The following is a 47857-nucleotide window of genomic DNA, read 5'->3' as shown; positions in this document are numbered from 1 at the left end:
AAGAATTAGTCACAGACGAAGGTACTATGGTAAATAATTAATAAATACGTGAGAAGTAGAAATACAATGGAGGAAAGGTATATGAAAGTAAAAAAATTTATACTAGCTATGGTAGTAGCTGCAAGTTTAAGTGTAGGTTTAATGGTGGGATGTACACATTCTGAGAATCCATCAAAAAACTCAATTGAAACTGAAACTCAAGCAACTGAAGAAGATGAGTCTATTAAGCTCTTTGAAGATTACTCAAAGAAAACTAGCACCCAAGAAGGAGTGTATGAGGTTAAACAAGATTTATCTAAAAAGATTTCAAAAGCAATAACAGATAGTGGCCTTAGGGTTGCCGATTCAAATCCAGATGGTAGTTTCGTGTTATCTCTAGGAGGCTTCGAAAACCCTCCTACACAATCTATTCAAAGTCTATATTACTCTATGTCCGAAGACTCTAAAAAAGGTAAGGCGACACTAGATATTCTGTGGGTCAAAGAATATCCTGAAAATATAAAATTATATGAAGATGATAAATATGTTAAAGCTATATACAACATATTTAAGTCATTAACTAACACTAAATTAACAGAGAAAGAATTCTTTGATGCAGTTGAAAAAACATTTAATGAAGAAAATGGTCTTGTAGAACTTCCTTATAAGGATGATATACCGATTCAAGTTATTCAAGTTAATAAATCTGGAAAATACATTAAAACTTTACAATTAAGATGTAATTATGACTTCGATATTTTAAAGTCCTAGTGTATCAGAAAATTTATCAACTTTTATTAAAATAAGGAGGTTTATATGAAAAAATATCTAGCTATTTTATTAGTATTAATTATAGGATTTACAGGATTTTTTGTATATGATAATTACTTTAAACCTTGGAATGAAGCTGAAGAACGTATTAATAAATATATGGTAGAGCAGGGAGTTTCAAAAGATGACATAAGTAAAATTACAAAAGAAAAAGCAAAAATAGCAAGTTACGATGGCATCCTTTATAAGGTGTCTTATAAAGATGATCCTCAATATGAATATCAATATCTTTATAGCGATGATATTCATGCTCTATATATAAATAAAGTTATGTTACAAATCTATGACTTAAGTGATGGTCATGAACTAATAGATCGTGAGGAACTTAAAAATGTAAAATATCCTCCAATCTACTTAGATAAATAAATTATAAACGAGGAGGGGATTTTATGGGAATATACTTAAAAATGTCACTGGCATATTTAAAGAAAAATAAACTTAGGACTTCATTATTGATATTAGGTGTTGCATTAGGCGTAGTATTGATATTTGGAACTAGTGTTATAAAAGATTCTCAAAATAAAAATGATGTTAAAGCAATAAATAAACTTTATGGTGGATATAATTTAGAATTTAATGATTTAAATTCTGATGGAACTGAAAAGTTAAAAAGTGAGAAGGATGTATCAAAAATTACTACAGTTCAAAATCTAGGTAATATTGTAGACAAGAAGGGAAACTCTTTTCCACTAAAATCTGCAGACAAAGATTATATTACTGATAAGTCAGGTAAATTGATAAAAGGTAGACTTCCAAAGAATAACAATGAGATAGTAATGGAAGAAAATGCTCTGCAAGCAATGAATATATCTTATGAATTAAATTCAACTTTAGATTTTACAGTAAAAAAGAAATATCAAGATTCCCAGGGGAATAATAAGATCTATACTGAGGATAAAAAATTTAAACTTGTAGGAGTTATAGAAAAACCAAAGGAATTTTATAATTTTTATGATATTAACATTCCATTTGAGGCATTTACTTATGGAAATGACGAAAAAAATAGCATAATACCACAAGATACAATTAGTTATAATAGTCTCTTAAGTTTAAAGAGTGGCTGGAAAAATGTTGATGGACAAGCCTATAAAATTATGGAAAAAAATAATTTAGGGGAAGTTAGTTACTCACCAAATATGCCGCTTGTACGACAATTAATGGATAAACAAATAGAAAAGGATGATCCAGGTGCTTATAAAAGAGAAGTTTTAATTATAATTACAGCAGCAATTTTCGTATTTAATCTTTTTAATATAACATTAAATGAAACAATAAAAGAAATGGGATTACTTAGATTAATAGGTTCAAGTAAGAAAAATGTTAGATGTATGATAATATACCAAGCATTAGTTATAATGGCTTTAGGTATAGTAGTAGGATTAATATTCGGTTGGATATCTTCGTATATAGTAGTTAATACATCTGGCTCTTCTATATATCAAGAGGCAGTAATAAAGCCAAAGTTATATGTGAGTAATGAAAATATTATGAAAGCCATAATAACAGGTGTATTTTCTGTACTTGCTTCTTGTATTATACCTATTTTCAAAGTTGGTAATATATCATCTATTGAAGCCACAAAGAAAAGTGATAAGTTTAAAGGTTATAGAGGAAGTTACAGATTAAATAAACTATTAAGTAAAATATTTGGGTTCTATGGATTTATGGGACTTAAAAATATTGGAAGAAATAAAAGTAGAGCTCTTATATCAATGATATCAATTGCGCTAGGAGGATATGTATTTTTAACTACATTTTCAAGTATGCAAAATGATATAAATGATAAAATTGCGGATATGCAAAAAAGATATGATATAACAATACAATTTGGAGTAAATTCAGATTTAGATAATGCAAAGTATACAGAGAGTGATGTAAATAAGCTAAAAAATGTAGATGGTGTAAAAAGTGTAACTCCAGTACAAATAGAAAGTGGATTATTAGATTATAAAAAGAATGAAATGGATAAGGACTTTGCAAAGAGCAAAGGAATACAAGAACAAGATAAAATGGAATATGAAATGAATCTAAAATTATTTGGGCCGGATTATGTAAATAAAACATTGAAAAACTTCTTACAAGAAGGGCATATATATGAGATTGGAACATTAAACGAAGGGTTACCAAATGTAGCAATATATAATTATTTTTATGATGAATCTGGGACAAAAACGTTTAAAAAAGTTTTTCCTGATTTAAAGATAGGGGATATTATAACAATAAAAGTTCCAATTACAGAAAACGGAAACACTGAATATAAAGAAAGCAAAGTAAGAGTATGTGCAATTTTAAAATCTGACTGGATGTCTAAGGGGGATGGCGATTTAAACCGTAATTTTGAGATTGTAACAGCTAATAGCCTTTCTAAACATATTGTTGGAGAAAAAAAATACAATAAATTAGGTATAAGCTTAGTAAATCCATCTGATAAAACTGTAAATAAAAAAGTAGAAGAAGTTTCTAATAGTATTCATTTATCTCAATTTGAAAGTAAGCTTAACTTTAATGAGATGCAAAAAAGTTCTATATCAGAGTATACTAAGACCCAGTTATCAGTGATAATATTAGTTTTAATAATAGCAGGAATTAATATCTTCTGTACAATAAAAACAAATTTACTTATACGAAAGAAAGAGATTTCAACACTTAGAGCAATAGGATTAAGTGTAAAAAATATGAAGAAAATGATTACTTATGAAGCATTAGCATATGCAATATTAAGCTTTACAATTGCTATAATTCCATCTATAACAAACTTAACTAAATATGTAAATTGGAATAATAGTGCTTATAAAAACTATGGAATAGAGCATTTCATGTCTTTTATATTCCCAGTTAAAGAATCAATAATATTTTTTATTATAACTGTTATTGTATGCTTAATTGCAGTAGCTACAAGCAGTAGAGATTTGAAAAAGATAAGTATTATTGAGGGAATAAAAGATAACGATTAATTTATTGTATTAGGAGGATAATATATGAAAAATTTAAAAGTGATAGATTTAAAAAAGATATACGGTAAGGGTGATAGCGAAGTTAGAGCAATTGATAACATTAATTTGGAAATACAACCTCATAAATTTACAGCTATAATTGGACAAAGTGGTTCTGGAAAGAGTACACTACTTCATTGTATGGCAGGGCTTGATAAACCAACTTCAGGAAAAGTATTTATGGATGATTTAGACTTATATACTTTAAATGATGATAAACTGTCTAAGATAAGAAGAGAAGAATTTGGATTTATATTTCAAAGTTTTAATCTAATACCAGTTATAAATGTTTATGAAAATATAATACTTCCTGTTTCAATTAGTGATAAAAAAGTAGATAAGGAGTATATAAGTGATTTAATAAATAAATTAGGGCTAAAATCACAAATAAAGAAATTCCCAAATGAATTATCAGGGGGACAGCAACAGAGAGTAGCCATTGCTAGAGCACTTGCAAATAAACCATCAATTATATTTGCAGATGAACCAACTGGAAATTTAGATAGTAAAACTACTAAAGAGGTAATGGATATATTAAAGTTTTGCGTTAATGAATATAAACAGACATTAGTTATGATAACTCATAATGATGAAATAGCTGAGAGTGCCGAAAATGTTATAACTATTAGTGACGGTAAAATTATATCCAATTAGTACAGAAATAGCTATAACTCTAATAGCTTATTACAGACACTATTACCTAAATGACTTAATAAAATTCTAAGAATGAAATTAATAAATTCAAAAATAAGGTAGCTAAATTTAAAGCTACCTTATTTTTGTAATACAAATATATATTTTATTATTTCATACCAATAATATTTTTAGATAATTCATTAATAGAATCAGTAAGACACTGAAGCCTTCCCTCAATCCTCACAAGTAAATACATACTAATAGCAATTGGAAAGCCAACAGAAGCTATCAAACTTTGAATTTCAAAATCCATAAAATACCCTCCTATAAAAATTAAAGGCCAAGACATAATCTTGACCTATAAATTACTCTATAACTAAATCATAATCACTAGTATTAGTAGCAACAACCTTAGCACCTAAAGTAGATACTATCTCAGCACCATTAGGAGCAAAAACTCCTTTAGCTAAAACTAAATCCATAGCATTCTTTATTTCATCTTCAGTAATATCTTCTCTAGGATTATCAACAGATAAAGACACCTTCTTATCATCATTAGTTTTAAAACTCATAACCAATTTTTTAGTTTCCATACTAAATTCCTCCTTTAATAAATTTTACTAAGCATCAAGCGAAGTATTATCAACCTTAACAACATCTAAAACATTATGCTCTTGAAGAGACATTAAAGCATCAGCTACCTCATAAGCATCTTGATTAGTAGCATTTGGTTTTAAATTAGAAAAAGTCTTAAGTTTTGTTTTGGTCTTACCATTTACCATACCTAAATCTAATTTAATCTTTAAGCTTGATGGATTTTTAGTTTCAATAACAGCCATATATAAAACCTCCTTAATATTTTTTAGCTTTAAGCTTAATTAAATTATAGGGGAGATGAAAGAGTTAAACATATTAAAGAAGTTTATAAAATTTAACCATTTGGGTACAAAAAATAGCCTTTCAGGTATAATGTATTGCAAAATTAAAGTGCATCTGGTAGCTTAGTAGTGGACTTTATAAAATATAATAAGTATCTTTTATAAAGAAGAAATCAAATTATATAAGGTACTTAGGGGGTAGAATATGAGTGAAATAAATAAAATTATAGTAAGCATAGGTATCGGATTAGTAATAGTGCTTACAGCGTTGAATTTAATTGAAAAGCTTAATGATGGTTACAAACTATCTATTACAAATAAAACTGATTCAACTATTACTGATTTGGAAATAAGGTATAAAGTTGGTGGAATTATAAAAACAGTTTCTAAAATAGAGCCAAATAAATCTTGGAAAGAAAAAATAGATACTAAAAAAGTTCAAGGCGAAGATTCAATATTTTTAATATATAAAGATAAAAAAGGTAATATCCATGATAAGTGCTTAGTTGGGTATTTAGAACATGGATATAGTGGACAGGCTTATGTAATTATTAATCAAATTGATGAAAATGGAAAATTAGATATAAGTTTAGAATAAAAATAGATTTGAAGATCTTACTAACTGAGGGGGAGATAAGATGAAAATTAAATCAGAAAATATGATATCTATCATAATAATGCTAATTATAGTATATGTTATAGGGACACCTATTGGGGCATTAAGGTTCGCAATTGCAAGAACTGGAAATCTAATTACTGCAATAACCCTTAAAATATCAGATAAGCCTCATAATGCAAAAATTGGTGAAAGCCAGATGGTATATACTCTTATAAATCCTCCTGTTGAAAAAGCTACTCAAGGTGAATTGAAAAAATGGATTGTAACAAAATATGGGTTAATATACTGGGGAAATTTTTATGGGTAATTTGTAGTAGATGGAGGACTGTAAAGTATGCTTGAAAAAACAATGATCAAACCAAAGTTTATAATTAAATACATAGTAATAATAATTTTTTCTATAATCGCATCTATAATATTTTTTTCGTCTAAATTTATTGGAACATTTCCATTACCTGTTATAATTCCATTTTTACTTGTTCTTATATATAATGACGTATTAAGTATAATAATAATCGGTGCTATTAGTCTTTTAGTTACTAATTTATTTACGCCAGAGTTAGGGTATGAGATAATTTTAATACCAGCAGCTTTGTTTTGGCTAATACTACTTTCTTATGCAGGAAAATATACAAATGAATATATACATGAAAAAGATAGAGTAAAAAGATTAAGCGTAATAATATCAGTTATATTATTTATGACAATTAGTTTTTACTTTTATAATGGGCTGATGGGAAATCCCATAACTTACCTAAAAGCTAAGCCTATGCTTCAAGAATATGTTAATAAGTACTATAAAGATAAGTTTACTTTAGAAGATTTTAATTACTATGGATTTAAAGGTCCAAGTTATGTGTACCACATTAAAGATAAAAAGGACGGAAAGGTTTATTATTTGTCTTACATCCCATATAGTAAAAATATAGAGGATGAATATCAAATTGATAGTATAGATAAAATAAATCAAAATATTGGATCAAAGTTAATAAATGCAATTCTTTTAAAAACTAATTTAAAAAAAGAAAATATATCAATCCCATCTGTGAATATGGGAGAAGAGTATGATATAGATTATAATTTAGTAAAAAACTACTCAAATAAAGAAATAGAATCATTAGGCTTATATTTATATAAAGAAGCAAGCAATGTTGATAGTGAAGAATATCTTTATAGCAATTCTGATGAATTTTCAAAAGGCGTCTATGAAATAATAAATGCACTTAAAGAAACTGATTATAAATATAAGGAAATATATATTAGTTCAAGTGCATCTAAAGGAGAATATAGGATAAGGATTGATAATATAGGCGAAGTTAACTCTTTAGAGTACATAAAAAATAATGTAGAAATACAAAAATTATATAATTAACAAAATTAAATATATAAAATACACATGTCAGGATAAAAGGGGGGAGTAGTATATGATAGAAACTGATAAATGTCCAAATTGTGGTTGCAATGAAATTGAGCGAGGAATACAAAAAGGTCAAGGAAGTATGCATCCAATGGATTCATTTGGACTGAGCTCAAATGTAATAGCATATATATGCACAGAATGTGGTTATATAATAGCTATGAGAGTAGAGAAACCAAAGAGATTTAAATAGTATTAGTTATTTAAAGTAAATAAAATCCCCTAGAAATCAAAGTGATTACTAGGGGATTTTAAATGTGCATACAATAATATTTAAATTTTAAGTTGTAAACAACAGAAAAAATTTTAGAGTATAATTTAAAATATTTTTATAAGTAATTTAGTATAACAGAACTTAAATTAAAAATTTAAATAATATGTATGGTTAAATTTAAGCAAGTTAATAATTTAAAATAATAAAAATAAATATTAAAGGAGAATTTAATGAAGTTAACAGGTACATTAATAAATTACTATTTTCATTGTAAAAGACAATGTTGGTTACTTGGGAATAGAATAAATCTTGAAGATAATAGTGAAGATGTACGAATAGGTAGAGTATTGCATGAAATAAGAGCTGATGGAGTGAAAAATAGAGAGCTAGCAATAGAAAATGTAAAAATAGATAAACTAACAAAAGATCACCTAGTAGAGATTAAAAAATCAGATGCAGATGTTGAGGCAAGTAAGTGGCAAGTTTTATTGTACTTAAAAATTCTAAAAGAAAAAGGCATAAATAGAAAAGGAAAAATAGAGTTTATAGAAAAAAATAAAATTGATAATAAAATAGTATTTTTAGACTTAAATGAAAAAAATGAATTAGAGTTAGAAGATATAGAAATTAAAATAAATAACCTTATAAATAATTCTATAGCACCATCACCCAATTTAAAAAGGGGATGTAAAAAATGTGCTTATTATGAATACTGCTTTATATAATAGGAGGATTAAATTTGGGAAAAACAAAGTATATAAACTCTATGGGAGAGTTAAGTAGAAAAGATGATTCAATATGCTTTAGAAAAAATGGAAAGAATGTATACATACCAGTAGAAAATACCACAGAAATATTTTGTTTAAATGAAGTATCCTTAAATTCAAAGTTATTAGATTTTTTATCAAAATCTAATATTATAGTACACTTCTTTAACTATCATGGAGGATATAGTGGAACTTTTTACCCTAAGGAGCATTTAATAAGTGGAAAGGTAACCATTAAGCAAGCAAGGTTATTTGAAGAACAAAGAGAAATTGTAGCAAAGAGTATTGTAAATGGAATTAGAGAAAATATGATAGAAGTACTAATGCACTACTATAAACATGGAAAATCAGATATAAAACCTATCCTAACACACCTAAAAAAAGATTCCGTAGAAAAATTAGAAAAAGCAAATAACATAAAAGAAATACTTTCAGTAGAAGGATATATATGGCAAACTTTCTATTCATCATTTAATCATATACTTAGAGAAGATTTTGTATTTAATAAAAGGGTAAAAAGGCCGCCAGATAATCCATTAAATGCAATGATATCATTTGGAAATAGTATTTTATACGCAAAAACTGTAACAGCAATATATAATACTCATTTAAATCAAAGTATAAGTTTTTTACATGAACCAAGTGAAGGTAGATTTTCACTAAGCTTAGATCTAAGTGAAGTATTTAAACCAGTAATAGTTTATAAAACTATATTTGATTTAGTTAATAATAGAAAAATAAGTGTCAATAAGCATTTTGAGAAAAATGTTAACTACTGTATGCTTAATGAAGAAGGAAAGAAAATTTACATAGAAGCTTTAGAAGGTAGATTAGAATCTGTTAAAGAGCACCCAAGACTTAAAAGAAAAGTAACTATGAGAACTTGTATAAAGCTAGATGGATATAAACTTTTAAAAATGATAATGGAAGGCAAGGAGTTTAAACCATATAGTTTGAAAGAAGGTATATAAATGGCTAATAAGAATAAAAAGATAAATTATAATTATGCATTTGTATTTTATGATATAGGAGAAAAAAGAGTAAATAAGGTTTTTAAGGTGTGTAAAAAATATCTTACTCATTTTCAAAAGTCTGTATTTAGAGGTGAGGTAACACCTTCAAAATTACTTAGTTTAAAAAATGACTTAGAAAAAGTTATAGATAAAGGTGAAGACTTTGTTTGTATAATAAAACTTATGAATGGAAACGTGTTTGGTGAAGAGATTATAGGTAAGTCAGAAGATAATGGTGAAAGTTTAATAATATAGACTAAAATCATATTAAGAATTAAATATAATGTAGAAAAATGCAAATTTAGATAAAAAAATAAAGGTTTTTTTAAAAGAAGGTCATATTAATAATATTATAAAAATAAAAAGGGGAGAAGGAATAAGTTGAAAAACATAATTGAATTACAAGTAAAGGTATTTTTACTTAAAGATATAAATTTAGAAAATACATCACAAGAAATATGCAAAATAATAGATAATGCTTTAACAAAAAGTGAGATATATACTAAATTCCACAATGAAAACAAGTTTAAAAACTATTCTTTTAATATGCTATATCCATTAGAAAAAGATAAAGTATATAAGAAAGAAAATATATACACTTTTATAATAAGAACAGTAGACAACAATTTAAGTGAATATTTTATGAAAGAATTAAAAAATCAATATACAGATGAGATAAAAGTTTTAACAGTAAGCAAAAAGATAATTCCTATAAAGCATATAGAAAGCATCCACACGATAACACCAATAGTGTCTAAGTTTGATAAAGGTTATTGGAAACAACATTCAACAATAGATGTTTTAGAAAAAAGAATAACTGAAAATTTAATTAAAAAATATAATAACTTTTATGATGAAAAAATAGATGAGGATTTTGAATTGTTTACAGCTATGAGTATTGTAAATAAAAAGCCTATATCAACTAAATACAAGGATATAAGTTTACTTGGGGATAAGATTAATTTTAGAGTTGCTGATAATGAAAAAGCTCAAGAGATAATAAACTTTGCACTAGGGGTAGGAGTAGGAGAAATGAATTCAAGAGGGTTAGGGTTTATTAATTATAGGTGGCTGTAAAGGGGTGATAAAGTGTTAAAAGATTGCTTGGAAGTTTTTAAAAATATGTATGACAAAGAAGGAGAAAATCTTATTGTAGATAGCTATAGTTTAGTTGAAGGATCATATATATTAGTTAAAAATAATGGAGAATTAGATAAGCTTGAAATCTATAAAAGGGATAATGATAGAAGTAATAAGATGTATTCATATTTTGCACAAAGAGACTATTTATCAAAATATATAGATTCAAACAAAGCTATAAATACTACAGTTACATCTATAGATAAAAATGGAAAAGAGATAAAAATAGGAACAAAAGTAGTATGTAGTAATAACTATCTAACATTTTTTATAAAGAAAGAAAACTTAACCTCTGGAAAAATAAATGAAGATGTAATTAAAAAGTACTATGATACTATTGAATCTATATATGGTGTAGATAATAAGGAAAAATTAGAATTTATAAAAGACTGGATGCGTAATAATCTTCTTAAAATGAGCTATCCTGAAAAGGAGAAAAGTGCATATTTAAAGATATTTTTTGAAGAAGATATAGAAACATATAGAAATGAAAGTAGCAAATATATAATTTCTAAAATATATAATGATGCAAAGTATAATGTAGAGATAGATAATAAAATATATGGACTGCCTAATGATAATATGGGACTCAATTCAAAAAAACCATACTTAGAACAAAAAGGAAGAAAAAATACAATGCCATATTTAATCAATGAAGAAGAAGTATTAATTCAAAAGAAATTCTTTGACTTTTTAATGAATAACGTAGCTATAAATAAAAGACTAGTTTACATAGATGAGAAAGTAAATTGCTATGAAAATGGGGATAGACCAAAAGGAAAATTCACTGGTTACTTTATGAGATTACAAAAAGGTAAAGAAGTAGAAATACATGATTTTGATACTGTAGTTAGTATGAACTCAAAGATAAGAGCATTTGAAGTATTTAAGCCTATAGATATAGATTATAGCAAAGTTAAACAAGTTATAGAATATAAAACGACTACAGATATAAAAGATGTTGAAGTGAATATTAGTAACGGATTTTTTAATAAGTTCTTGCATACAAACTACTTTACAGATGCTAAAGATATAAAGTTAAATGAAGGCAAGTTAAAAGAAATACTTATAGAAAATAGAGAAAGTTTATTTAATTGGTTTTATAAAGGAAATATAAATGGAGTAAGGTCAAACTTATCAAAATACTCTTTAAAAATAATCAAAGGTTCGATACTTAATGGATATATAACAAAGGCAGCAGAACAATATAACCTTAGGTATAGTTTATTAAATTACTTTAATGGAGGTAGCAATATGGGAGATTTATTAAAAGATACTAAAAATGCTCTAAGAGAAAAAATAAATTCAAAAGAAACTCAAAGTATACAAAGTGATGAAGAATATTACTTTGCAATAGGACAAGTAGCAAACTATCTAATATCGCTTAACAAATCAGGAAATAAAACTCATTCACTATTAAATCCAATATTAAATACTAAAAATGAAATTAAATTAAAAGAAGAAATAATGAAGTTATTTAAAAAGCATAACTATGCAATCAAAAAAGACAGCAAAAGATTTAATAACTTATATTCAATGATTCTAGGATATAATCCAGAAAACAAAATAAATGAAGATTTATTATTAGCAGGATATTTAAATTCAAGTTTGATATATGAAAAGGTGGAGGACAAGGGAAATGAATAAAAGAGTATATGGAATTATAGGAATAAAGTCTATAATGGCTAACTGGAATGCTGACTTTAGTGGTTATCCAAAGTCAATATCAACAGGAGAAGTATTTGGAAGTGATAAAGCTTTAAAGTATCCAATGAAGAAAATGTGGGAAAATCACGGAGAAAAAGTACTATACATAAAAACTTTAAAAATAGATGAGGGTAAAAAGGGCGAAACAAAAGTTAGACCTAAATCTTTAAAAGAAAGATATGAAGAAATATTTGAAGTAGAAGATCTAAAAAAAGAAAAAGATAATAAAAAAGTACTAACAAACTTATTTAATGCAATAGATGTAAAAAACTTTGGAGCAACATTCGCAGAGGAAGGAAATAACATAGGTATTACAGGAGCAGTACAGATATCTCAAGGATTTAATAAGTATGAGCATACAGAAGCCCAAGAACAACAAATATTATCTCCATTTAGAGATGGTAAAGCAAAAGAAAAAAGTAAGGATGGTGAAGATGCTAGTTCAACTACACTTGGAACTAAAATAGTTAGTAATGAAGCACATTACTTCTATCCATTTACTATAAATCCATTAACATATAAATCGTTTATAGAAATGGGAGTAACTGAGGGGTATACAGAAGAAGATTATCTTAAATTTAAAGAAGCAGCATTAGTAAGTGCTACGGCGTTTAATACAAATTCAAAAGTAGGATGTGAAAATGAACTTACTATATTTGTTGAAATTGAAGAAGAACTATATCTTCCAGATTTAGCTCAATATATAACATTTGAAAAAGAAGATAAAGATGTTATAACACTTGGCTTTGACGAGTTACTAAATTCATTAGAAGACTCAATATCAAATATAGAAATATATTATAATCCATATAAAACTACTATAAAAGCAAATATTCCAAAAGCTAAATACTTAAACATATTCACTAGAAAAGAGGTATAGAATGAAAGCATTAAAGTTTAACCTAAGTGGTAAAACAGCTTTCTTTAAAAAGCCAGAGGTAAATACATACCTTTACTTTACTTATGGAACTATACATAAAGTCGCTTTAATGGGGATAATAGGTAGCTGTTTAGGACTTGGGGGATATAATCAACAAAATAAAGAAGATGACTATCCTGAATTTTATGAAAAGCTAAAGGATTTAAAATTTGCAATAGTTCCTAAAAATGAAGGTGGATATATAAATAAAAAAGTGCAAGTATTTAACAACTCTGTTGGTTATGCATCTAAAGAAGAAGGTGGAAACTTAATAGTAAAAGAACAATGGCTAGAAAATCCAGCTTGGGATATATACATTCTTTTAGATAATAGTGATATATGCAAAAATATAGAAAAAAGATTTAGTGAAAGAAAGTTCATATACATACCATACTTAGGTAAAAATGACCATGTAGCTAATATAATAGATGTACAAGTTATTGAAGATATAAAAGAAGTTAGTGATTTTAATAAATTAGATAGTATATTTGTAAAAGAAGAATTTGAATTTATAAAAGATGATGGATTTGATGACTTTGATTTCGGAGATTTAGACAAAGAAGTTGAATTTAAATATCAAGAAAAGCTTCCTTACAAACTAGAATTATCTACAAATCAGTATATACTAAAAACTTTTATTTATACAAATATGAAAGTTGCTAAGATAACTGATAGTAAGGTGTATAGTGTAGATAATTTAAACTTATATTTTATATAGGAGATAAAAATGTATTTTAAAAACATAAGATTATTTGATATAGATAAAAACGTATCTGAAAATCAATATATATATGCTCATATGAGAAACGACATTGAAAAAGAAACATTAAAAGAGCATGTAGATTTAGTTTATAAATACTTTATAAAACTATGCGATACAAAAGATATAAATAGTGTTTTTGAAAGATTTCAAGATAAAATATTAAATAATTCATCTAAAGAATGTATAGAAATTTTTAAAGAGCTTATTTCAAATGCTATATATATGCATGATGTAGGTAAAATTAATAGTGACTTTCAGTATATAAAAATGAAAAATAATAAGTTTAAAGATACTTCACAGATTTACTCAAAGCACTCTATGTTATCTTCTATAATGTATTTTGATTATTACTTTGATAAAATAAGAAATTCCAAAATAAAGGGAGAAGATAATATGCTTCTCCTTTTATTTCTTACAGTAAATTCATATGTAATATCAAAGCATCATGGAATATTAACTAGTTTTAATGACTATATTGAAAAATTACCAAGTGAATTTAATAGCCATATATCACATAAAGAACTATATAAAAATTATAAAGTAGATATAAAACTAAATGAAAAATCTGTAGAGAACCTTATGGATAGGTTAAAAAAATATATAAAAGAACACCATAGTAAAAAAGATTTAGATATTGAGATATACATATATTCAAGACTAATGTTCTCATTATTAACGTCATGTGACTTTTATGCAACCTCTGAGTATCAAAATAAAAGTAGTGTAGATGATTTTGGAATTATAGAAGATGTCTCTAAGTATTATGATATATATAAATCATCTAAGATATACAAAGGCTTAGAAAAACATAAACAGTATTTAGCTGGTAATGGAGAAAAAGTATTTGAAGATAATGATATAAATAGACTAAGAACAGAAATGAATATAGAAGCTGAAAGTAACTTAGTAAAAGAAAAATCTAAAAATATTTATTATTTAGAAGCGCCTACAGGAAGTGGAAAAACTATAACATCCATTAACTTAGCTTTAAAATCTTTAGAAATAAATAAATCTTTAAATAAGATATTTTATATATTTCCTTTTAATACTTTGATAGAACAAACTTATACCACATTTGTAGATGATATATTTCAAAATGTTGTAGATATAAAGTCTGATATATCAATCATAAATTCTATAACTCCGATAACTACAGTGGATATAGAAGAAGACAATAAAATTGTAAGCGATGATTATTCAAAGCAAAATATTGATTATGAAAAATCATTGCTTAATAGACAATTTTTACATTACCCAATAGTATTAACAACTCATATAGGATTTTTTAATTATCTATTTGGAACGAGTAGGGAAGAGAGTTACCCACTTATACATTTAGCTAATAGTGTAGTTATATTAGACGAAATACAAAGCTATAAAAATTCTATATGGAAAGAAATAATACTATTTTTAGAAAAATATGCAGAACTTTTAAATATAAAAATAATAATAATGTCTGCAACTTTACCTAGATTAGATAAGTTAGGATATGAAAATGGAAACTGTGCTTATTTAATAAAGGATAGAGAAAAGTACTTTAGTAGTGAGTTATTTAAAGATAGAGTTGAAGTTAATTTTGATATGATAAGTAATAATAACTTTACAATGGAAACTTTGCTTGAAAAAGTTTTAGATGTCAGTAAATATACTAATAAAATTTTAATTGAATTTATTAAAAAGACTTCAGCAGTAGAGTTTTATAAATTACTCAAAAATGAGTTTGAAGATGCAATGCTTATAAGTGGTGATGATAATAAAAATGAAAGAAAAAAGATAATAAGTAAAGTTAAAAATGAAAAAAAAGCAATACTCGTAGCAACTCAAGTTGTTGAAGCTGGAGTTGATATAGATATGGATATAGGGTTTAAGGATATATCTATACTAGATTCAGAAGAACAGTTTTTAGGTAGAATTAATAGATCTTGTAAGAAATCTGCTTCTAAGGTATTTTTCTTTAATATTGATGATGCAAGTGGAGTATACAAGCATGATTTTAGAAAACAAAACCATCTTACATTGATGAATAAGGATATACAAAATGTACTTTTAGATAAGGATTTCGAAGTATACTATGATAAAGTTATAGCCGATATAGAAAATAGTAAATGTGAGTGTAATGACAATAATATATCTTATTTTCTAAAAGATAAGGTTGGTAGATTAGAGTTTGACTTTGTAAAGGAAAAGATGAGACTAATAGATAAATTAAGGGATTATACTGTATTTTTAAATACAGTAGTAAATTTAGAAAACGGAAAAATTTTAGTTGGGAGTGAAGTCTGGGAAGAATATAAAAATATTATTAGAAATAATGATATGAGCTATGCAAAGAAAAGAATTGAGCTTTCTAATGTTATGGAAAAAGTAGATTATTTTACTTATAAGTTGAGAAAGTTCACCAACTCATATAGTGATTCTATCGGAGATATTTTTTATATTGCAGATGGAGAAAAGTATTTTGCAGATGGAAAATTTGCTAGGAGTAAATTTGGGGAAGATATAAACCATGAATTTATATAATTTATCCCAAGTAAAGATAGATATTAGACAGATGAAATTATTGAAACTACTATATACTAAGATAGATAATAAAATTGTTAACTTTTAGTTGGGATAAACTGAGCTAAGTCTAGTATTATTAAAGGTTTTTGTACTATAATGTATTATATAAATAGCTATTTTACAGTGGATTAACATTAACATGAGATGTATTTAAATATATGCATATAAACAAGCAGGTGTTTCTATTCCTGATTAACATTAACATGAGATGTATTTAAATTGATTAGAGTTATGAGAGGTAAAAGTATATTTAAAGGATTAACATTAACATGAGATGTATTTAAATACGTATATTACAAAGTACCGAAGAAGGTATGAATAAGATTAACATTAACATGAGATGTATTTAAATTATAAACCTCCTTTTAAATTAAAGATGATACATTACGATTAACATTAACATGAGATGTATTTAAATAGATGGATGAAATAGAGTTCAAAGGTACTTTAGATGATTAACATTAACATGAGATGTATTTAAATGAGAATCAGTTGGTAAGTTTTCTACTTTAGACCAATGATTAACATTAACATGAGATGTATTTAAATATGTTACCAACTAATGGAGCTCGACTTGGATTAAGAGATTAACATTAACATGAGATGTATTTAAATGTATATTGTTTACCTTCATACTCTACAGTCTTATCGATTAACATTAACATGAGATGTATTTAAATTCATTTACTAAACTCATATCATCACTTATTTGTGTTTGATTAACATTAACATGAGATGTATTTAAATTAAATACTTATTTCCAAATATGTCCTCGCCTATGATTAACATTAACATGAGATGTATTTAAATTTAAAAAGGTCTTGAGGAATATTTTTAATTGTTATGATTAACATTAACATGAGATGTATTTAAATTAGCAAAAATGCAATGTAAATGTGGGTGATAACTGGATTAACATTAACATGAGATGTATTTAAATTTAAAACCTTTAGTTAATGTTGTTCCAGCAACAAGATTAACATTAACATGAGATGTATTTAAATTAATGGATAAAAATCAGAAAGAAATAGTTGAGTTGCGATTAACATTAACATGAGATGTATTTAAATTGTGGTAATACTCTAACAGTTGTGTTCCAGCTTTTAGATTAACATTAACATGAGATGTATTTAAATTGTCTTTCTACAAAGTCACCTTTTAGAGATAGTTGGATTAACATTAACATGAGATGTATTTAAATTAAAGATTACTATATTTTTCTTCCCCTTCTATTGAGATTAACATTAACATGAGATGTATTTAAATATCATTGATTGTGGCATATTATCTAATTGCGAAGGGATTAACATTAACATGAGATGTATTTAAATTCTATAAAAGCTTTACCTAGCCATTTTTTAGGAACTGATTAACATTAACATGAGATGTATTTAAATTTAGTAAAAAGTGCTATAAGCTCTATATATCCAGAAGATTAACATTAACATGAGATGTATTTAAATAGAATGGTGGAGTAGCTCTAACTATCTTCTTATTAGGATTAACATTAACATGAGATGTATTTAAATACAATACCTAACATATTAGATGTTTCTGCTATAAGATTAACATTAACATGAGATGTATTTAAATCCAACAGATTGCATACCTTTAATTGGCTCAGGTGGGATTAACATTAACATGAGATGTATTTAAATAGAGAAGACAAACGAGATAAGAGTAGATATTGAAGACGATTAACATTAACATGAGATGTATTTAAATTGGAGTGGATAGATAGAAGAAGACAAGATGTTTCGAGATTAACATTAACATGAGATGTATTTAAATACTATGAAAAGTATTGGTAATGCTGTAGCAAAACCAGGATTAACATTAACATGAGATGTATTTAAATAAAAACCTGTGGAGTTATAGATGGTGAACCTGCAAGATTAACATTAACATGAGATGTATTTAAATATTATAACTACATCTGGTCTAACTTGTCTTATCCTTGATTAACATTAACATGAGATGTATTTAAATAAGTTTCTTTATTAGTGCCAAGCTCCTTTTGAATAAGATTAACATTAACATGAGATGTATTTAAATTTACTTGCAAACTGGTCGGCTGCTAACATATTTAACGATTAACATTAACATGAGATGTATTTAAATAGAGTAAATTTTAATAAATAAAGGTTAATTTAGTGATTAACATTAACATGAGATGTATTTAAATTCGGTAGCCTTAACTATTACTAGCTTAGGTGCTCTAGATTAACATTAACATGAGATGTATTTAAATTTTAAATCTGCTAATAAATCCATAATATCAAAAGGATTGATTAACATTAACATGAGATGTATTTAAATGAATATTTAAGAAGTTACGTAGTATTAAATGGGGTGATTAACATTAACATGAGATGTATTTAAATGAGAAAACTATCAAAGGTTATGAGTACGATTTATTTGATTAACATTAACATAAGATGTATTTAAATAATTCATGGGGTGCTTGAATCTAATTTTATTAAATAGATTAACATTAACATAAGATGTATTTAAATAATACTGATGTACAACAATTAGGAGGATCCTTAAAAGATTAACATTAACATGAGGTGTATTTAAATTAGCTAACTGATTGTTTTATTTTTACTTTTGACGCTGATTAACATTAACATGAGATGTATTTAAATTTGTACTCTTTTATATATTTGAAAATCCAATTATAAGATTAACATTAACATAAGATGTATTTAAATCGCTACTAAAGAGGGTGCTCAATATTTTGTAAGATAGATTAACATTAACATGAGATGTACCTAAATTAGTCAGAAATAATTTGGTTGAATTCTTAGATAAATATTAGACATGCTATACAAATTGAATCTAATAAAATTATATGGGGAGTGAGATATAATGAAAATACAAAAACCTGCTGGGCATTTTGAGCCAATAACTAATAGCAGAGAATTTACAGATGAGTTAATAAGACACTGCAGTAATAACAATAAAGACTTAGTAATTATACACGAAGGTATGGAGCCAGTAGTTAAAATATCATTCAGTAACTATTAGTATTATTATATATCTGTAATAATAAGTAAAAGATATTGAAATTGATACTATTTCAGATAAAGAAAAATATGAGGTATTAAGAGAAAATGATTATTTAAACTCAATCGAAGCTAGTTATATAAAAATAGCTCTACATGTCTAAAATAAAACTATTAATGCTATAATAAAAATAAGAAACTATAGAAAAATTAGGTTATTGGAGGTCCAAAATGGAGCAATATGAACTAGTTTATGAAACATTAAAAAATATGAATATTACATATGACATTGTAGAGCATCCACCAGTTTTTACAACAGAAGAAGCAGATAGTTATATTGAAGGTATGGAGGGAGTTCGTACTAAATCATTATTTCTTAATAACAAGAAAAAAACAGCGTACTATTTACTAATAATGGACGATTCAAAGCAACTAGACATGAATAGATTCAAGGAGATTGTAGGTGAAAAACAACTTAGCTTTAGTTCGTCAGAGAGATTGATGGAGAAAGTGTCATTACAACCGGGAGCTGTATCTATTTTTGGATTAATAAATAATAAAGAGAAGGATATTAAAGTATTTCTAGATAAAGAAATTTTATCAGAGAGATTAATGAGTTTTCATCCTAATGATAATACTAAAACTATATTTATATCAACAGAAGATATGTATAAATTTATAAAAGATATTGGATACGAATATAATGTAGTTGAAATATAAAAAAGAAATCTATTCAGATTTCTTTTTTATATTTTACTAAATACATATAGGATTTAGTAAGCTAGATTTTCTTGTAAAGTAATGTTACAATGTTTAAGATTATTGGCATAATAAGGATGTGAATTGGATGAAAAAGAAAGTATTATTTTTAGTAGTTATTTTTATATTTGTAATTTTACTAGGTAATTCCATTTATTCTAAAAAGGATCAACTATCTAAGAGAGAAAAGGTAGAGGACTTTAAGTATGTATATAATGCTATAAAAAATGGATATCCTTACCTAGATGTAAATAAGAGACGTAATAATATAGATTGGCTAGGAAATAAGGACAAATACCTAAAAAGAATTAAAAATACTAAAAATGACGAAGAATTTATAGAAGAAATGTCATCTATATTATCTGAATTAGGTAATAGGCATACTGAATTAATAGATAATAAAAAACGATATGAACTTTTTAAAAAATCATATTCTAATAATAATTGGTATGATTTTCTTGATGATAAAAAAGTGGTAGATAGATATGATTCTATAAATCCTAAAATAAAAATATCAAAGGATATTTTTTTAAAGAAAGAGTTAATTTTAGAAGATGTAATTAAAGATAAGGTTGGATACATGTATTTACCATCAATGGCATCAAGAAATGGGTCTACAGATAAAGATCTAGAAATGATTGGAGATTATATTAATACCTTAGGAAAACACAAAGCTTTAATTATTGATATAAGAGGAAATTTAGGAGGAAGCGATAGGTATTGGCAAGGAATAGTATCTAAGCTTATAAAAAATGATATTAAAATAAATGGTTATAGGGTCTATAGAAATAATAGTGAAATAGTTAAAAAATATACCGATGTAAGAAATCTAAAGTTAGAACCTATTGAAAATTTACCAATGGATGTAGCGAAGAATGCTCCAGAGGAAACTTTAAAAAAGTTTAGTGATTTTGAAAATACGTCTTATACTATAAAAGCTAATAATGATTTTAAATTTGAAGGTAATATATACTTACTTATAGATGAAAAAATATATTCATCATCAGAGGCATTTTCTATGTTTTGTAAGGAGACTAAATTTGCAACACTAATAGGAGAAACTACTGGAGGCGATGGTGGAGGATTAGATCCTGTGTTGTTTAAGTTAAAAAATAGTGGTTTAATAGTTAGGATGGCAAGTGGTATGTATTTAGACAAAGATGGAATATGTGATGAAGAATTTAAAACCACTCCGGATTTTAAAATAAAAGATTGTAAGCGAACTGAAAATTTTAAAAATGATAACTGTATAAAAAAGGTATTAGAACTTGAAAATATCAATGATTAAATAATAAGCAAAAGATATTTTTGATGAATATGAGTATAGAAAATCTATGGGTAGAATTTGCTATACTAAATGCAAAAGGGGTGAGTACTGTTGGAAGATATTAATATTAAACAATATATTAGAGAAGTAAAATTAAATAAAGATAAGATAGAGAATATAAATAAGTATCCATTCTGTCTACCAGTTATAAAAAACTTAGACAAGTTAGAATTTCATCCTAAAGTTACCTTCTTAGTTGGAGAAAATGGAAGTGGAAAATCAACACTTTTAGAAGCTATAGCAGTGGATTATGGATTTAATCCAGAAGGTGGAAGCAAAAATTTTAATTTCTCAACTTGTGATAGTCATTCAGATTTACATGAATACATAACATTAACAAAAGGATTTAAAAAACCTAGACAAGGATTTTTTCTAAGAGCAGAATCTTTATACAACGTAGCATCTAATATAGATGAACTTGACAAAGAGACTATGGGTAGACCTATTATAGATTCTTATGGAGGGATATCTTTACATAAACAATCTCATGGAGAATCATTTTTATCTATTTTTCTAAATAAGCTTTCAAGAAATGGAATTTATATTCTTGACGAACCAGAAGCGGCACTATCTCCAGCAAGACAAATGGCAGTATTAACTAGATTAAATGAACTTGTTAATGAAGGGTGCCAATTTATAATAGCGACTCACTCACCAATACTTATGGCTTATCCTGATTCAATAATATATGAGATAAAAGAAGATAAAATATCTAAGGTAAAGTATGAAGAAAGTGAGAACTATCAAATTACTCAAGACTTTTTAAATAATAAGGAAAAGTTTTTAAAAATACTTATGAGCTAAGTAATTAAATATAGTTAAAGCAAATAAAATTCCCTAGAAATCACAATGATTACTAGGGGATTTTTCAGTATGTATACAATAATATTTAAATTTTCAAGTTGTAAATAAATAACTAAATACAACAGAAAGAATTTTAACTACGCTTATTTAGAATATTTTTCACCTAAAGATTTAAGTAAATCTAATGTTGAGCTTTCTGGGTCGTAATTTGCCATTACACTTTCTTCAACTAGAGTAGCTCCTAAGCCTATAACTTTTTCTTCCCAGTCTCTCATCCATTGACCGTCTCCCCAACCATAAGATCCAAATAGTATTACTTTTTTATTATCTAAAGAAGCTATACTTTCCATGAAAGGCTCCATTTCACCTTCTTCTAAAACTTCATCTCCCATTGCAGGGCAACCTAAAAATAATACATCAGCTTCATCTATATCATTTAGAGTAGCCTTATCAACACTTAATAACTTAGCTCCATCTTTACAAGTTGAGAATATAGCTTCAGCCATTGTTTCAGTGTTTCCTGTACCACTCCAATATATTATATTAACTTTATTCATATCAATCTACCTCCGTAATATTATTTAACTTAATTAGATAATAGCACAGTAATAATTATTTGTAAATAAAAATGATAATTAATATCAATGAAGATGAAAAAATAGCCTTAATTATAGCAAAATCGATAGTTTATTGGTTGTAATAAAGTCTATAGCTAAAAATATAATTATATAGTTAATGTAAAAACTGTGTTTAAAATATAATTATAGAAATATAATTTCTAATATAAGAAAATAGTTAGCTTTTAAACTTTAAAGTACTAATCACTTATATAAGGTTTTATTAATACTATTTAAGGGGGGAAATAATTCAAATGAAAAATTCAGTAAACGCAAAAGAAATTATAAAGTTTGCAGGTACATATATATCAGTTGCTATAGGTTCGGGATTTGCTACAGGTCAAGAAGTTCTACAATTCTTCTCAGTTCACGGTCTTATGAGTATTGGTACAGGGATAATATCTATGGCTCTTTTTTCATTTTGTGGTGCATCATTATTAGAGCTAGGTTACTCTAAAAAATTCAAATCTAACACAGATATGTTTATTAACTATTTTGGTGAATATTTAGGAAAGTTCTTCAAATGGTTTACCATAATACTTATGTTCTCCTCTTTTGTTGTAATGATATCAGGTGCAGGAGCTACTATAAATCAATATTATGGAATAAATCAAAAAATAGGAAGTTTAGTAATAGTTTTAATAGTAGTTATATCTGTATTTATGGGTATTAATAAAGTTATAAATATATTAGGAAATATAGGACCGATTATTATAATATTTTCAATTTCAATAGGACTAATTACTTTAATTAGAAATTTTGATAACTTAGGAAATATTAATTACATATTAAGTGATCTTCAAATTAAAGCTGCTACAAATAACTGGTTTACTTCTGGTATATTATATGCTAGCTTTAATATTACTTTAGTCGCACCATTTTTAGTTGAGGTTGGTAGTACTGCAACTAATAAGAAAAACTGCATTCTAGGTGGAATACTAGGTGGTTGTGCGTATATGATTGCAGCAATGATATTAAACTTAGGGCTATTATCTAATATACAAAATCTTTATAATCAAGAAATTCCAACTTTAATCTTATCAACTGAAATTTCTAAAACTATTGGAGTAATGTTTTCTATAAATCTTATAGCTGAGATATATACTACTGCAACACCTTTATTATTGACAGTATGTAAGAGCTTTTTTAAAGAAGGAACTATTAAGTTTAAATTGTTAGCTATAATAGGTGCTATTGTAGGCTTTCTAGGTGGAAGTCTCCCATTTGGAGAACTTGTTAACTTTGTTTATCCTTTTTCGGGAGTAGTAGGACTAGTGCTTATTTTAGGAATTATATTTAATAAGATTTTTTACAATAAATTTAAAAAGGCAAGAAGAATTAATATTAGAATAATTAAATGACAGATATAAAATAAAACACTCTAGATAAATAGTTCATAACTAGAGTGCTTATTTTTTATAATATGAAATTTTCAATACCAAAAGCTATACCATTATTATGTACAGTTTCAGTTACTTTTTTAGCATAACTTTTAACTTCATCACTAGCATTTCCCATGGCTATACCACATCCAACAGTAGATAACATTTCTATATCATTTTTGCCATCTCCAAAGGCATAGCTATTTTCTATTGGAATATTCAAATGTTCTAAAGCTTTTAATATTCCTGTTGCTTTAGTAACTTTTTTAGAGTAAAGCTCAAAGGCATCTAATTTTTCATGGTGCATATAATCATAATCATCTGTTCCTAAAGATAAGCAGTAATTTACACCTTCTTTATCTTTACAGAGCATTTCTATTTTATAAGTTTCTATATCTTCAACGTTAAAATCACTCTTTAAGTAATTTCTAGATACATTTGCATTATCAAAGAAAGAGTAAAATTCCTTACAGTGTTCTTTCATATAAGAGTCAATTTCCCCTTGTAATATGTATTGAATATTACGCTTTTCAAAATTATCAACTAATTCCTTAACAAAATCCTTATTAAGAGGCTCTTTATATATAACGTTGTCATTAAGTTTTACATGGGCTCCATTAGTAAGAACAAATCCATCAAATCCAAAGTTTAATAAAGATTCACTTAAAAAAGCATAGGGTCTACCTGTTGCAATAAAAGCATAATGACCATCTGCTTGCAATTTGCGAATAGACTCTTTTACTTCAGGTGTAATATCAATTAATCCATTAACCCAATCTATTAATGTCCCATCTATATCAAAAAATACAGCTTTTTTCATAATTATCCCCCTATTTAAAATCATTTTAGTTATTAAAACAATAAATAGAATTTATTATTGTTCATTACGATTATATATAATTTTAAAGTGTTTTTTATAGTGAGTCAATATTTGACTATACATTTAAAATATTACTTAAAATTGAAAATATATAAATGAATTTTATTAACTTATTAGTTATAGCTATTTTCTAAATTGTATTATTTGAATTTGAAAAGCGTATGGATACAATTGTATAAAAATAAGTGTTTTGTAAGGTATTAATTGATAATATAGAAAAATTGTACTACTATTTTTATTGTTAAAGAAAAAATTAAAACTAGGGGGAAAACAAAATGAATAGCAGATATGGATTAAATAAAAATTTAGCAGAGATGTTAAAGGGTGGAGTAATAATGGATGTTACAAATCCAGCTGAAGCAATAATTGCCCAGGAAGCAGGAGCTTGTGCAGTAATGGCACTTGAGAGAGTACCTTCAGATATAAGAAAAGATGGTGGGGTGGCAAGAATGTCAGACCCTAAAATGATTAAAGAAATTCAAGATGCAGTAAGTATACCAGTAATGGCAAAGGTTAGAATAGGACATTTCGTAGAAGCGCAAATACTTGAAGCTTTAGAAATAGATTTTATAGATGAAAGTGAAGTACTAACTCCAGCTGATAAGGTATATCATATTGATAAAGAAAAATTTAATGTTCCATTTGTATGTGGTGCTAGAAATCTAGGGGAAGCATTAAGAAGAGTAGGCGAAGGTTGCGCAATGATAAGAACTAAAGGTGAAGCAGGAACTGGGGATGTTGTTGAAGCAGTTACTCATATGAGAACTATGATGTCTGACATAAGAAAAGTTGTATCTATGGGAGAAGAAGAGCTTATGAATATTTCTAAGGAAATGGGAGCTCCATATGATTTAATAAAATATGTTCATGAAAATGGGAAATTACCAGTAGTTAACTTTGCAGCGGGAGGAATTGCAACTCCAGCAGATGCAGCTTTGATGATGCAACTTGGATGTGATGGTGTATTTGTAGGTTCTGGTATATTTAAATCAGATGACCCTGAGAAGAGAGCAGAGGCTATAGTTAAAGCAGTTACTAATTATAATAATCCTAAAAAATTGGCACAAATTTCAGAGGATTTAGGTAAAGCTATGAGTGGAGTATCAGTGGATAGCTTGCAAAATGAAGAGAAGTTAGCAGTTAGAGGATGGTAATATGCTTAAAACACTAGATTTATATGATACATTAAAAGAAAAAATAGTAGCAGCAAAAGAAGATAATATGCTAGTTACATCTTTTCATCCTGAATTAACTGATGATTTAAGAGTCCATAAGTATTTTTTAAATATGATTAAAGAAAAAAGTCAAAATTAAGATTATTGTAAACTCTAATATAAATATATTAGGGTTTATTTTTATGCAAGTAATATTAATAGTGGTGGCATAATAAATATATATATATTATAAAAAATATAGGTAGATAAAGGAGGGCAATATATGAATAAAGAGTTGAAGTTTTATACTGCTTTATTAATAGCAATAAGTATAACCTTTTATACAATATCAATAATAACAACGCAACTTAATATATTAACTTTCGGAACACCTATTTTTATGATAATTTATGGAATTGCCGGATATTCTCCATCTATTGCAGCAATTATTACAGTTAAAAGATATAATAGAAAAACTAATGAATTTAAATTATTTTTAAAATCTATAATAAATATAAAGCAAAAACCAACTATGTATTTATACACTATTTTTACTCCAATTATATTATGGGTAGCTGCATATATAAGTTTTAAAACTCAAGGCAGAGATTTAGATATGCTAAGGTATCCACTTAGTTTAATTATTTTTATTACACCATTTGCAATTATTGGTGGAGGGCTTGAAGAGATTGGATGGAGAGGTTTTTTACTTCCTAAACTTTTAGAAAAATTTTCACTGATAAAAGCCACTTTAATAGTTGGATGTGTTTGGTCAATTTGGCATATTCCAATGTGGTTTGTTGTAGGCTCTCATCAACAAAAACTTATATTTTTACCTTTTGCCATAAGCTGTATAGCTACATCATTTATAATGACACCTCTTTTTTATAAGACAAGAAGTATTTGGTTATGTATATTACTTCATGCAATTGATAATGCTTGTTCTTATGTATTTTATGCTTCAGTAGATGCAAATTTAATTACGTCTATTTTTACATTAATTGTAGCTATTTTATTATTTTATATATTTAAACCGTATCATAATTAAATGATACGGTTTTTTAATTTCACTAACTAATTAAACTCTAACACTTTTTTTCTTACCAGAAATAATAACAGTTAGTAAAAGACATATTAATCCGGCAAAAACTATTCCAAATAAGTAAATTGAAATATCACCTAAAGATGCACCTTCTTGAATTTTTTCAAAGGCAATACCAGCCCATCTAAGAGGTATTAGGTTTCCAATCTTTTGTACTGGTTCAGGCATTAAAGAGAAAGGCCAAAATAGCCCAGATAACATACTACCTGCAGTAACAAAAATTGAAGAGAAGTTTGCAGCCACTTGTGGAGTTTTTGAAAATGATATTATAAATAAATTAAATCCAATAGCAAGGAAGTTTATTGCAAACAATACATACAAGAAGTATATTGGAGTATCTGTAACAAAGTCAAAGCCAAGAAGAGTACATAGTAAGAAATAAAATATTGAACTTATAGCCGAACAAATAAAAAATGGAATCAATACTCCAAAATAATAATTTCCTTTAGATATATTTCCAAGTAAAACTCTATCCTTAGTCCCAGATTTTTCATCATCAATTACAAATCTAGTAATATAAAAAGCAGATGTCATAAGAACCATAATTTGTATTCCAGCAGAAGCATATACATTAGTTTTACTTTCATTTACTTTATTTAACTTATAGTCAATTTTACTATTATCATAATCTTTTAGTAAATCTTCAAACTTATTCTTATCGCCTTTTGCAATAAGTCCAAATGTTTTTAGAGTAGACACTTCTTGAGAAAGTAGAGTTTCTATTGTAGCTTTTACTTCTGATTCACCAATAGATTTAATTTTTACACTATCTAAATTACCAGCTAAAATATTATTACTAAAGTCTTTTTCAAAGACAAGAGCAAGTTCTACTTCTTTGCCGACGACCGCACTATCTACTTCATCTTCCTTTAACTCTTTTATAACAAAGTTATCCTCTTTTTTTAATTCTTCTATAATAGTATTTGAAACAATACCATTATCTTTATTTATTAAACCTACAGAAAACTTAACTTCTGAGCCTAAAATATAACTAAAAGCCATGGTTACAACTGCTGGAATTATAATTAATCCACATATTAAGGAAGGTCTTCTAAAAAGTAGTCTAAAAGTATTTTTAATTATATTAAACAAGATTATCCCTCCTTTTTATTTTAGAATAGATTAAGTAAATACCTACAAGAATAACCGATAAACCTAAAGTTATAGAAATAGCTACTTTAGAATAAGTATCAACAACACCAGTACTTAAGCTTATTAAAGAAGAATTTATCCAATAAACTGGACTAACTATAGCAACATCTCCTAAAACAGGTATTGATTTTACCATAGATAAAGGAGTATAGCATCCTCCAAATAAACACATTATAACTATTACTACATTAAGTATTCCATTTAAAGTTTTTCCATCTTTAATTATCATACCAACTACTACACCTAATACTGAAGAGAATACTCCTAAACATAGTAGGTTAAATATCATAAACAACAAATTATCTCCCCAATGTGCTTTTAAAACTATTGTAGAATAAAAATAAACCACTAAAATTTGAATAGCTACGATTATTAGTCCTAAAGTCATTTTTGACAGAATTAACTTTAAGGTACTTGTATTTGAAAGGCTTATTCTATTAAAAGTGCCTAATTCTTTTTCATTAACAACAGATTCTCCAACTATAGCAGAAACATAAAGTATAATTAGTGCAAGTTCTGCGAAGGTATAATAATCTATTGAAGTTATAGCTCTATTACCCACAGATATTTCATCAGTATATTTATTAGCCTCATCTTTAGTAATGCTACTTATAATTGTAGGATCATTTTTCATAACAACATCAACTAGTGCATATTTATCAATAACTCCTTCAAATATACTTCTAAATATTTTAGAATTTTGATACTCTCTGTTTTCATTTCTAAAATAGCTATAACCATCCTTGTTAACACTTATAAAACACATTGCTTTATTATCTAAAACTAATTTTTTACTTTCTTCAATATTTTTAGTTTCCTCAAATATTAATCCTTCAAATTCATCTTCCATAGTTTCTTTAAAACCTTTAAATCCATCTTCATATTTACTATCTTCTATAATGTAGAGAACCTTGCTGTCATCAAAAATGTTAATATCTCCACCGATCATATTTTCTAGTGCAACTCCAAGAATTGTTATAAGGATGATAGGAAAAGCAAACATCATAACTAAAGAACCTTTATTTCTAGAAAAAAGCTTAAGTTCCTTTATTACCATTGAAATGAACATAACTTTACCTCCTAATCCCTAAGAGATTTTCCTGTTAATTCAAGGAATACAGTCTCTAAACTTGGAACTTCACTTTTTATATTAGTTATTATAAAGCCTTCTTCAGTAATACTAGTTACTAAATCTTCTATTATTTTTTTGTTATTTTCATAATAGCATTTTAATGTATTTCCACTTGATTTAACTTTATAAACACCTTTGATATCTTTAATTATTGATTCGATTTTAGAAGCGTCTTCATTTAATTCAATAGTATATATGTCTTTACTAGCGTGAGCTTTTTTTAGTTCATCGCTACTTCCCATAGCTATTACATTACCATGATCAATAATAGCTATAGTATCACAGATTTCCTCAATTTCTTCCATGTAGTGAGACGTGTATATTACTGTAGCATTAGATTCTTTTAATTTTTTTACTGATTCTAATATATGATTTCTAGATTGAGGATCTATTCCTACTGTAGGCTCATCCATTATTATTAATTTAGGGCTGTGAGCTATTGCACATGCTATATTTAATCTTCTTTTCATACCACCAGAAAATGTAGATGCTCTTTTTTTTCTAACATCTACTAACCCCACAAATTCTAATGCTTTATTAACTCTTTCTTTAAGATCATTTCCTTTAAATCCATACAATGAACAGAAAAATTTTACATTCTCTTCAGCTGTTAAATCCCAGTAAAGAGCAAAATCTTGTGGTACTAAACCGATATTTCTTTTCCACTTAGAAATTTTAGCTTCATTTTCTTCATAGATTATTTCCCCATCATTTGGAGTTATTAACCCTGTTATCATGTTAATAGTAGTACTTTTTCCTGCACCATTAGGACCAAGTAATCCATAAATTACCCCTTTATCTATGGAAAGATTGATTTTATTTACAACAGTATTCTCATTGTAACTTTTTTCTAGGTTTTTTAACTCAAGTATTTTCATGAAAACCTCCTTTTATTTGAAATTGTAGCACAAAGTATAATATGCCAGTAGTTAAATATATTTGATTGTATAGAATATAGAAGTTAAATTTATTATACACTTAAATCAATATGGAATATAGAAAAAATTACCAATGATAAAATTATAAATTTTTATTATATCTATTATTATTTGTGTGAATAAGCACAATGATTTAGGTAAATATAGGTGTAGGAGGTGCTAAAAGTGCATCTAGGAATTACAAATATATTACTTAGAACAACTTTAGTATTTATAGTTTTATTGGTTTCAACAAGAATGCTAGGAAAGAAACAAATGAGTCACTTAACATTTTTTAACTACATCACTGGAATTACAATGGGGTCTATTGCAGCAAATATAATTAGTGAATTAAATAAACCATTTATAGATGAATTTATAGGTTTGATTTGGTTGTGTATGCTGACTGGATTAACAGGATATATAGGCTTAAAATCAGGAACTCTAAGAGTTATAATTGACGGTCAACCGACTATACTAATAAAAAAAGGAAAGATTATAAAACATTCACTTAAATCAAATCGACTTAATATGGATGACTTGTCAATGTTACTTAGAAAGCAAAATATATTTTCTATTACAGAAGTAGATTACGCAATATTAGAACCAGATGGTGCATTAAGTGTATTGAAAAAGCCACAACAACAGGAAATAACAAAAGCAGATATGAAAATAAATACAAACACAATTAATTATATTCCTTCTGAGATAATTGTTGATGGTAAAATAATAAATCATAATTTAAAAGAGTTAAACTTAAATGAAGAATGGCTAAAAAAACAACTTAAACATCATAATATAAACTCTATAAAAGATGTTTTTTATGCAGAAGTTCAAAGCGATGGAACCTTGTTTGTAGATAAAAATTAAAAAGGAGGGAGTATTTCCTCCTTTTATTATATTATTTAGGAATTAGACGGATAATTCTATCATCAGATATATCAGGATTACCCCTTCCATCTCTATTACTTGTTGCAATATAAATTGACCCATCTTTAGCTTGAACAACTTCACGTAAACGTCCATAATCATTTTTTAACCATGATTCTACATTCTTTACTACAGTTCCTTTTCCATTTAATGATATAGAAAGCAATTGCTGTCCGCGTAAATTAGTAACTAATAATTTTCCCTTCCATGGTCCTTGACTTACAAATGCAATACCAGATGGTGCCCATGTATCTTCGCCACTGTGTATTAAAGGTTTTTGTACTATAATTTCTGTTGAATCCTCATCTCCTTGAACAAGAGGCCATCCATAATTAGCCCCTGGGTGTATTATGTTTATTTCATCGTGTGCTGACTGTCCATGTTCTGATTCATACAACACATTTTCAAAATTCCATGCTAAGCCTTGAGGGTTTCTATGACCTAAGCTAAAAATAGGTGAATTAGTAAAAGGATTATCTTTAGGAATACTCCCGTCTAACTCTATTCTTAGTATTTTTCCAGCTGTACTATTAAGGTCTTGCGAAAGTGCAGAGTCACCTGCATCTCCAGTTGTTATATATAATTTTTTATCTGGACCTATTTTTATCCTTCCGCCATTATGAATTTGTCCTCCAGGGATTTTATCTATAAGAACTTTGTCAATGAATGCCTTATTATTACTTTCAACCAATCTGATAACACGGTTATATATTCGATTTCCTTCTGCATATGAATGCATAACATAAATATAATGATTTTGTAAAAAGTTTGGGTCTAGGGCGATACCCATCAAACCACCTTCACCCTGACTTACAAAAGGTGAGCTAAATGTGATGAGTGGTTGTGGATTAAGTTTACCATTTTCAATAATTCTAACTGACCCATACCTTTCAGTAAAATATATATTTCCTTCAGTACTTATATCTATGGCCCATGGTACATATAATTTTTCAGCTATAACTTCAATTTCATAAGGAAATTGCCTTGATGTAATTGATTTTAATTTTATACTAACTACATTATTATTTTGAGATATTGATTTATGAAAAATATTAGGAAATATCTTTTTCATACTTTTATCCTCCAAACTTAAATGAATATTTTAAGAAAAAAGTGGCAAGTTTAGATTTAAAACTTACCACTTTTTATTATATATTTATAATATTATTCATTTAAGAGTATAAAGGTACTACTATAATGTAATTAAAGAATTTAAGCTATGAAAGATAAGTAATACTCCAACAGCTCCTATTAAAATTGGTGAAAGAATTGCAGCATATTTATCTACCTTATTCTTTAGAAAAACATACAATTCATCAAATTTACTCTGACACTTTACATATAAGAAATATAAGATGATTAAAGGTGCTGAGTAAATAATATTATATATTATTAAAATTGATATAACTACCCAAATAGGAAGAGTATAAGTAAGTAATATAGCCAAAAATGCAAAGTAGGGTAAGGCAGTAGTCAATTCCATAAATGTTGCTAATACCCCAAAAATAGAAAGAGATATTGGGTCAACAGACTTTATCTTAAAAAATGAATTATTATTATCATCAGAAGATAAACCCTTTAAAATAAGAATTTCATCCTTAAGTTTATTAACATAGATTTTCATTATTAAAAAAACGACTGACATTAAAACTAAAAGACCTAATATAAATTCGCTAATATATATAATATTAGAGTATTTATCTAAAAGAGAGTTCATATATTTTTTTATAAATGCACCAGCCCCAAAATAAACAATTAACCCGCCGGTAAAATTAGTTATTGCAATAGAAATTATATATGCCCATATATGATGTTTTTTCTTAACTAGCCCTTGAAGAATAAATTGTTGAGCAATTCCAACAGGGTTTAGACTATCAGCAGCACTAGTCGTAACAGTAAGCAGTAATAACGATAGCATTTGTATATCCTCCTAAAAATAAAAATAAAAAAAGCCCAGAAGATATTAAATATCTCCCAGGCTTTTATCCCTCCGTGAACACAGTAAATCTGTGAGCTTACCCTTGGACCAGACTATATTTATATAATATACGGAACCCTAGTATGCTTTGATTTAATTATATGCAATAAATTAATTAAGTATACTAATTTAATAAATTGTTAAATAACCATTTTAGCAGAGTCGTTTTTTGATATATAATAAAGACACACAACAAATTAGGTTTAGGAGAGTTGCAATGATAAAAAGAGATAACTTAAACTTAGACAAGGTAATAGATTTTAAGAAATGGCAAAAGCTACAAGACAACATTTCACTAGTTACAAAAATGGCAGTTATTACGGTTGATTATAAGGGTAATCCAGTTACTAATCATAGTGGATGTCAAAAATTCTGCGAGAGGGTAAGATCTCATCCTCAGATGGTAAAATACTGCCAAAAGTGTGATTCAAGGGGCGGACTAGAAGCTGTTCGTTTAAATGAACCTTATATATACTTATGCCATTATAATATAGTGGATGTTGCAATACCCATTATTATATATGGAAGATACATGGGGGCGATTATGGCAGGTCAAGTAAAGTTATCTGATTCTAATACAAGTGAGGAATTAGAAAAGATACTGACAGCATCAGATCAAAACTTAACAGATAAAACTCTTGATGAATTTAGAGATTATTATGAATCATTACCAGAATTATCTTACGAAGAAGTAAAAAATATTGCTAATATGCTATTTTCATTATGCAGCTATTTAGTAGAAGAAGCATTAGATAAAAATTTGATTTTAGAAATGTATAAAGATACAATGAGAAATGAAGGTCAAATTGATTCAAGCATATTTGAAGGGTATACTATAAAAAATATAGAGAATATAAAAAAAGAACTATCAAATGCAATGGTGGATGCTTATGTAGTTGATGAAACTTCTGAAAAATTAAATGCATCTGTAAGTAATACCTTAAAGCCTGCAATTGATTATATTTATAAAAATAAAAGCGAAAATATTTCTGTGGAAACTTTAGCAAAAATTTGCCATATAAGTACAAGTTATTTTAGTAGATTATTTTCAAAAGAAATTGGTCAAAGTTTTTCAAGTTATCTATCAAGCCTTAAAATTAAATGGGCTAAGGAAATGTTAGAAAAAACTGATATACCTGTTAATGAAATTAGTGAAGAACTTGGATTTAATGAAGCTGGATATTTTATTAAGATATTCAAAAAATATGAGGGAGTAACCCCTTCTGTTTATAGAAAATATTATAAAAACAATTAAAAATACATAAAAACTAAGGCTATGGTTTAGACTTTAAACTATAGCCTTAGTTTTTTTATAATAGGAAAAGATGGTTAAGATGTTAACGGAAAGTAGTAATATTACAATTTTACTATTTCAGGTAAGAAAATTACGATTTTAAATTGTAATATTATGACATAAGAGTCTAATGTATAAAAAGGAAAACGGTATTATAATATATTTAAGATTAAAGAAAACAAATAAATTAAAAAATAAATGGAGGTAGATTTACATGAGAAAAGCATTTATATGTCCAACAAAATACGTTCAAGGGGAAGATGAATTATTAAACTTAGGTTACTTTGTAAAAACTTTTGGAGAATCTGCACTATTAATAGCTCACCCAGATGATGTAGCTCGTGTTAAGGAGAAATTAGATTCTACAGCTAAAAAATTTGAAATAAAGTTTGTAGAAAGTGGATTTACAGGAGAGTGCTCAAGACAAGAGGTAGCAAGATTACAAGAAATAGCTAAAGAAAATAATTGTTCTTGTACTATCGGTCTTGGTGGAGGTAAAGCAATAGATACAGCTAAATGTGTAGCAGAAGGGGAAGCTTTAATAATAGTTCCTACTATAGCAGCAACAGATGCACCAACAAGTCATTCAGCAGTATTATATACTCCAGATGGATCATTTGATGATTATGCATATTTTAAACAAAGCCCAAGTGTAGTACTTATTGATACAACAGTAATAGCTAAAGCTCCTACTCGTTTCTTAGTATCAGGAATGGGTGATGCATTATCTACGTATTTTGAAGCAAGAGCAACTGCAAATTCTTACTCAAATGTAAATGCAGGTCTACCTTGTGGAGTAAGAGAAGGATTATGTGGTCCTGCTAAAGGAACTAACACTGCTTTAGCACTTGCGAAATTATGCTATGAAACTCTTTTAAGTGATGGAGCAAAAGCAAAGGTTTCTTCAGATTGTAACTTAGTAACTCCAGCACTTGAAAATATTATAGAAGCAAATATTTTATTATCAGGTCTTGGATTTGAAAGTGGAGGATTAGCTGCAGCTCATGCAATACACGATGGATTAACTATATTAGAAGGAACACACAAATACTTCCATGGTGAAAAAGTTGCTTTTGGTACATTAGCACAATTAGTACTTGAAAATGCACCTGAAAGTGAAATAAATCAAGTTTTAGATTTCTGTTTAGAAGTAGGACTTCCTGTTTGCTTATCAGATATAGGAGTAGATACAATAACTGATGAAGAACTTATGGAAGTAGCTCAAAAATCTTGTATACCAGAAGAATCAGTACATTCTATGCCATTCCCAATAAGCATTGAATCTGTTGCAGCAGCAATTATTACAGCTGATCAATTAGGAAAAAATTATAAAATAAAGAAAAGTATATAATTATAAAATAAAAAAGGTATATAATTATAATAGAAATTTAAACTTAGAGACCTAAAGGGGTGGAGCATATGAAAAAGATAATTAATAAGCCAGAAACTGTAGTTATGGAGATGTGTAATGGTATAGCTATGGCTCATCCAGAACTAGAGTTTGTTAAAAAATATAAAGTAATGAAGAAAAAAGATATAAATAAAAATAAAGTTAGTTTAATAAGTGGTGGTGGAAGTGGACATGAACCAGCACATGCAGGATTTATAGGAAAAGGAATGTTAGATGCAGCAGTATGTGGAGATGTATTTGCTTCTCCATCTCAAATACAAATATACCAAGCAATTAAAGCTACAGCTAGCGAAAAAGGAACTCTACTAATAATCAAAAACTACAGTGGAGATATGATGAACTTCAAAAATGCAGCTTACTTAGCTAGCGAGGATGGAATAAAAGTTGACTATGTTAAAGTTGACGATGATATAGCTGTTGAAGATAGTTTATATACAGTAGGACGTCGTGGAGTTGCAGGGACAGTACTTGTACATAAAATAGCGGGAGCAGCAGCCGAGACGGGTAAATCTTTAGAAGAAGTAAAAGAAGTAGCTCAAAAGGCAATAGATAATGTTAGAAGTTTAGGTTTTGGTTTAACATCTTGTACAGTACCTGCAAAAGGAACTCCTACATTTGATATAGCTGATGATGAATTAGAGTTTGGTGTAGGTATACATGGAGAACCAGGTATAAAAAGAGAAAAAATGACTACAGCAGATGAACTAGCTAAAAGAATAGTAGAATCTATATTAAAAGATATGAAAATAGAAGATGGACAAGAAGAGGTAGCTTTATTAATAAACGGATTTGGAGCTACACCACTACAAGAATTATACTTATTTAATAACTCTGTTACTCGTGAGTTGGCAGCAAGAAATATAAAAATCTACAGAACTTTTGTAGGAAACTATATGACAAGTATAGATATGGCAGGAGCTTCAGTATCAATAATGAAGCTAGATGATCAGTTAAAACAGTTATTAATAGAAGAAAGTGATACTCCTGCATTTAAGGTTAATGGACATGTTGATGCAGTAGAATATACAGATATAGATGAAAACAATGATGAACCAGAAACAAATTCTTTTAAAGTAGAGACTAATGAAGAATACTCAAATATAGTTGATGAAAAAATAACTTTAAATAATATGATTTACATAGTAGATAAAATGAGTGAAGTTATTATAGAAAATGAAGTTCCATTTTGTGAACTAGACTCTTTTGCTGGAGATGGAGACTTTGGTATGAGTGTTGCTAAAGGATTTAAGCAATTAAAGAGAGAATGGAAAGAAATAATATCTCAAGATAGTTTAACGATAGGAAAATTCTTAGACGCTTGTTCTATGGTAATTATGGAATACTGTGGTGGAGCATCTGGACCAATATGGGGATCTGCATTTAGAGCAGCAGGTAAAGAAGTTTTAGAAAAAAATGAATTAAACATTTCTGACTTTGCACAAATGATACAATCAGCAGTTAAGGGAATACAAACAACAGGAGAGCGTTCATTTGGACGTGGAGCAGTAGTTGGAGATAAGACTCTTATAGATGCGTTAGTTCCTTGTGCTGACTCTTTATCAAATAGTGCAAAAGAAGGTGTTAATTTCAAAGATGCCTTTGAAAAAGGCGCAATAGCAGCTGTAGAAGGAGCTAAAGCAACTGAACAAATAGTAGCACGTATGGGTAGAGCAGGTACAGTAGGGGATAGAAGTTTAGGACATCCAGATGCAGGAGCATATGGATTAGGTGTAATATTTACTGAAATCTCAAATGCTTTAAAATAAAAATTTAGCATAAATATAAGAACCGTATCACAATTAAGTGATACGGTTTTTTCAAAAATGTACATGAAATCAAAAGTATATTTTGTGTAAAGTTTCTGAATTAAATATTTATAATGTTTTAATTTATATTAAATAAAAAATATATTGAATTATTTGACAAATAATGGTAATATTTTAAAGTGAAATAAATAAAATTAAATAGGCAAACCTAGGGAAATCTAGGGACGCAAAGCTATAGGGACTAAGGTTTATAACTATGTCAGCCAGTTGCCAAAGAGTACATTATACTTTTTGTTTTAAGCTTAGTTAATTAATATTATTACTTGTATTTATTGTGCAAAATATTAAATTTATTAGGTATATACAAGGCTACTCTTTTGAGTAGCTTTTTTAATGTACTTCTGAGGGTTATAAAACTAATCAGGAGGTATGAGTATGCACAGAAAAAAAATAGCAGCCGTAACTATGGCAGCAATAATCACTAATTTCTCAGCTACAACAGTAGAAGTTTTAGCAAATGAGATACCAAATAACAACACTTCAAAATTAGAAATCTCATCTGAAAATGAAGTTAATCAAGCTAATATAAGTAAATTTGATTTATATAATAATGATAAATTAAATTCTTATAATGAAGTATTCAAAATGGACAACTCAAACATAAAATCTATAACTAACAACGGTGGAAAATATGGAAGTGACAACATCGAGAAATCTATAGATGGAAATCTAAACACACACTGGGAAACTGGAAAGCCAAACAGCTCAGAATTCACAAATGAAGTAGTAGTTGAGTTAAATGAAATGACTAACTTAAACAGAATCGTATATGCGGCAAGACAAGCATCAGCAAAGGGGAAAGGTTTTGCTCAAGAAGTAGAAATATATACTTCTCTCACAAATGAAGGAGATGACTTTAGACTAGTAACTAGTGGAGAGTATAAAGGATCTACTGGGGACATGGTTGAAATTAAGTTTAACTCAACTGAATTTAAAAGAATAAAATTTAAATATAAAAAAGCTAATCAAGATTGGGCATCAGCATCAGAATTTATGTTTTATAAAGCAGATGAAATAAGTGATAAAATGAAAAACTTATTTACAAATAGCTCTAAAAATCAAGTTAGCGAAGAATTTAATAATATAGAAAAAATAAATGCTTTAGAAGAAGAAGTTAAAAATCATCCATTATATGAAGACTTTAAAGAAGATATAGAAAATGCTAAGTTAATTGTTGATAAGAAAGAAGTTAATTATACGGATGCAAAAGTATCTAAGTTTAAAGATATAAACAGTGATTTACTTCCAGCATATAATGAAATTTACAAACTACCTTCTAATAAGATAGTATCGATAACTGCTAATGGCGGTAACTATGCAGAAAATGCAATAGCTAGAGCAATAGATGGAAATCCACAGACTAAATGGCATTCAGCAAAACAAAATTCTTCAAGTTTTACAAATGAAGTTGTAATGGAATTAAGTGAATTAACTACATTAAATCGAATAGTGTACACTGCACCTCGTGGTTCAAATAGAGGATTTGCTGAGGCATTTGATATATATGCTTCAACAACATCTAAAGGAGATACTTTTGAGTTAGTATCTAGTGGAACATCACAAATAACTCAAGATTCTATAGAGATAAGATTTAATCCAACAGAGTTTAAAAGAGTTAAGTTTGTATTTAAAAAGGGATATGAAAACTGGGCTTGTGCAGCTGAGTTTGGACTATACACTCAAGATGAATTAGGCGAAAAAATGGATAGATTATTTAAAGATTCTACTATGAGTGCAGTTAGTGATGAATTTAATACGGCTGAAAAAATAAAAGCATTAGAAGAAGAAGCTAAAAACCATCCATTTTATGAAGATTATAAAGAGAATTTATTAAATGCTATAGAGTTAGTAGGACAAGGAGAAGTAATATCTACTAATGCAAGTATAAGCAAATTTACACCTTTTTATACGCCTCATATAAATGAGTATGATAAAGAGTTTAGAATAGGTAGTGAAAAAATAGCAAATATATCGAATAACGGTGGTCAATACGGAGGATCAGCACTAAAATTTGCAATTGATGAAGATGTAAATACGCACTGGGAAACAGGTAGACCAAATTCTGATTCATTTAAAAATGAAGTGAATTTAACTTTAGAAGAAGCTCAAGTTTTAAATAGAGTTGTATATAAAAGTAGAAATGGTGGTAAAGGATTTGCTAAAAACTTTAGTATATATGTTTCACCAACAACAAAGGGAGATAACTTTAGTAAGATAACTACTGGAGAATATACAGTTACAAGTGATTTATTAGAAGTACAATTTAATTCAACGAAAGTAAAAAGATTAAAGTTTGTATTTGATAATGTGCAAGACAGCTGGGCCTCATTAGGAGACTTGAGATTATATAAAGAAGACAAAGTTTATGATAAAATGAAATCTTTATTTACAAATGGATTAATGAATGAAGTATCAGAGAACTTCAACACATTAGAAAAATTAAGTGTGTTAGAAAATGAAGTAAAAGGACATCCATTAGAAGAATTATTTAAAGCAGATATAAATACTGCAAAAGATATAGTTCAAGGAAGCTTGGAAACTACAAAAGTAGTAGTAGCAGAACAACATGGAGATATGGTACAACATGCAGACAAGAATTTAAAATTTGGATTTGGAAATAATAATCAACCAACAGGAGTTTTAGCAAAGCCAGGTGAAAAAATAACTGTTTATGTAGATGCAGATCCTAATAAACCTCTACCTCAAATATTCTTCTCACAACAAGAGGGAAGCTGGTCATCTTGGGGGAGAACGTTAAGCCTTCATCCAGGTAAAAATGAGATAACTGTACCAGAAATACCAAAAAATGATGCTTATAAACATGATGTAACTAAAGGTGGACCAATATATATTGTAAATCCTTATACACCAGAACAACAACCTAAGGCACCAGTAATAAGATTTGTTGGAGGAGAAAAGTTCCCAATTGTTACAAAGGATACTAATATAGAAGAATTTAAAAAGTTCTTAATAGAATATAAAAAGAAAATTGATGAAGATAAAAAGAAAAATCCTAATGTATTAGATAGAGAAGTAATAGATACATTTGAATTTGTAAGTGATCATATATTCTGGACAGGTACTGCAACAGGCGCATATAAAGCTTATATAGAACAAGGTATAAATCCTTTAGATACTATAAAATCTTATAATACTCATATGAAAGAATTATTTAAATACTATGCTTTAGATGGAAGTAGCATAAAAAATGATCCTAAATATATAAGAGATAATGTAAGACTTGCTCAACCATTTGGATATATGTATGCAGCATCAGGACATATAGGTGTCCAAGGTGATGTGATGGCAAGTTTATTAGTTCCATTTGAAGATAGAGGTGGATCTTGGGGATTAACTCATGAAATAGGACATAGAATGGATGTAGGAGCAAGAGTATTTGGTGAAGTAACAAACAATATGCTACCGATGTATATGTCTGGATACTATAATAAATTAGATAAGAGAATACCATATGAATCTCATGTTTACAAAAATATATTAAGTGAAAATTCTAATAAATATACTGAAGGTGGATTCTTTGAGAATCTAGCAGTTTACTGGCAATTAGAAATGTACAAGCCCGGTTATTGGGGACAATTAAATAGATTATACAGAGAAAAAAATGTAAGCCTCGGGGAAGAAAATCCTACTAATGTAAAAATGCAATACTTGATTAAATTTTCATCTGAAGTAATAGGAGAAGATTTAAGTGAATACTTTGCAAGACATGGATTTGAGGTAAATGAAGAAACTAGAAAAGAAACTAGTAAATATCCAAAATTAAGTAAGAAAATTTGGTACTTAAATGATGATAAATTTAATTATAAAGGAAATGGATTTATTGACAAGAATGTATTAGAAGTTTCATTAAACCAAGTTGAAAATGGAACTAAGATAACATTTAATATAAAAGACAATGCTAAATCAGATTTACTAGGATTTGAAGTAGTAAAAGACGGTGAAATAATAGGATTTACTTCAAACAATAGCTTTATAGATACTAATACAGACCATAGTAAAAATTCTAAGTATGAAGTAGTACCTTATGACCTTAACTTAGGAACTGGAGATAAAGTTGTTATAAACTCATTCTCTCCAAGTATAAAAGTTCAACAAGATAAATTAACGCTAAGATTAAATGAAGAATTTAATCCTATGGATTATGTTAAGGGAAATAGTAATAGCGGACAAGATTTAACTTCTAAAGTTAAATTTGAAAGCAATGTAGATACTAGCAAAAAAGGTTTATATGAAGTTAAATATACTTTAGAGGATGCAGGTATAACTACAGAGAAAGTTGTAGCAGTTGAAGTAGTAAGTAATTATGATTATCTATCAGATACTCAGTGGAAATCTGTAGAAACTCAATATGGTACTCCAAGAAGAAATGATAACATAAAAGGTAGAGTAAATGGAGATATAAAAACATTTGAAAAAGGATTTGGAATACATGCAAATGGTAAAATAGTTTATGATTTATCTGATAAAAATTATGATAATTTTGAAGCTTTACTTGGAGTTGATATGGGCTTACAAGCACAAGATAAATCTAGTATAACATTTAAAATAGTAGGTGATGGAAAAACATTAGCTACTACACCGGTTTTAAAACATGCAGATAATATGATAAATATAAATGTAGATGTTAAAGGTGTAAAAGAATTAGTTATAGAAATACATGATGGTGGAAATGGAAATAGTTCAGACCATGGTATAATAGCTAATCCAAAACTAACTACTAATAATTCAAAGCCAGTTATAATTGCTAAAGATAAATCTTATAAATTAGGGGATAAAGTAGACATTATGGATAGTGTTTTAGCAAAAGACGCTGAAGATGGAAACTTGACTTCGAAGATAGAAATAATATCTAACAATTATAAAGAAGGACAAGCTGGAAGATTTGAAGTTGTATATAAAGTAACTGATAGTGATAAAAACTCAGTAGAGAAAAGATCATATATAACTATATATGAAGAATTATCAGTTAATAAATCTAAGTTTGGACAATTTGATAATTTAGCTGAATATAATGAAGAATTTAAATTACCAGTAAAAGCTGTAAGTAACAATGGTGGAAATTATGGTAGCAGTGTTATATCAAAGGCTATAGATAATAGAATAAATACTCATTGGGAAACAGGAAAAGCAAATAGTAGCTCATTTAATAATGAAGTTATATTTGACTTAGGAGAAAGTACTGATATAGATAAAATGGCATATTCAGCTAGAAGGGATGCTGGTGGTAAAGGATTTGCTAGAAAATTTGAAATATATGTTTCAGATGAGGCACAAGGAGAGGACTTTGTATTAACAGGAAAAGGTGAATATACTGGAAGTAATACTGATGTTGTAGAATTTAAAATATCTAAAAATAATGTAAGAAGAGTTAAATTCAAATTTATTGAAGCTAACCAAGGTTGGGCAAGTTTAAGTGAAGTATCATTTTATAAAAAAGATACTTTATCAGATAAAGTAACTAATGATTTATTTACTGATAATAGTAAAACTGAGGTAACAGAAAAATATAATACATTAGAAAAAGTATCAGCTTTAAGAGAAGAAGTTAAAAATCATCCTGCATTTAAATTATTTGAAAGTGATTTAAATAAAGCTGAAGAAGTAATAAAAGCAAAATTCCCAACTTTAAAAGTTGAAGAAACTACTCTTGTTAAATTAAATAGTGAATTTGATTTAATGTCAGGTGTAGTTGCAAATGACCAAGAAGATGGAAATATAGCTAATAAAGTTGAAGTTAATAGTAGTGGATTTACTACAAATAAAGCTGGAGAATATACTATAACTTATAAAGTAACAGATAGTGATAAAAACATAGTAACAAAAGAAAGAAAAGTTGTAGTTTATAGTGAAGATAAATACATAAGTGATATTAATTGGAAATCAGCAGTATCTGGATGGAAAACTGTAAATAAAGATTTTGCAGTAAATACACGTAATAAAATAAAGCTTAATGTAAATGGAGAAATAAAAGAGTTTGATAAAGGTATAGGAGCAGCCACAAATGCAGAGATAGTGTATAACTTAGATGGAAATTACACTAATTTTACAACATATCTAGGTACAGACAAAAACTATAATGACAATAGAACAAGTATAATATTTAAAATATTTGCAGACGGAAAAGAAGTATATACTTCAGATATAATAAGAAAAGATAGTAAAGCTGAATTTGTAAATATACCTGTATCTGGAGTAAAAGAGTTAAAATTAGTAGCAAATGATGCAGGAGATGGAGGACTTGGAGATTTTTCTTCATGGGCAGATACTAAGTTATATACTACAAACTCTAAGCCAAAATTAATTATACCAAAATCAGTTGCAACTAAATTAGGTGAAAAAATAGATTTAAATGAAAGTTATATTGCACTAGATGCAGAAGATGGAGATATAACTTCAAAAGTTGAAGTAAGTGGTAAAGTTAATTTTAATAAACCAGGTAAATATCCTATAACATATAAAGTAACTGATAGTGATGGTAACGAAATTACTAAAACTCGAACTGTAGCAGTAGTAAACATGAATGATTATAAATATTTAAGTGATTATGATTGGAAATCTACTCAAAATAGTTATAAAGCTCCAAATAAAGATAAATCAATAAGTGATAAAGCTTTAAGGTTAACAGATGAAAATGGAGCAGAAGTAGTTTATGAAAGAGGTATAGGAGCACATGCAACTTCAACTATAACATATGATTTAACGGATAAAGACTACGCATACTTTAGTTCATATGTAGGTTTAGATAGACAAATGTTTGGAACAGTTGGTTCAGTAAGCTTTGAAGTATATGTAGATGGAACTAAGAAATTTGATAGCGGACTTATGAACTCTACAGACCCTCAAAAATATGTAGAAGTTGATATAAATTCAGCTAAAGAGTTAAAACTTGTAGTAACTGATGGTAAAAATGGAATTGGTTCAGACCATGCATCGTGGGGTGGAGCTAAACTTCATTTTGCAAATCCTAATGGAGAAGGAATTGAAAGTGAAGAAATAAAAGAACTTAAAAAATTATTAGAACATGCCCAAACTATTACTAAAGATATGATAGGAGCAACAACTCATATTGAAGCAAGATGGAGTAATTTTGAACATGGTAAAAAATTAGCAAAAGAGTGTATAGAAGACAAAAATAAAACAGATAAGGAAGTAAAATCTGTAATATGGCAGTTAAATTACTTTATAGAAGAATTACAAATGAAATAAAATAATAAAAAGGCATTATCATTATAAAATGGTAATGCCTTTTTATATTAATTAATAAGAACTATTTTTTATAAAATTTAATATATCTTCATAAGCTTCTTTTGCATCATTATAGCCTTCATTATATAAAGCAGTAAGCTTAGTTTTATTCTTTTCGACTTGGCTAATCTTAACAGGATTTTTAGGCCTAATTACAATAGCATTACCATCTTCAGATAATTCATTTACTAAATCCAAGCTTTTATTATAATTTAAATGCCTGCTTTCAATAGCATCTACAAGCTTTGGAAATTTTTTATACTTTCTTTTTATAAGATTAGAAAACTTAACTTTACTCTTTATGTAATTTTCATCTCTTGTTAATACAACGATATTTTTTTTACAATCATTATTTATAGCATATTCTATTGGAATAGAATCGGAGACTCCGCCATCGACTAATTTATAATTATCAATTTCTACGATATTTGAAAACATTGGAATAGAACAGGAGGCCTGTAAATATATAATATCCTTATTCATATCTTTTAACTCAAAGTATTCAGGCTCTCCAGTTTCACAATTTGTAGCCACTGCAATAAATTTCGATTTAGATTTATTAAAAGTATCATAATCAAAAATATTTAATTCATTTGGTATTTTATTAAACATAAAATCCATACCAAATATAGAACCTGTTTTTATAAAATTACGTAAGCTTAAATAGTTCTTATCATCTAAATAATCAACAGTTGCATTAAAAGCTCGCTTAAATTGTTTTGATAAATAAGATGCAGCATGGCAACTCCCAGCAGAAACCCCGATTACGATATCAACCTCTATATTTTTTTCTATAAAAAAATCTAGTACTCCAGCAGTATAAATACCCCTCATACCGCCGCCCTCTAATATTAACCCTATTTTTTCCATATCTAACCCTTCTTATCTAAAATTTATGGCAAAATATTTTGCCTATCTAAATATTTTACCACAACTAAAACTATAATTATCTTATTAACTCTTTTTTCTTTTAATATAAAGGGAGAATCTTATTCACTATTTAATTACAAAGTGAAATTATTTTAAAGTTTATAAATTTAATAAAACCTTTTGTTAAATTACTTCGTTATAATAAGTGAGAGGAGGGGATAAGGTTGGCGCAAACAGATGAACAATTAGTCACAGAGGTACTTAAGGAAAATGAAAGTGCTATGGAAATATTAGTTAAAAGGCATTATGACTTAGTACATAGTTTTATATATAGAAATACATCTGATTATAATATATCCTATGATATTACCCAAGAAGTATTTATAAAGATGATGAAAAATATTCAAAAATACAATGAGGATAAAGGAAACTTTAAAAGCTGGATATTAAAGATAACAGTAAATAGTACAAAAGATTATTTTAAAAGCAGAGAATATAAACAAAGACAAAATAATCAAGATATAGTAAAACTTAATCTTGAAGATAAGTTAAATGTAGTAGATATATTATCTAAAAAAGAAGATGTAATAAAGATAAAGCAAGCTATAGAAGATTTACCACATCTTCAAAAACAAGCAATAATACTAAAATACTATAACGATTTAAAGATAAATGAAATAAGTAGGGTAACTGGAGATAATGAAAATACTATAAAGTCTAGGTTGTTTAATGGAATAAAAAATCTAAAAAAATCGCTAGGAGGTGTTAAAGATGAAACAAACAAAGAAGAATATCAACGCTCTAAAATGTAGCGATATATATGATGATGAATTTGAAAATTTACTAGAAGAAGATTTAAAAGATATTGAAGAATTTTTAGATACATATATAGTTAAAACTGTTGAGGAAGAAAAGATTGAAAAAACAATAGATATTTTAAGAGAATACATACCAAATGAAGTTAAAGCTATACATAAGAAACAAGAGTTTATAAGTATATTAGACAATATAAGAAATAATATAGGTTTATTAAAATTACAGATTAGCTTATTTAGTAAATTATATATAATGCTATCTTTATTATTAGTATTATGTGGAGTAGTTAGTATTATAAATTTAAATCTAGATGTATATACAAGTTTATCTATAATAGCACCAATTCCTATGATTTTAGGCATGTATGAGATTATGAAAGGTAGGGAAGAGAATGTTTGGGAGCTAGAGTTAAGCTATAAATATTCTTTTAGAGAGATAATCTTGTCTAAGCTAATTATAATAGAGGGGTTTTCTGTAATTATAGGTTTAGCTATGAGTATTATTTTATTTAAGTTTAATTCAGGATCTAACATTTTAAAAATTACTAGTTCGTGGTTAATACCACTATGTATTATGACATCAATATTATTACTTATGTCATCATTATTTAGAAATACAAGTAGTATAGGACTAAGTATAGGTATATGGGTATTAGGTTCAACAATGATTAGTAGTAATACGTCTTATGAAGTTTTAGAAATAAGTAATATAGCATTAATTTTTATATTAGTTGCATCAATAATATTAATGACTATATCTTTAAAAATATTTTATAAAAGAACAATAAATTATAT

The 47857-nt window shown here is 27.3% G+C and carries 42 protein-coding genes, 1 CRISPR repeat array and 2 riboswitches; of the genes, 31 read left to right on the top strand and 11 right to left on the bottom strand.

What is annotated here, in order from left to right; all coding sequences use genetic code 11:
* Positions 1-81 precede the first annotated feature (81 nt).
* The 4 genes from BN899_RS07815 to BN899_RS07800 are packed head-to-tail and all read left to right on the top strand — an operon-like array spanning position 82 to position 4457.
* Positions 82-750, top strand: coding sequence for a hypothetical protein (locus BN899_RS07815; protein ID WP_042274375.1), 669 nt, complete (start codon positions 82-84; stop codon positions 748-750).
* 45 nt (positions 751-795) lie between these two features.
* Positions 796-1176, top strand: coding sequence for a DUF3139 domain-containing protein (locus BN899_RS07810; RefSeq protein ID WP_042274373.1), 381 nt, complete (start codon positions 796-798; stop codon positions 1174-1176).
* A gap of 23 nt (positions 1177-1199) precedes the next feature.
* A complete protein-coding gene (locus BN899_RS07805; protein ID WP_042274372.1) occupies positions 1200-3764 on the top strand; it encodes an ABC transporter permease in 2565 nt (854 codons plus the stop codon).
* Positions 3765-3788: 24 nt separating this feature from the next.
* Positions 3789-4457 carry an ABC transporter ATP-binding protein gene (locus BN899_RS07800; RefSeq protein WP_042274371.1) on the top strand — a complete coding sequence of 223 codons (669 nt, stop codon included), beginning with the start codon at positions 3789-3791 and terminating at the stop codon, positions 4455-4457.
* Between the two features lie 148 nt (positions 4458-4605).
* On the opposite strand, the gene BN899_RS07795 is transcribed toward BN899_RS07800, so the two are convergent.
* From BN899_RS07795 to BN899_RS07785, 3 genes are read right to left on the bottom strand one after another with little or no spacing between them, the layout of a single operon-like run.
* Entirely contained in the window at positions 4606-4752 is a 147-nt protein-coding gene (locus BN899_RS07795; protein WP_071162442.1) for a YvrJ family protein, read from the bottom strand.
* A 52-nt stretch (positions 4753-4804) separates the two neighbouring features.
* On the bottom strand, positions 4805-5032 hold the full coding sequence (locus BN899_RS07790; RefSeq protein ID WP_042274370.1) for a DUF2922 domain-containing protein: 228 nt from the start codon (positions 5030-5032) through the stop codon (positions 4805-4807).
* A gap of 27 nt (positions 5033-5059) precedes the next feature.
* Positions 5060-5278 (bottom strand): DUF1659 domain-containing protein, encoded by a 219-nt coding sequence (locus tag BN899_RS07785; protein ID WP_042274369.1) that lies wholly within the window; start codon positions 5276-5278, stop codon positions 5060-5062.
* A gap of 244 nt (positions 5279-5522) precedes the next feature.
* Between BN899_RS07785 and BN899_RS19285 the strand changes: the two genes are divergently transcribed.
* The 16 genes from BN899_RS19285 (at position 5523) to BN899_RS07710 (ending at position 22336) form a co-directional block, all read left to right on the top strand.
* Entirely contained in the window at positions 5523-5915 is a 393-nt protein-coding gene (locus tag BN899_RS19285) for a hypothetical protein (protein ID WP_042274368.1), read from the top strand.
* A gap of 40 nt (positions 5916-5955) precedes the next feature.
* Positions 5956-6243, top strand: coding sequence for a hypothetical protein (locus tag BN899_RS07775; protein ID WP_042274366.1), 288 nt, complete (start codon positions 5956-5958; stop codon positions 6241-6243).
* 27 nt (positions 6244-6270) lie between these two features.
* Entirely contained in the window at positions 6271-7308 is a 1038-nt protein-coding gene (locus BN899_RS07770; protein ID WP_042274364.1) for a YfjL-like protein, read from the top strand.
* 52 nt (positions 7309-7360) lie between these two features.
* A complete protein-coding gene (locus BN899_RS07765; protein ID WP_042274363.1) occupies positions 7361-7546 on the top strand; it encodes a hypothetical protein in 186 nt (61 codons plus the stop codon).
* Positions 7547-7797: 251 nt separating this feature from the next.
* Positions 7798-8292 carry a CRISPR-associated protein Cas4 gene (locus BN899_RS07760; RefSeq protein ID WP_042274361.1) on the top strand — a complete coding sequence of 165 codons (495 nt, stop codon included), beginning with the start codon at positions 7798-7800 and terminating at the stop codon, positions 8290-8292.
* A 14-nt stretch (positions 8293-8306) separates the two neighbouring features.
* A complete protein-coding gene (gene cas1b, locus BN899_RS07755) occupies positions 8307-9305 on the top strand; it encodes a type I-B CRISPR-associated endonuclease Cas1b (protein ID WP_042274359.1) in 999 nt (332 codons plus the stop codon).
* Positions 9306-9602: a CRISPR-associated endonuclease Cas2 gene (gene cas2, locus BN899_RS07750; RefSeq protein ID WP_042274358.1), complete on the top strand. Its 297-nt coding sequence runs from the start codon at positions 9306-9308 to the stop codon at positions 9600-9602. It begins immediately after the preceding gene.
* 126 nt (positions 9603-9728) lie between these two features.
* Complete coding sequence (gene cas6 / locus BN899_RS07745; RefSeq protein ID WP_042274356.1) at positions 9729-10424, top strand: CRISPR-associated endoribonuclease Cas6; 696 nt, start codon at positions 9729-9731, stop codon at positions 10422-10424.
* Positions 10425-10436: 12 nt separating this feature from the next.
* Entirely contained in the window at positions 10437-12134 is a 1698-nt protein-coding gene (cas8b, locus tag BN899_RS07740; RefSeq protein ID WP_042274353.1) for a type I-B CRISPR-associated protein Cas8b/Csh1, read from the top strand.
* Entirely contained in the window at positions 12127-13074 is a 948-nt protein-coding gene (locus BN899_RS07735) for a type I CRISPR-associated protein Cas7 (protein ID WP_042274351.1), read from the top strand. Before cas8b ends, BN899_RS07735 begins: the two co-directional genes overlap by 8 nt.
* Before the next feature lies 1 nt (position 13075).
* Complete coding sequence (gene cas5b / locus BN899_RS07730; RefSeq protein WP_042274349.1) at positions 13076-13831, top strand: type I-B CRISPR-associated protein Cas5b; 756 nt, start codon at positions 13076-13078, stop codon at positions 13829-13831.
* Positions 13832-13840: 9 nt separating this feature from the next.
* Positions 13841-16396, top strand: coding sequence for a CRISPR-associated helicase/endonuclease Cas3 (locus tag BN899_RS07725; protein ID WP_042274348.1), 2556 nt, complete (start codon positions 13841-13843; stop codon positions 16394-16396).
* A 168-nt stretch (positions 16397-16564) separates the two neighbouring features.
* A CRISPR array of direct repeats spans positions 16565-19218; the repeat unit is 30 nt; unit sequence GATTAACATTAACATGAGATGTATTTAAAT.
* A 91-nt stretch (positions 19219-19309) separates the two neighbouring features.
* A complete protein-coding gene (locus BN899_RS19005; protein WP_154658890.1) occupies positions 19310-19468 on the top strand; it encodes a hypothetical protein in 159 nt (52 codons plus the stop codon).
* 209 nt (positions 19469-19677) lie between these two features.
* Positions 19678-20166, top strand: a complete 489-nt coding sequence (locus BN899_RS07720) for a prolyl-tRNA synthetase associated domain-containing protein (protein ID WP_042274346.1) — start codon at positions 19678-19680, stop codon at positions 20164-20166.
* A gap of 127 nt (positions 20167-20293) precedes the next feature.
* Positions 20294-21493 carry a S41 family peptidase gene (locus BN899_RS07715; protein WP_042274344.1) on the top strand — a complete coding sequence of 400 codons (1200 nt, stop codon included), beginning with the start codon at positions 20294-20296 and terminating at the stop codon, positions 21491-21493.
* A gap of 90 nt (positions 21494-21583) precedes the next feature.
* Positions 21584-22336 (top strand): AAA family ATPase, encoded by a 753-nt coding sequence (locus tag BN899_RS07710; RefSeq protein WP_042274342.1) that lies wholly within the window; start codon positions 21584-21586, stop codon positions 22334-22336.
* A gap of 143 nt (positions 22337-22479) precedes the next feature.
* Here the strand turns inward: BN899_RS07710 and BN899_RS07705 are convergent, their stop codons facing one another.
* On the bottom strand, positions 22480-22893 hold the full coding sequence (locus BN899_RS07705; protein WP_042274340.1) for a flavodoxin: 414 nt from the start codon (positions 22891-22893) through the stop codon (positions 22480-22482).
* Positions 22894-23207: 314 nt separating this feature from the next.
* On the opposite strand from BN899_RS07705, the gene BN899_RS07700 reads away from it, so the two are divergent.
* Positions 23208-24314, top strand: coding sequence for a YkvI family membrane protein (locus tag BN899_RS07700; RefSeq protein WP_042274338.1), 1107 nt, complete (start codon positions 23208-23210; stop codon positions 24312-24314).
* 55 nt (positions 24315-24369) lie between these two features.
* Here the strand turns inward: BN899_RS07700 and BN899_RS07695 are convergent, their stop codons facing one another.
* Complete coding sequence (locus BN899_RS07695; RefSeq protein ID WP_042274336.1) at positions 24370-25155, bottom strand: Cof-type HAD-IIB family hydrolase; 786 nt, start codon at positions 25153-25155, stop codon at positions 24370-24372.
* A gap of 335 nt (positions 25156-25490) precedes the next feature.
* Between BN899_RS07695 and pdxS the strand changes: the two genes are divergently transcribed.
* The 3 genes from pdxS (at position 25491) to BN899_RS07685 (ending at position 27417) form a co-directional block, all read left to right on the top strand.
* Positions 25491-26369: a pyridoxal 5'-phosphate synthase lyase subunit PdxS gene (gene pdxS, locus BN899_RS07690; protein ID WP_042274334.1), complete on the top strand. Its 879-nt coding sequence runs from the start codon at positions 25491-25493 to the stop codon at positions 26367-26369.
* A 1-nt stretch (position 26370) separates the two neighbouring features.
* Entirely contained in the window at positions 26371-26529 is a 159-nt protein-coding gene (locus BN899_RS18605; RefSeq protein ID WP_081712201.1) for a hypothetical protein, read from the top strand.
* A gap of 123 nt (positions 26530-26652) precedes the next feature.
* Entirely contained in the window at positions 26653-27417 is a 765-nt protein-coding gene (locus BN899_RS07685; protein WP_042274332.1) for a CPBP family intramembrane glutamic endopeptidase, read from the top strand.
* 30 nt (positions 27418-27447) lie between these two features.
* Here BN899_RS07685 and BN899_RS07680 read toward each other — a convergent pair whose 3' ends face one another.
* The 3 genes from BN899_RS07680 to BN899_RS07670 are packed head-to-tail and all read right to left on the bottom strand — an operon-like array spanning position 27448 to position 30633.
* Positions 27448-28563, bottom strand: a complete 1116-nt coding sequence (locus BN899_RS07680) for an ABC transporter permease (protein ID WP_042274331.1) — start codon at positions 28561-28563, stop codon at positions 27448-27450.
* Positions 28556-29692, bottom strand: coding sequence for an ABC transporter permease (locus BN899_RS07675; protein WP_042274327.1), 1137 nt, complete (start codon positions 29690-29692; stop codon positions 28556-28558). Before BN899_RS07675 ends, BN899_RS07680 begins: the two co-directional genes overlap by 8 nt.
* Before the next feature lie 11 nt (positions 29693-29703).
* Entirely contained in the window at positions 29704-30633 is a 930-nt protein-coding gene (locus tag BN899_RS07670) for an ABC transporter ATP-binding protein (protein ID WP_042274325.1), read from the bottom strand.
* Positions 30634-30858: 225 nt separating this feature from the next.
* On the opposite strand from BN899_RS07670, the gene BN899_RS07665 reads away from it, so the two are divergent.
* Positions 30859-31542 carry a YetF domain-containing protein gene (locus BN899_RS07665; protein ID WP_042274324.1) on the top strand — a complete coding sequence of 228 codons (684 nt, stop codon included), beginning with the start codon at positions 30859-30861 and terminating at the stop codon, positions 31540-31542.
* 31 nt (positions 31543-31573) lie between these two features.
* On the opposite strand, the gene BN899_RS07660 is transcribed toward BN899_RS07665, so the two are convergent.
* Entirely contained in the window at positions 31574-32674 is a 1101-nt protein-coding gene (locus BN899_RS07660) for a PQQ-dependent sugar dehydrogenase (RefSeq protein WP_042274323.1), read from the bottom strand.
* Positions 32675-32794: 120 nt separating this feature from the next.
* Positions 32795-33520: a GAP family protein gene (locus BN899_RS07655; RefSeq protein ID WP_042274322.1), complete on the bottom strand. Its 726-nt coding sequence runs from the start codon at positions 33518-33520 to the stop codon at positions 32795-32797.
* Between the two features lie 51 nt (positions 33521-33571).
* A riboswitch (guanidine-I (ykkC/yxkD leader) is annotated at positions 33572-33673 on the bottom strand.
* A gap of 124 nt (positions 33674-33797) precedes the next feature.
* On the opposite strand from BN899_RS07655, the gene BN899_RS07650 reads away from it, so the two are divergent.
* The 4 genes from BN899_RS07650 (at position 33798) to BN899_RS07635 (ending at position 45338) form a co-directional block, all read left to right on the top strand.
* On the top strand, positions 33798-34835 hold the full coding sequence (locus BN899_RS07650; protein WP_042274321.1) for a PocR ligand-binding domain-containing protein: 1038 nt from the start codon (positions 33798-33800) through the stop codon (positions 34833-34835).
* 253 nt (positions 34836-35088) lie between these two features.
* Entirely contained in the window at positions 35089-36225 is a 1137-nt protein-coding gene (locus tag BN899_RS07645) for a glycerol dehydrogenase (protein WP_042274320.1), read from the top strand.
* Positions 36226-36293: 68 nt separating this feature from the next.
* A complete protein-coding gene (dhaK, locus tag BN899_RS07640) occupies positions 36294-38051 on the top strand; it encodes a dihydroxyacetone kinase subunit DhaK (protein WP_042274319.1) in 1758 nt (585 codons plus the stop codon).
* A gap of 191 nt (positions 38052-38242) precedes the next feature.
* A riboswitch (cyclic di-GMP riboswitch) is annotated at positions 38243-38326 on the top strand.
* Between the two features lie 160 nt (positions 38327-38486).
* Positions 38487-45338, top strand: a complete 6852-nt coding sequence (locus BN899_RS07635) for an NPCBM/NEW2 domain-containing protein (RefSeq protein ID WP_052356733.1) — start codon at positions 38487-38489, stop codon at positions 45336-45338.
* A gap of 51 nt (positions 45339-45389) precedes the next feature.
* Here BN899_RS07635 and BN899_RS07630 read toward each other — a convergent pair whose 3' ends face one another.
* Entirely contained in the window at positions 45390-46247 is an 858-nt protein-coding gene (locus tag BN899_RS07630) for a patatin-like phospholipase family protein (protein ID WP_042274318.1), read from the bottom strand.
* A 224-nt stretch (positions 46248-46471) separates the two neighbouring features.
* Between BN899_RS07630 and BN899_RS07625 the strand changes: the two genes are divergently transcribed.
* Both BN899_RS07625 and BN899_RS07620 read left to right on the top strand, forming a co-directional pair.
* Positions 46472-47059 (top strand): RNA polymerase sigma factor, encoded by a 588-nt coding sequence (locus BN899_RS07625; RefSeq protein WP_081712199.1) that lies wholly within the window; start codon positions 46472-46474, stop codon positions 47057-47059.
* A partial coding sequence (locus BN899_RS07620; RefSeq protein ID WP_042274317.1) for a hypothetical protein occupies positions 47019-47857 on the top strand: 839 nt, incomplete at its 3' end. The genes BN899_RS07625 and BN899_RS07620, both read left to right, overlap by 41 nt.

Source organism: Faecalimicrobium dakarense, assembly GCF_000499525.1.
Lineage (GTDB): Bacteria > Bacillota > Clostridia > Peptostreptococcales > Peptostreptococcaceae > Faecalimicrobium > Faecalimicrobium dakarense.
Note: the sequence above shows the minus strand (reverse complement) of the source record. Positions and strands in the feature narration are given on the sequence as shown.

Bases quoted from the DNA above. Each gene is read 5' to 3' on its own strand.
- BN899_RS07790 (WP_042274370.1), bottom strand. From the start codon at position 5,032: ATGGAAACTAAAAAATTGGTTATGAGTTTTAAAACTAATGATGATAAG.
- BN899_RS07700 (WP_042274338.1), top strand. From the start codon at position 23,208: ATGAAAAATTCAGTAAACGCAAAAGAAATTATAAAGTTTGCAGGTACA.
- BN899_RS07795 (WP_071162442.1), bottom strand. From the start codon at position 4,752: ATGGATTTTGAAATTCAAAGTTTGATAGCTTCTGTTGGCTTTCCAATT.
- BN899_RS18605 (WP_081712201.1), top strand. From the start codon at position 26,371: ATGCTTAAAACACTAGATTTATATGATACATTAAAAGAAAAAATAGTA.
- BN899_RS07705 (WP_042274340.1), bottom strand. From the start codon at position 22,893: ATGAATAAAGTTAATATAATATATTGGAGTGGTACAGGAAACACTGAA.
- BN899_RS07645 (WP_042274320.1), top strand. From the start codon at position 35,089: ATGAGAAAAGCATTTATATGTCCAACAAAATACGTTCAAGGGGAAGAT.
- BN899_RS07720 (WP_042274346.1), top strand. From the start codon at position 19,678: ATGGAGCAATATGAACTAGTTTATGAAACATTAAAAAATATGAATATT.
- BN899_RS07735 (WP_042274351.1), top strand. From the start codon at position 12,127: ATGAATAAAAGAGTATATGGAATTATAGGAATAAAGTCTATAATGGCT.
- BN899_RS07725 (WP_042274348.1), top strand. From the start codon at position 13,841: ATGTATTTTAAAAACATAAGATTATTTGATATAGATAAAAACGTATCT.
- BN899_RS07635 (WP_052356733.1), top strand. From the start codon at position 38,487: ATGCACAGAAAAAAAATAGCAGCCGTAACTATGGCAGCAATAATCACT.
- BN899_RS19005 (WP_154658890.1), top strand. From the start codon at position 19,310: ATGAAAATACAAAAACCTGCTGGGCATTTTGAGCCAATAACTAATAGC.
- BN899_RS07800 (WP_042274371.1), top strand. From the start codon at position 3,789: ATGAAAAATTTAAAAGTGATAGATTTAAAAAAGATATACGGTAAGGGT.
- BN899_RS07815 (WP_042274375.1), top strand. From the start codon at position 82: ATGAAAGTAAAAAAATTTATACTAGCTATGGTAGTAGCTGCAAGTTTA.
- cas5b (WP_042274349.1), top strand. From the start codon at position 13,076: ATGAAAGCATTAAAGTTTAACCTAAGTGGTAAAACAGCTTTCTTTAAA.
- BN899_RS07670 (WP_042274325.1), bottom strand. From the start codon at position 30,633: ATGAAAATACTTGAGTTAAAAAACCTAGAAAAAAGTTACAATGAGAAT.
- dhaK (WP_042274319.1), top strand. From the start codon at position 36,294: ATGAAAAAGATAATTAATAAGCCAGAAACTGTAGTTATGGAGATGTGT.
- BN899_RS07810 (WP_042274373.1), top strand. From the start codon at position 796: ATGAAAAAATATCTAGCTATTTTATTAGTATTAATTATAGGATTTACA.
- BN899_RS07650 (WP_042274321.1), top strand. From the start codon at position 33,798: ATGATAAAAAGAGATAACTTAAACTTAGACAAGGTAATAGATTTTAAG.
- BN899_RS19285 (WP_042274368.1), top strand. From the start codon at position 5,523: ATGAGTGAAATAAATAAAATTATAGTAAGCATAGGTATCGGATTAGTA.
- BN899_RS07715 (WP_042274344.1), top strand. From the start codon at position 20,294: ATGAAAAAGAAAGTATTATTTTTAGTAGTTATTTTTATATTTGTAATT.
- BN899_RS07775 (WP_042274366.1), top strand. From the start codon at position 5,956: ATGAAAATTAAATCAGAAAATATGATATCTATCATAATAATGCTAATT.
- BN899_RS07655 (WP_042274322.1), bottom strand. From the start codon at position 33,520: ATGCTATCGTTATTACTGCTTACTGTTACGACTAGTGCTGCTGATAGT.
- BN899_RS07785 (WP_042274369.1), bottom strand. From the start codon at position 5,278: ATGGCTGTTATTGAAACTAAAAATCCATCAAGCTTAAAGATTAAATTA.
- BN899_RS07760 (WP_042274361.1), top strand. From the start codon at position 7,798: ATGAAGTTAACAGGTACATTAATAAATTACTATTTTCATTGTAAAAGA.
- BN899_RS07685 (WP_042274332.1), top strand. From the start codon at position 26,653: ATGAATAAAGAGTTGAAGTTTTATACTGCTTTATTAATAGCAATAAGT.
- BN899_RS07630 (WP_042274318.1), bottom strand. From the start codon at position 46,247: ATGGAAAAAATAGGGTTAATATTAGAGGGCGGCGGTATGAGGGGTATT.
- BN899_RS07695 (WP_042274336.1), bottom strand. From the start codon at position 25,155: ATGAAAAAAGCTGTATTTTTTGATATAGATGGGACATTAATAGATTGG.
- BN899_RS07770 (WP_042274364.1), top strand. From the start codon at position 6,271: ATGCTTGAAAAAACAATGATCAAACCAAAGTTTATAATTAAATACATA.
- pdxS (WP_042274334.1), top strand. From the start codon at position 25,491: ATGAATAGCAGATATGGATTAAATAAAAATTTAGCAGAGATGTTAAAG.
- cas2 (WP_042274358.1), top strand. From the start codon at position 9,306: ATGGCTAATAAGAATAAAAAGATAAATTATAATTATGCATTTGTATTT.
- BN899_RS07765 (WP_042274363.1), top strand. From the start codon at position 7,361: ATGATAGAAACTGATAAATGTCCAAATTGTGGTTGCAATGAAATTGAG.
- BN899_RS07675 (WP_042274327.1), bottom strand. From the start codon at position 29,692: ATGTTCATTTCAATGGTAATAAAGGAACTTAAGCTTTTTTCTAGAAAT.
- BN899_RS07805 (WP_042274372.1), top strand. From the start codon at position 1,200: ATGGGAATATACTTAAAAATGTCACTGGCATATTTAAAGAAAAATAAA.
- BN899_RS07660 (WP_042274323.1), bottom strand. From the start codon at position 32,674: ATGAAAAAGATATTTCCTAATATTTTTCATAAATCAATATCTCAAAAT.